The 55234-nt window shown below is 71.5% G+C and carries 46 protein-coding genes; 21 read left to right on the forward strand and 25 right to left on the reverse strand.

Annotation, left to right across the window (positions count from 1 at the left end; genetic code table 11):
* Window positions 1–367: 367 nt before the first annotated feature.
* The 3 genes from AB0C36_RS19725 to AB0C36_RS19735 form a co-directional block, all read right to left on the reverse strand.
* On the reverse strand, window positions 368–595 hold the full coding sequence (locus tag AB0C36_RS19725; RefSeq protein ID WP_358355711.1) for a DUF5133 domain-containing protein: 228 nt from the start codon (window positions 593–595) through the stop codon (window positions 368–370).
* Between the two features lie 130 nt (window positions 596–725).
* Window positions 726–1289: an ATP-grasp domain-containing protein gene (locus tag AB0C36_RS19730; protein WP_358355785.1), complete on the reverse strand. Its 564-nt coding sequence runs from the start codon at window positions 1287–1289 to the stop codon at window positions 726–728.
* A 9-nt stretch (window positions 1290–1298) separates the two neighbouring features.
* Complete coding sequence (locus AB0C36_RS19735) at window positions 1299–1538, reverse strand: hypothetical protein (protein WP_358355713.1); 240 nt, start codon at window positions 1536–1538, stop codon at window positions 1299–1301.
* Between the two features lie 104 nt (window positions 1539–1642).
* Here AB0C36_RS19735 and AB0C36_RS19740 point away from each other — a divergent pair, with 104 nt between their 5' ends.
* On the forward strand, window positions 1643–2173 hold the full coding sequence (locus AB0C36_RS19740) for a hypothetical protein (RefSeq protein ID WP_358355715.1): 531 nt from the start codon (window positions 1643–1645) through the stop codon (window positions 2171–2173).
* Between the two features lie 190 nt (window positions 2174–2363).
* On the opposite strand, the gene AB0C36_RS19745 is transcribed toward AB0C36_RS19740, so the two are convergent.
* The 7 genes from AB0C36_RS19745 to AB0C36_RS19775 all read right to left on the reverse strand — a co-directional run bounded on the left by AB0C36_RS19745 (window position 2364) and on the right by AB0C36_RS19775 (window position 10911).
* On the reverse strand, window positions 2364–2780 hold the full coding sequence (locus AB0C36_RS19745; protein ID WP_358355716.1) for a VOC family protein: 417 nt from the start codon (window positions 2778–2780) through the stop codon (window positions 2364–2366).
* The gene (locus tag AB0C36_RS19750) at window positions 2767–3135 is read right to left on the reverse strand and encodes an ArsR/SmtB family transcription factor (RefSeq protein ID WP_358355718.1); all 369 of its coding nucleotides are present in this window, start codon (window positions 3133–3135) and stop codon (window positions 2767–2769) included. Before AB0C36_RS19750 ends, AB0C36_RS19745 begins: the two co-directional genes overlap by 14 nt.
* A complete protein-coding gene (locus tag AB0C36_RS19755) occupies window positions 3122–3556 on the reverse strand; it encodes an SRPBCC domain-containing protein (protein WP_358355720.1) in 435 nt (144 codons plus the stop codon). The genes AB0C36_RS19750 and AB0C36_RS19755 overlap by 14 nt, the downstream gene beginning before the upstream one ends.
* A 370-nt stretch (window positions 3557–3926) precedes the next feature.
* Complete coding sequence (locus AB0C36_RS19760) at window positions 3927–4337, reverse strand: VOC family protein (protein ID WP_358355722.1); 411 nt, start codon at window positions 4335–4337, stop codon at window positions 3927–3929.
* Between the two features lie 48 nt (window positions 4338–4385).
* The gene (locus tag AB0C36_RS19765) at window positions 4386–4802 is read right to left on the reverse strand and encodes a helix-turn-helix domain-containing protein (protein WP_358355724.1); all 417 of its coding nucleotides are present in this window, start codon (window positions 4800–4802) and stop codon (window positions 4386–4388) included.
* Window positions 4799–10390: a caspase, EACC1-associated type gene (locus tag AB0C36_RS19770; protein WP_358355726.1), complete on the reverse strand. Its 5592-nt coding sequence runs from the start codon at window positions 10388–10390 to the stop codon at window positions 4799–4801. Before AB0C36_RS19770 ends, AB0C36_RS19765 begins: the two co-directional genes overlap by 4 nt.
* Complete coding sequence (locus AB0C36_RS19775; RefSeq protein WP_358355728.1) at window positions 10390–10911, reverse strand: effector-associated constant component EACC1; 522 nt, start codon at window positions 10909–10911, stop codon at window positions 10390–10392. Before AB0C36_RS19775 ends, AB0C36_RS19770 begins: the two co-directional genes overlap by 1 nt.
* Between AB0C36_RS19775 and AB0C36_RS43250 the strand changes: the two genes are divergently transcribed.
* The 3 genes from AB0C36_RS43250 to AB0C36_RS19785 all read left to right on the forward strand — a co-directional run bounded on the left by AB0C36_RS43250 (window position 10901) and on the right by AB0C36_RS19785 (window position 12556).
* The gene (locus AB0C36_RS43250) at window positions 10901–11191 is read left to right on the forward strand and encodes a DUF7737 domain-containing protein (RefSeq protein ID WP_435839076.1); all 291 of its coding nucleotides are present in this window, start codon (window positions 10901–10903) and stop codon (window positions 11189–11191) included. The two genes, AB0C36_RS19775 and AB0C36_RS43250, sit on opposite strands and share 11 nt — an antisense overlap.
* 88 nt (window positions 11192–11279) lie before the next feature.
* Window positions 11280–12059 carry a HipA family kinase gene (locus tag AB0C36_RS19780; protein WP_358355730.1) on the forward strand — a complete coding sequence of 260 codons (780 nt, stop codon included), beginning with the start codon at window positions 11280–11282 and terminating at the stop codon, window positions 12057–12059.
* A gap of 95 nt (window positions 12060–12154) precedes the next feature.
* Entirely contained in the window at window positions 12155–12556 is a 402-nt protein-coding gene (locus AB0C36_RS19785; RefSeq protein ID WP_358355786.1) for a DUF3037 domain-containing protein, read from the forward strand.
* A gap of 146 nt (window positions 12557–12702) precedes the next feature.
* On the opposite strand, the gene AB0C36_RS19790 is transcribed toward AB0C36_RS19785, so the two are convergent.
* On the reverse strand, window positions 12703–12873 hold the full coding sequence (locus AB0C36_RS19790) for a hypothetical protein (protein ID WP_358355731.1): 171 nt from the start codon (window positions 12871–12873) through the stop codon (window positions 12703–12705).
* Between the two features lie 178 nt (window positions 12874–13051).
* Window positions 13052–13651, reverse strand: a complete 600-nt coding sequence (locus tag AB0C36_RS19795; protein ID WP_358355733.1) for a TetR/AcrR family transcriptional regulator — start codon at window positions 13649–13651, stop codon at window positions 13052–13054.
* Between the two features lie 212 nt (window positions 13652–13863).
* On the opposite strand from AB0C36_RS19795, the gene AB0C36_RS19800 reads away from it, so the two are divergent.
* Window positions 13864–16197: a glycoside hydrolase family 3 C-terminal domain-containing protein gene (locus AB0C36_RS19800; RefSeq protein WP_358355734.1), complete on the forward strand. Its 2334-nt coding sequence runs from the start codon at window positions 13864–13866 to the stop codon at window positions 16195–16197.
* Window positions 16198–16307: 110 nt separating this feature from the next.
* Here AB0C36_RS19800 and AB0C36_RS19805 read toward each other — a convergent pair whose 3' ends face one another.
* Both AB0C36_RS19805 and AB0C36_RS19810 read right to left on the reverse strand, forming a co-directional pair.
* Entirely contained in the window at window positions 16308–17375 is a 1068-nt protein-coding gene (locus AB0C36_RS19805) for a helix-turn-helix transcriptional regulator (RefSeq protein WP_358355736.1), read from the reverse strand.
* Between the two features lie 459 nt (window positions 17376–17834).
* The gene (locus tag AB0C36_RS19810; protein WP_358355738.1) at window positions 17835–18926 is read right to left on the reverse strand and encodes a hypothetical protein; all 1092 of its coding nucleotides are present in this window, start codon (window positions 18924–18926) and stop codon (window positions 17835–17837) included.
* A gap of 310 nt (window positions 18927–19236) precedes the next feature.
* Between AB0C36_RS19810 and AB0C36_RS19815 the strand changes: the two genes are divergently transcribed.
* Complete coding sequence (locus tag AB0C36_RS19815; protein WP_358355740.1) at window positions 19237–20652, forward strand: MFS transporter; 1416 nt, start codon at window positions 19237–19239, stop codon at window positions 20650–20652.
* A 182-nt stretch (window positions 20653–20834) separates the two neighbouring features.
* Window positions 20835–21584 carry a hypothetical protein gene (locus tag AB0C36_RS19820; protein ID WP_358355742.1) on the forward strand — a complete coding sequence of 250 codons (750 nt, stop codon included), beginning with the start codon at window positions 20835–20837 and terminating at the stop codon, window positions 21582–21584.
* A gap of 32 nt (window positions 21585–21616) precedes the next feature.
* Here AB0C36_RS19820 and AB0C36_RS43255 read toward each other — a convergent pair whose 3' ends face one another.
* Window positions 21617–22696, reverse strand: a complete 1080-nt coding sequence (locus tag AB0C36_RS43255) for a DUF2867 domain-containing protein (RefSeq protein WP_435839077.1) — start codon at window positions 22694–22696, stop codon at window positions 21617–21619.
* A gap of 155 nt (window positions 22697–22851) precedes the next feature.
* On the opposite strand from AB0C36_RS43255, the gene AB0C36_RS19830 reads away from it, so the two are divergent.
* The gene (locus AB0C36_RS19830; protein WP_358355744.1) at window positions 22852–23427 is read left to right on the forward strand and encodes a TetR/AcrR family transcriptional regulator; all 576 of its coding nucleotides are present in this window, start codon (window positions 22852–22854) and stop codon (window positions 23425–23427) included.
* Window positions 23428–23661: 234 nt separating this feature from the next.
* Here the strand turns inward: AB0C36_RS19830 and AB0C36_RS19835 are convergent, their stop codons facing one another.
* From AB0C36_RS19835 to AB0C36_RS19845, 3 genes are all read right to left on the reverse strand, one after another.
* Window positions 23662–25215, reverse strand: coding sequence for a glycoside hydrolase family 25 protein (locus AB0C36_RS19835; RefSeq protein ID WP_358355746.1), 1554 nt, complete (start codon window positions 25213–25215; stop codon window positions 23662–23664).
* 256 nt (window positions 25216–25471) lie between these two features.
* Window positions 25472–26125: an excalibur calcium-binding domain-containing protein gene (locus AB0C36_RS19840; protein WP_358355748.1), complete on the reverse strand. Its 654-nt coding sequence runs from the start codon at window positions 26123–26125 to the stop codon at window positions 25472–25474.
* A gap of 187 nt (window positions 26126–26312) precedes the next feature.
* On the reverse strand, window positions 26313–27158 hold the full coding sequence (locus tag AB0C36_RS19845) for an NAD(P)H-binding protein (RefSeq protein ID WP_358355750.1): 846 nt from the start codon (window positions 27156–27158) through the stop codon (window positions 26313–26315).
* Between the two features lie 158 nt (window positions 27159–27316).
* On the opposite strand from AB0C36_RS19845, the gene AB0C36_RS19850 reads away from it, so the two are divergent.
* Window positions 27317–27700 (forward strand): winged helix-turn-helix transcriptional regulator, encoded by a 384-nt coding sequence (locus AB0C36_RS19850; RefSeq protein WP_358355752.1) that lies wholly within the window; start codon window positions 27317–27319, stop codon window positions 27698–27700.
* Window positions 27701–27747: 47 nt separating this feature from the next.
* On the opposite strand, the gene AB0C36_RS19855 is transcribed toward AB0C36_RS19850, so the two are convergent.
* Entirely contained in the window at window positions 27748–28626 is an 879-nt protein-coding gene (locus AB0C36_RS19855) for an NAD(P)-dependent oxidoreductase (RefSeq protein ID WP_358355754.1), read from the reverse strand.
* A 349-nt stretch (window positions 28627–28975) separates the two neighbouring features.
* Here AB0C36_RS19855 and AB0C36_RS19860 point away from each other — a divergent pair, with 349 nt between their 5' ends.
* Both AB0C36_RS19860 and AB0C36_RS19865 read left to right on the forward strand, forming a co-directional pair.
* Window positions 28976–29938: a GlxA family transcriptional regulator gene (locus AB0C36_RS19860; RefSeq protein ID WP_358355788.1), complete on the forward strand. Its 963-nt coding sequence runs from the start codon at window positions 28976–28978 to the stop codon at window positions 29936–29938.
* A 148-nt stretch (window positions 29939–30086) separates the two neighbouring features.
* The gene (locus AB0C36_RS19865; protein ID WP_358355755.1) at window positions 30087–30887 is read left to right on the forward strand and encodes an aminoglycoside phosphotransferase; all 801 of its coding nucleotides are present in this window, start codon (window positions 30087–30089) and stop codon (window positions 30885–30887) included.
* A gap of 171 nt (window positions 30888–31058) precedes the next feature.
* Here the strand turns inward: AB0C36_RS19865 and AB0C36_RS19870 are convergent, their stop codons facing one another.
* Together AB0C36_RS19870 and AB0C36_RS19875 are read right to left on the reverse strand one after the other, a co-directional pair.
* Window positions 31059–32291, reverse strand: coding sequence for a cytochrome P450 (locus AB0C36_RS19870; RefSeq protein WP_358355757.1), 1233 nt, complete (start codon window positions 32289–32291; stop codon window positions 31059–31061).
* A gap of 303 nt (window positions 32292–32594) precedes the next feature.
* The gene (locus tag AB0C36_RS19875; RefSeq protein ID WP_358355759.1) at window positions 32595–33176 is read right to left on the reverse strand and encodes a TetR/AcrR family transcriptional regulator; all 582 of its coding nucleotides are present in this window, start codon (window positions 33174–33176) and stop codon (window positions 32595–32597) included.
* Between the two features lie 280 nt (window positions 33177–33456).
* Here AB0C36_RS19875 and AB0C36_RS19880 point away from each other — a divergent pair, with 280 nt between their 5' ends.
* Entirely contained in the window at window positions 33457–34803 is a 1347-nt protein-coding gene (locus AB0C36_RS19880) for an aromatic ring-hydroxylating oxygenase subunit alpha (RefSeq protein ID WP_358355761.1), read from the forward strand.
* Between the two features lie 354 nt (window positions 34804–35157).
* Window positions 35158–36258, forward strand: a complete 1101-nt coding sequence (locus tag AB0C36_RS19885; RefSeq protein WP_358355762.1) for a DUF4328 domain-containing protein — start codon at window positions 35158–35160, stop codon at window positions 36256–36258.
* Window positions 36259–36840: 582 nt separating this feature from the next.
* Here AB0C36_RS19885 and AB0C36_RS19890 read toward each other — a convergent pair.
* Window positions 36841–37668: an exodeoxyribonuclease III gene (locus AB0C36_RS19890; RefSeq protein ID WP_358355764.1), complete on the reverse strand. Its 828-nt coding sequence runs from the start codon at window positions 37666–37668 to the stop codon at window positions 36841–36843.
* Window positions 37669–37791: 123 nt separating this feature from the next.
* Entirely contained in the window at window positions 37792–39477 is a 1686-nt protein-coding gene (locus AB0C36_RS19895; protein ID WP_358355790.1) for an ABC-F family ATP-binding cassette domain-containing protein, read from the reverse strand.
* Window positions 39478–40034: 557 nt separating this feature from the next.
* Here AB0C36_RS19895 and AB0C36_RS19900 point away from each other — a divergent pair.
* Window positions 40035–40994 (forward strand): helix-turn-helix domain-containing protein, encoded by a 960-nt coding sequence (locus AB0C36_RS19900; RefSeq protein ID WP_358355766.1) that lies wholly within the window; start codon window positions 40035–40037, stop codon window positions 40992–40994.
* Here the strand turns inward: AB0C36_RS19900 and AB0C36_RS19905 are convergent.
* Window positions 40952–41377, reverse strand: a complete 426-nt coding sequence (locus tag AB0C36_RS19905; protein WP_358355768.1) for a DUF397 domain-containing protein — start codon at window positions 41375–41377, stop codon at window positions 40952–40954. The genes AB0C36_RS19900 and AB0C36_RS19905 overlap by 43 nt on opposite strands.
* 673 nt (window positions 41378–42050) lie before the next feature.
* Between AB0C36_RS19905 and AB0C36_RS19910 the strand changes: the two genes are divergently transcribed.
* Window positions 42051–42590 (forward strand): hypothetical protein, encoded by a 540-nt coding sequence (locus tag AB0C36_RS19910; RefSeq protein WP_358355770.1) that lies wholly within the window; start codon window positions 42051–42053, stop codon window positions 42588–42590.
* Window positions 42591–42684: 94 nt separating this feature from the next.
* Here AB0C36_RS19910 and AB0C36_RS19915 read toward each other — a convergent pair whose 3' ends face one another.
* Window positions 42685–43806 carry a helix-turn-helix domain-containing protein gene (locus AB0C36_RS19915; protein ID WP_358355772.1) on the reverse strand — a complete coding sequence of 374 codons (1122 nt, stop codon included), beginning with the start codon at window positions 43804–43806 and terminating at the stop codon, window positions 42685–42687.
* A gap of 174 nt (window positions 43807–43980) precedes the next feature.
* Between AB0C36_RS19915 and AB0C36_RS19920 the strand changes: the two genes are divergently transcribed.
* The 6 genes from AB0C36_RS19920 (at window position 43981) to AB0C36_RS19945 (ending at window position 55143) form a co-directional block, all read left to right on the forward strand.
* Entirely contained in the window at window positions 43981–45219 is a 1239-nt protein-coding gene (locus AB0C36_RS19920; protein ID WP_358355774.1) for an LLM class flavin-dependent oxidoreductase, read from the forward strand.
* Window positions 45216–46133, forward strand: coding sequence for an SDR family NAD(P)-dependent oxidoreductase (locus AB0C36_RS19925; RefSeq protein ID WP_358355775.1), 918 nt, complete (start codon window positions 45216–45218; stop codon window positions 46131–46133). Before AB0C36_RS19920 ends, AB0C36_RS19925 begins: the two co-directional genes overlap by 4 nt.
* 165 nt (window positions 46134–46298) lie before the next feature.
* A complete protein-coding gene (locus AB0C36_RS19930) occupies window positions 46299–47345 on the forward strand; it encodes an alcohol dehydrogenase catalytic domain-containing protein (protein WP_358355777.1) in 1047 nt (348 codons plus the stop codon).
* 173 nt (window positions 47346–47518) lie between these two features.
* A complete protein-coding gene (locus AB0C36_RS19935; protein WP_358355779.1) occupies window positions 47519–48406 on the forward strand; it encodes an ATP-grasp domain-containing protein in 888 nt (295 codons plus the stop codon).
* Window positions 48407–48634: 228 nt separating this feature from the next.
* Complete coding sequence (locus tag AB0C36_RS19940) at window positions 48635–54832, forward strand: polymorphic toxin-type HINT domain-containing protein (RefSeq protein WP_358355781.1); 6198 nt, start codon at window positions 48635–48637, stop codon at window positions 54830–54832.
* A 14-nt stretch (window positions 54833–54846) separates the two neighbouring features.
* Window positions 54847–55143: a hypothetical protein gene (locus tag AB0C36_RS19945; protein ID WP_358355783.1), complete on the forward strand. Its 297-nt coding sequence runs from the start codon at window positions 54847–54849 to the stop codon at window positions 55141–55143.
* Window positions 55144–55234 lie beyond the last annotated feature (91 nt).

A 55234-nucleotide genomic window follows, 5' to 3' on the forward strand; every position in this document is an offset into this window, starting at 1 on the left:
GTACATCTTCCCCCTACCGCCAACACTCTTCCCCTCCCCGCCGCTCTTCCGATCGGCCCCCGCCGGGGCGCGCGTTCCCGGGTCCCGTGCGTTGCGCCGCTCGGCACGCGGAAACGCGCGCGGACTCACTCCTCGGCCGCTTCCCGGCACCACGTCCGCTCACCACCAGCCGCGTCGGATCCGCAGGCCTTTTGCCTGCATCTGCGCATCACGGCTACCCGGCCACGCGCGATCGATGACGAACCGGCGCGGCTGCCGGCACGGGCAGGTCGGCAGGTGGGCCGACGAAGCAAGGCCCGAAGGGGCGCGGCAAAGGGGCGTGCCGCGGGGGCACGCCCGGTGGAACAGCCGCGAAGGGTCCCGGAGATCAGGCCTCGACGAGCGAGTCGTCCTCGGGCCTCGCCCCGGGGAGGCGGAGCTTCGCGGCGATGAGTGCCGCGTGGACGTCCCGCGTTCCGGTGGAGACGCACAGCGTGTAGGCGACGTCCTCCATGCGGCGCCTCGCCTCCGGGGTGCCCTGCTCGGCGTGGAGGAGGCTGAGTGCCTCGTACTGCTCGACCAGGTCCGCCAGAACCGCCGGATGCGCCATCAGCATGCGATACCTCCACGCAGCACGGACCGGCGCCCGGATCGGGCGCCGGTATGGTTCGCGTGTCTACCCGGATGCCCGCAAGTCATGCGGATTTTCTCGGAGGCGGCGGCTTTTGTCCTGGTTCCTCGGCTTTTCATCGCACAACTTCCGGTGCGGCGCGTACGAACACCCGATCGGACGCGCGCACCTCCGCCAACGGTCCCCCGGCTCGCATCACCACCTCCAATACGCCGTCGTCGTCGCAGGCGTAGCCGCCCGACGCCCACGCCGCGTTCGCCTCGACGACGGCCCACTCCCCCGCGTCCGTGTGCCCGATGTCGACGACGACCGCGCTCGGCAGGCCCGAGGTCGGGTCCGCGGCGACCTCGGCCGCGAACGCCTCGGCGTCCGCCTCCTCCGCGCACCCGTCCCACGGCGTGACCGCGAGGTCCCCGTCGACGGCGTACCGCGACGCGGCGCGGACGCGTCCGTCCAGCAGGAACACCCGGAACTCCGCACGAAAGCGCACCACTTCGGACACCAGTACGACCGCGTCCTGATCCGCCACATCGGGCCCGGGCAGTTCGGAGCCGTCGCCGTACACCCGCGCCGGGAAGGTCTTGTCCGCAGGCGGCTTCACGAACCGCGGCCCGCGGAGTGCGCGGGCCCGCCCCAGCGGCATCGCCTCGACCCGGCGCCCGGTCAGCCCGCGGGGCAGTCGGGCGAGTCAGTCGTCGGCGGGTTCGAGCGGGCCTACACCCAACTCCCGGGCGACCGCGTCCGCGAAGAGCGGCCCGGCGTAGACGTACGCCTCGCCGCGCGGCACGCCGTCGGGAACCGCCCAGTCGTGCGACCGCTCGACGCGAAGCCCCTTGCGGTACGCGGCCGGTCCCAGACGCCGGTCGGTCTCCGTGCTGCGTGGGGCGAGCACCAGCGTGCGGGGGCGGTCCGGCGGCGTCCTGGTCATGCCCGCGAGCATCCCGCGCGGCACCGCGGCTCCGCCTCCGGTTTTCCGGGTGCGCGCCCGGTGCGTCTCTTCCGCGGCCGTCGGCGGCGCCTACGATCCGAGGGGTGAGTGACACCATCGTGTACGTCCTTGCCCTCGACCTGTCCGCCGACGAGGCGCGCGTCCGCCGCGCGGAGATCGAGCAGTGGCTGACCGGCGAAGGGCTGTTCGTCCGCAACCCGAGCCACGTACGCCCGCGCGATTCCGGCGAGTTCCTCGCCGGTCCGACCGCGGAGGGGCGGATCACCGACGAGTGGTTGAACGGCCGCTACGAGGCGGACATCCTGTGCACGCGTGACGCCTACACCGCGTACGAGTTGTTCGAACCGCCGCCGTGCCCCGGGTGCGGCAGTCCCCTGGACCTCGAGCGGTTCCACGAACTGCTGCACGCCTGGCGGCAGGACGCCGAGCCCTCGGCCACCTGCGGAGACTGCGGAGCCGGCGCGCTGCTGGGCGACTGGGGATGGGAGTTCGGCGCGTACGTCGCCGAACTGGCGGTCGCGTTCGAGAACTGGCCCGAACTGAGGGACGACTTCGTCGCCGAGCTCGGCCGACGTCTCGGCGGTCGCCCGCGCACGATCATGTGCAGGTACTGATCGCCCGGATCGTCGACCAGTACGCCGAACTCTCCGGCCGCCCCGCCGCGTTCCCGACCGCCACCGCGTACGCGATGTACGACGGGATCTTCCAGCACGCCCGGCTGCGCCACCTGACCGGCGCCCCGGACGCCGCCGACGACCTCGCCGCGAACGTCCGCTGCGCGGCACGGCCAGGGCGCACCGCCTGTCAGGCGGCTGCGCCGCTGCCGTCCGCGCCGGCCTTCGGGGACTCGGCCAGCAGGTGGACGACACCGGCGGGGTTCCTGATCCAATGTGTTCTGGTGTCGAGGTCCGCGAGGGGTTCGACCTCGTCACACGGACGGATGCCGACGTCGGCCAGGGTGCTCGTCGCCGCGTCCAAGTCATCGGTGTGGAGTTGGAGCCAGAGGTCGGGCCGACTGTAGTTGTCGACGCAGTCGAGCCACAGCGTAGTGGGGCCGAAACGTACCGCATGGGTCCGCGAGACCGTCGGGGCGTAGGCGACTTCTTCTTCGGCGACCTCGAAGCCCAGGGTGTCGCGGTAGAAGGCGACGGTGGCCTCGTAGTGTGCCTTGGGGATCTTCATCGCGATGTTCAGGCCGGCGGAGAATTCAGGTTTGCCCATGGTCGGGTGACTCCTTGGTGTCGGTGGCGTCCAGCGCGCGTTCGAGTGCGCCCAGCCGGTCGTCCCATCCGTTGGCGAGTGCGGCCAGCCACACCTGGGCCGCACGAATGGGGGCCGGTTCCAGACGGTAGGGGTGGCGGCGGCCGGTCGGTTCGTCGGAACTGATCACGCCCGCCTCGGCGAGCCGGGCGAGGTGCCTTGCCACCGCCTGGCGGGTGATCGGCAGCCGTGCCGCGAGGTCGGTGACGGTCGCCGGCCCGGCCCGGGCGAGTTCGTCGAGCAGGGCACGCCGGGTCGGGTCCGTGAGCGCCGCGAACACCGCGACGGCCTGCGTCTCGGCATCAGGCGGCGGCATCGAGATAGGCCCCGAGGTCGACGAGTTCGCCGTCCCATCCAAGGCTGTTGGCCTGGTGGGCGGCCCGGGCGACGTCGGCGGCGGCCTGCGCGAATCCGCTCTCCACCACGCGCAGCCTGGTGCCGTCCGATACCGGCTCCAGGACGAACTCCACCAGCGTCTGCGATGCGTCGTCCGCCGGCATCTCCCCGATCGGCCACCTGAAGGCGAAGCGGTGTGGCGGCTCGACGACCACGATCGTGCCGACGGAGTCCTGGTCGAGGTCATCCCAGCGGAAGTACGCCCGCCCGCCGGGCCGCAGGTCCACGTCCGCCACCGAGCCGAACCACCGCGAGAGCCCTTCGGCGGTGGTCAGCGCCGCCCACACCCGCTCGACGGGATGCCGCAGCACGACCTCGCGTTCGATCCGGTCCGCAACCATGCCCACCTCCTTTCGCAACACATATGTTGCCATCTCTGTAGCAACATACCTGTTGCCATAGAGACGCGCAAGCCATCGGGCATGCCCGAACTCCGACTCGGCCCCAGAGCAGGAGATGACCGCAGTCGCGCCCAGCACGAGGGCGTGGGGCGGACCCGGACGCACTGTCCGACTGAACCGGGCGCCACCTGCGTGCGGCACGGATGGCACACGGCGAAGGCCCCGCCCAAGACAACGGACGAGGCCTTCGCATCGGCACAGCATGCTGCCGGAAGCCAGCCGACTACCGAGACCCACGATTGTCGGGACGTGCTCGGCCCGCGACATGGGTGGGCTGCCACGTCGCGGGCCGCGAGCGTACGTTTGCCGGCTACGCCTTCGCCTGGTTGAAGCGGATGTTGTTGCCGAAGGGGTCGCGGAGGCCGCAGTCGATGCCGTACGTCTGCTCGGTGGGGCCCTCGGTGAACTCGACGCCGCGGGCCAGCAGCGTTTCGTACGTCTTCCGGCAGTCGTCGGTGCTGAAGATGAGATGGCCGCCCAGCGCGCCCTTCGTGAGCAACTCGCGTACCTGCTCGGCCGTTTCCTCGGACATCGCGGGCGGCCCCGGCTTCTCCAGCAGGATCTGCCGGTCCGGATGACCCGGGACGCCGATCGTCAGCCAGCGCATGAAGCCGAGGTCGACATCGGCGACGACCTCCAGGTCGAGCTTCCCGACGTAGAAGTCCAGGGCCTGGTCCTGGTCGAGGACGTAGATCTGCGAGTGCGTGATCGAAGTGAACATGTGTACGAATCTAGTTGCCGGGTCCGCCGGAAACTTCTCCGAAACTGCTCAACTCCGCGGCCGCGTCCAGGCCATCGTGAAGCAGGTGGACACGTACGCGGCCCCCTGGCTCCGACTCGCGCCCCCACCCGCCTCCCGGCGGTACGCGCGCGGCGACCGACCGACGATGTCGCGGAAGGTCCGGCTGAACGTTCCCAGGCTCCCGAAGCCCACGGCGTGGCAGATCTCGGTCACCGGGCTGTCGGTCTCGCGCAGCAGGAACATCGCCCGCTCGACGCGGCGGCGTTGCAGGTAACGGTGCGGTGTCTCACCGAACGCGGCGCGGAAGGTCCGGCTGAAGTGCGCCGGAGAGACGTGTGCGATCCGGGCGAGCGCCGGGACGTCGAGTGGCTGCGCGTAGGAGCGATCCATCGCGTCCCGTGCACGCAACAGATTGCGATTGCTCTCCTCAACCGCCCGGCTCACGTGGCCACCACGGCGCCGCCTCCGCTCCCCTGGCCCGTCCCCGGCGCCGGCCGGTGGCAGTAGGAGGGCGATTGCGCCCCCAGGGCGTCGAGTTCGGCCAAGGCCTTGCTCGCGTACGCGTGCCCGATGAGTGCCGCCGACCGCAGCGCGGCGCGGCGGGCGACCGAACCGGCCGGACTGGCCGCGGCCATCCCGAACAGGACATCCGCGGCTTCGGCGGCGCAGGAGGCTCCGAGCTGACCGAGGTCCACAGCCGCCCTCCGGCGGGTGCGGCGCGGGGTGTCCGGGGCCGCGACGATCCCGCGCAGGATCGTCTTGGCCTCGCGCCGGTTCACCCGCCCGTGGTACGCCAGGCGGCCGGCGGCCAGTCCCCTGAGGTACGCGGGCGCCGCAACGTCCCGCGCGACGCGGCGGAACAGGGCGGCCGCTGCGGGCCCGTGCGCCCCGCCGAGGAATTCGAGACGGCCGGCGACGAGTACGGCGGCCTGGGCGGTTCCCGCCTCGTCGCCGAGTCCGAGCAGCAGCGTCAGACCTTCGCCCTCGTACCTAGGGGCGATGTCGGCGAGCCGGTAGGCGGCCATGGTGCGCACGTCGAGCGAGGCATGCGTCGAGGTGACGATGCCGCGGAAAGCCGTTGCCGCCTCCTCCTGGTGCTGCGGGCCGATCCGCAACAGCACGGATGCGGCACGGAGTTGCTCGGCAGGATCGGCTGTTGCGTCGGCCAGGACCGCGCGCACGGTTTCGGCCGCCGCTCGACCGAAGCGACGGCCGGAAGCGTCCCAGGCCTGGACGATGTCGATGCGTGCAGCCGCGTCCGACGTGGACTCCAGCAGTTCCGGCAGCAGTTCCGCCGCTTGTGCTCCGGCGTCGGGATCCACGAACGCCAGAACCTCGATCGCCTGTACCCGTGCCAGGACCGGGCGTTCCACGTCCGCGGCCGCCCGGCGCAGCAGCCCGACGACTTCACGCGCCCGCCCCCGGTGGGTTGTGCCGACCTCGCGAGCGGCCAAGTGGCGCAGCCAGCGAGGGGAGTCCGCGTCGGTGAACACCTCGAACATCACAGCCGTCGCGTCCGCCTGCCCCGCGGTCCCCAGATCCCGGAACTTCCGCGCGAGTTCGAACCGTTCACGCCGGGAGAGGGTGCGGTCGGAGCGCGCGGCCCGAAAGATTTGCAGCGCCTGGTGCCGGTATCTCGGTCCCCATTCGGAACGATCCGCGACGACCATCCAGCGGTACTCGTTGGGCACGTCGGCGGCCGATGCCACAACATCGCCCAGCGCGACGGCTTCATCGTGGAATGCGAGCCCGAGCCCGCCGAGCGACTGCACCGCGCAGCGCCGCGCGTACGGCGTCGTCTCACCCTCGCGAACAACGCCGCGTAGGAACTCGGCGAACCGTTCCGTGTCATCCGGTTCGAGCTGGGCCAGGTGGCCGCCGAGGACGGCTATGTCCTCGATCGGGGTGTCGGGAGCCCCCATACGCTCACGGAGTTTGTCTGTCGCGGCAGCCGCGTGTTGCGGAGCCAAGCGGGCGACCGCCCGCGCGGTCGAGACCATCGCGTGGGCTCGCGTGTGAGGTTGGTCGAGCACCCCTAGGAGGCGAGCGACTCCCAACTCGGCCAACGGGGAATCGAGTTCGGACAGTTCCTCGGCCGCCACCTTCTGTACCCAGACACTGTGGCCGTCGTCGGACACTATCGCCGCCAACATCGCGGCGGCCTCCGCAGTATGGCGGGGCGCCAGGCCGGCGAGTCTGACGGCGCTGTCCACGCGCGCATATCCATCCGAGTCGGGTGCGCGGGCGTTCTCTCGCAGCGCGACCGCCGCTTCGCCGAGGTAAGCGGACGCGAGCTCGGCGAGTGCGCTCGCACACGACGCCCTGTCCCTGGCGTGGGCGTCAGGGTGGCCGATGACCGTACGCAGCAGTGCGGCGGCCGGTTCGGTGTTCTGGGCCCCCAAATCCGCAAGTGCCGCCGCCAGGGACTCGGACCGCAGCGCAGGGACCACCGACCTCAGGTCGAGGAGTGCCCGCGTTGCCTCGGCGGTGTATGCGGGGCTCAGCTTTCCCAGCGCTGTCGCGAAGGCGATGCGGGCATCGGCTGTGGCCTCCGGGGAGGTCATCTCCGCACGCAGCAAGGCGACCGCCCGTTCGCGGTCCGCCGTGCCGAGCGATGCGAGTGCCGCGGCGGAGGCGGCCCGCTCCCGTTCGGCGTCGTCCTCGTTGACGGCCGCCCGCCACAGGAGCTCGGCTGCCTCGGGGGCGTACCCGACGTCGAGCTGCGCCGCTCTCACTGCGGCGGCGCGGCGCGAACCGCTGTAACTGTCCGGTTCACGGGCCATGGCCATGCACAACGCCGCCGCCTCGGCGGTGTGGCCGAGCCGGTCCAACAGTGCGGCCGCCTGCTCGCGATCGTCCGGCTCGGCGTCCGGGCTCGCGGCAGTCTCGCGTGCCATGCGGGCCGCCTCGTCCCGGTACGCCGATCCGCATCGCGGCAGGGCGGCGGCGACCGTCATACGCCCGCCTTCGGGGCGGCCGTGGGCGGCCGCGCGCAGCAACTCGGCGGCCGACACCGCGTGCTCGGCGCCGAGTTCGGCAAGGGCCGTCGCAATGTCCACGACGTCCTCGCACGATGCCTCCGGAACGGTCGCGAGCCCTTGTAGCTCTGCCGCGGCTTCGTCGACGTGGTTCGGCCCCAGTCCGGCGAGTGCCACAGCCGCGCCGACGCGGGCAGTCAGCCTCGCCTGCGAGGCCAGGATGCCGCGCAGGGCGCCCGCGGCCTCGTCCGCGAACCCAGGATCGAGCGACCCCAGGGCGGCCGCCGCCACCCGGCGGTCATCGGGAGTGGATCGCTCCGCGGACACGATGCCGCGCAGAACCTGGACGGCTTCGCCGAAGTAGTGCGGTGCCAGGTCGACGAGTTCGCGAGCCGCGGCCGCACGATGACTGCCGGCGGCATCCGTGTCCCGCATGGCGGCGTGCAACACCGGCTCGACAATCCGAGGGACGTCGGGACCGATGGCCTCGGCGACGGCGATCTGCATGTCGTACGTCCTGTAGCCCTCCCGCAGGTACCGGTCGATTGCGGTGCGCATCTCCGGATACTGGACCATCGCCGCGATATCGCTGACGATCTGTCGGCGTTCCTCGTGCGGCAGCAGGTTCGCCAGACGGTGGAGCACGTGGTCCACGAAGCGCGAGGCGTGGCGTTCGTCCGCCTCGATGCCGTTGGCGAGGAAGGTGCCCGCCAGGGCCTGGTGCTGGGTGCCGCCGCCGTTCAGCCAGGTCAGGATGGCATCGCCGCTCGCGTGCATGTTCGAGTGATGAACGACGACTGCCCATGCCTGCATGTTGGCGTTCTGCGCTTCGTCGAGCAGGGTGCTCCAGGCCGCGTCCTCCGGGTCGAACTCGACCGGCAGACCCGCGGCGCGGACGTCGGCGGCGATGTGCTCGGCGAACGTGTAGTGCACGAAGCGGAGTCGGTCGCCTTGCAGCACGAACAGGCCGGATGCGCCGAGGAAGGTGGCGACGAGGGTCGGCCACTGCGGCAGTTGCAGACGCGTCGGGCGGCAGCCTTGGCCGTCGAGCCAGGCCAGGGCTGTTCGCAGGAGGTCGCGGGGTTCGGCGTCGGCGTCCCGGACGTTGACGACGGACTCGGCCAGGTGCTCGACCAGTTCGCGCAGGTGCGAGAACAGGTACGACACGCTCTGCACGTGCACCGCGTGGGCGTACTTGAGATCGTCGAGGATCCGCGCCTTCTGCTTGTGGTGCATCGCGGTCTGGTCGCGGTCCAGGTACGCGAAGTACTGCTCGTACAGCCGGAATCGGCTGGTCGGCAGCGCCCCCGACTCTCCCTCGCGGAACACGATCGCCGCGATGGTGGCCAGCAGCGGTACGCGGCTCAGCTCCCGTACGCCCGCACGCCCGATCTGGTGCAGGAACGACTGCGCCCGGTGGCGGCCGTTCGGCGTGCCGCCGAACCACCGGCCCGCGAACTCCGCCAACTGTTCGCGGCTGAACGGCTCCAACGTGTAGGTCCCGAGCGCCAGTTGGTTCAGGAACTCCAGTTCGTCCCGGGGCAGCGGACGGCTGGTGATCAACAAGCGGTACGGTACGCCCTCGTCCTGCAGCCGGCTCCCCAGCATCGCGATGAAGGCCCGCCGCTGCTCCGGGTTGGTGATCTCGTCGAGGCCGTCCACGATGAGCAGCCGGGTGTGCTCGGCGGGCAGGAACGCCGGCAGGTCCGGCGGCAGGGCGCCGTCGAGGAACGGGCCGAGTTCGTCGGTGAGGGCGCGTTCGACGCGGGTGTTCCAGGGCCCGTCCAGGTCCGCGAGTTTGGCGGCTGTGACGCGCAGCGGCACGAGGCATTCGCCGCCGTCGGCACGGAACTCCGCGGCCAGGGTCGACGCAAGCTGGAGGGTGAGCGTGGACTTCCCCTGCCCTGGACCGCCCAGGATGAGCAGGTGACGGTGCAGGGCGAGCGCTTCGTCCACCAGGCGCAGCGGGGCGACGGTCGCCGGGCGCGCGGAGGTCGAGCGGGTGGGTGAAGGGCGCGGGCCCGGCGCCCGGACGTGCCGTTCGGCGGTCGGGCCGTTGCCCGGGCGTACGTGCGAGTCGTCCGGGCCATGTTCGGGGCCGAACTCGCGCCTGTGCTCCCCGTCCGTTTCGGGGGCCGGGGCGTGGTCGCGCTCGGAGACGTACGCGCGTGTCTGCTGCCGTACGTACACCGTCGCCAGCGCGTTGGACGGAGCCCCGTACAGCCGGTACGGGAACTTGCTCGCCGCGCGCTGCTGCGCCACGAGCAGGTCGCGCAGCGGCCCCCGCAGGCCGCCGTTCTCCTCGGCCTCCGGCACGGCACCGCGGTTACGTGCCAGCACAATTCGCGATCCGTGCCCGTCGTTGCGCTGCTGCGGACGCGGGCACCCCTTGGCGGCGAGCCGGGCACTGAGGTGGTCGTGGACGACGGCGAAGTCCAGGTACGCGTCGGCGCCCGCGATGCCGTTGGCGAGGATGTCGAGGAGTTCGCCGGTGAACGCGGTGTACGTCTCGCCGGGCGGCGCCAGCGCGGCTTCGGTGGCCGACGCGGCGGCCAGCAGGTACGTGCCCTCCACCTGGGAGATGGCGGCGAGTTCGACGGGAGGGCCCATCGCGCCGACGATCGCGCGTCCGGCGAAGCAGCAGTCGAGGACGACCGCTTTGGCGCGGATGTGCCGGGCGTCGCGCAGGACGCCGCGTACCGACTCGTAGCCGAGGCGGCGGAACCGCTGGTCGTGCCGCGAGCCGCGGAGCGCGAGGTCGAGTCCGTCGTCGACCGGGGACAGCAGGCCGTGCCCGGCGAGGTACACAAGCAGCAAGTCGCTTGCGGCGGAGGCGGCTTCGGCGACGGTCTCCAGCACGTCGTCGGCGCTGCCGGGTTGCTCGACGACGGTGCAGTGCGCGTCGGGCAGCCCCCACACGAGGGGGTCGGTGAGCGCCGTACGCAGTGCGCGCAGGTTGTGCGCGACAGCCGGGAGGTCGGTGAGGTGGTCGTAGGTGTGGGTGCCGATGAGCACGGCACGCGACGCGCGCGGGTCGTGCAGGCCGGGCGTCATCAGGCGTCGCCTTCGGCGGCCCCGTCCGCGGGCCGCCGAGCCGCCGTCGGCTCGGGATCCGCCGGCGGCGCGGAATCCGCCGCTAGAGCGGGATCTGCCGCCGGCGCGGGAACCGGAGTCGGAGCAGGATCGGGAGTCGGAGCGGGAACCGACCTCGGCGTCGCCGTCAGCGCATCGACGATCGCCCGGATGGTCTCCGGCGAACCGTCCTGCACGGTCACCGTCGTCGCCCCCACCGTCAGCGTCGCCGAACCCGCCCGCGGACGGCTGCTCCGCCACATGGCCAGCGTCGCGGCAAGGCTCGCGGCCGAGAAGCCGCTCGCCAGCACGATGTCGATCACGTCGAGGGCGGGGCCCATCGCCGCCCCGTCCGGCGCCTCCGCCGAGGCGAGTTCGACACGCGCGTCATAGCGGAGTTGGTCGGAATCACGAAGCCACCGGTACAGGTGCCGGACGTCTTCCGCCGCGTCCGAGCCGTCCGAGCCGTCGGAGCCGTCCCCGCCGTTCACGGTGATCGTCACGCGCATCGACCGTCGTCCCCCCAGCCCTGGCCGTCCCCGGCCGTCCCCGGTCCTGCGGGCGGCGCCTCGAACGCTCGCCATCCGCAGTGCAGTTGTAGGGCACCAGCCTAGAACCTGCCGCATCACCCGGCCGGCCGGTCGGCCGCGAGACGCGGTTCCCGCCGGGGCGTATCTCCCTTGCGGGGGTGACCGGACCCTGTCGGTCATTCTGAGCAAGGCCATGCTGCCTGCCCGGGACGACCTGATCACCGACCCGACCATCACCCGGCAGTTCGAGTAATGCGCAGCCTCGCTTGCGGCCCGGTGTGCGGCAGCCGGGCGCCCCGCCGCCGTGCGCCCGCGTGCCCGGGCACCGCTAGGCTGATCTTGTGCTTCCCCTGGTCCATGCCATCCGGTACGTCACCCCGCTGCGCGAGGGCGGCTCGTTGCCGGGCCTCGTCGAGGCCGACGATCTCGGCACGTACGTCGTCAAGTTCCGCGGCGCCGGTCAGGGGCCCAAGGTCCTGGTCGCCGAGGTGATCGTCGGTGAGCTCGCGCGCCGGCTCGGGCTGGCGATGCCCGACCTGGTCCGCGTCGAGGTGGATCCGGTGATCGGCCGCAGCGAGCCGGACGAGGAGGTCCAGGACCTGCTGCGCGCGTCCGGCGGGCTCAACCTCGGCATGGACTTCCTGCCCGGGGCGGTGGGCTTCGACCCGGTGGCGTGGCAGCCGGACGGCCCGACCGCGGCGCGTGTGTTGTGGCTCGACGCGTTGACCAGCAACGTCGACCGCTCCTGGCGGAACCCGAACCTGCTCGTGTGGCACGACCGGCTCTGGCTCATCGACCACGGGGCCGCGCTGTGGTTCCACCACGCGTGGTCCGCGGCGAAGGCGGCGGCGACACGTCCGTACGACGCGTCCGACCACGTGCTCGCTCCCATGGCCGCCGGGCACCTCGGCGATGCCGACAAGGCCCTGGCGCCGTTGGTCACGCGGGAGTTGCTGAGCGAGGTGACGGGGCTGGTGCCGGACGAGTGGCTGGTGCCGAACGACTCCGAGGTCGCGCTCGGGCTCGACTCGGCCGAGGCGCTGCGCACGGCGTACGTCGACCACTTGCTCGCCCGCGTCGCGCAGCGCGACGCCTGGCTCCCGGCGGTGGACGCCTCATGACTGCCTCCGCCTCGCCGACCCCGCGGACTCCGGCGGCCGCCGAGCCGCGCGACCTGCCGGACTCCGTGCCGTCCACCGCGCCGCGCGCGACCCCGCTGACCGCCGAAGTGGCGCCGCGGCCGCGGGAGTTCTTCGAGTACGCGCTCATCCGCGTCATCCCGCGGGTGGACCGCGGCGAGTGCATCAACGCCGGCGTTGTCCTCTACAGCCAGGCGTTCGGCTTCTTGGGCGCGCGTACGCACCTGGACGTGCCGCGGTTGTGTGCGCTCGATCCGGCGGCGGACTCGGTGCAGACGCGGGCCGCGCTGGCGGCGTGGGAGCTGGTGTGCGCGGGGGCGCCGGGGGCCGGGCCCGCGGGTGCGGAGCCGCCGGGGCGGCGGTTCCGCTGGTTGACGGCGCCGCGCAGCGCGGTGGTGCAGCCGGGGCCGGTGCACGGGGGGCTGACCGCGAACCCGGCGGCGGAGCTCGATCGGTTGTTCGACCTGCTCGTGCTGTGAGTCAGGCGCGCGCGTACGCCCAAGCCTGCGGGCGGTCCGCGCCTCGCGGGCGGCCGCGCGCCTCTGGATTGGCGGCTGGCGAAGGTCAGCGGTCAGTGACCCTCGGCGGTCGTGCCCTCGGTCAGTCGTGACCCTCGGCGGTCGGTTCAGCGGTCGGTGACGATGAGGATGACGGTCGCGATGGCCATGACGGACCAGCCGAACCACATCCACGCCGGCGGGCTGTAGATCGCGGAGTAGAGCGACGCCAGGGCGAGGTAGACCCCGGTGCATATGACCAGGCCGCGGCTCGTCGAACTCGGGGTGACACCGGACATGGGCCCTCCCCTGGGGCTACGGCGTCGACGGGACCCGGGACAGGGCCCCTGACTTGCAGGTTAGCGCGCCGCGCGGGGAATCAGGGAGATCTCGGTCCGCGCGTCGCGCGTATGTTCGCATTTGCGGCGGACCCGTACGGACCGCTCCGGCGCGCCCGAAGCGGGCGTACGGCGGGGCTCAGACCCCGACCGTGAGCTGCGCCTGTACGTGCGCTCGCACGATCGCGGCCATGTCGGTCCCCTCGCTGTCGATCAGCCACTGCACCTGCAATCCGTCCATCAGCGCGATGAGCTGGCGCGCGGCTTCCTCCGGGTCGATGCCGGGCCGCAGGAGACCGGCCTTGCGGGCGTGCGCGTAGTCGTACGTCAGCCCGGCAATCGTGTTCCGGTAGCGCTCGGCGAAGTACGCGTGCGCGGGGTGGTCCGCGGAGGTCGCCTCCGCCGCCAGCGCGGTGAACATCTCGACGATCGCGCGGCGGCCGGTGTTGAGCTCGACGACCTCGACCATGCGCCGCAGGCGTGCCACGCCCACCTCGCCGGCGGCGGTGAGGCGCCGGGCGTCGTCCTCGTCCCGCTGCGCCAGTACGGCGAGGAGCAGGGCTTCCTTGGTCGGGAAGTGGTGGATCAGCCCCGGGTGGGATATGCCGCAGCGGGCGGCGATCTCGCGGAGCGAGGCGCCGCGGTAGCCGACCTCGCCGAACAGGGCCACGGCCTGGTCGATGATCTCGCGGCGTTTCGCGCGGCCTTTGGCGTAGCTGCGCCGCACCTGGGCGGTCACGTCCGTTCCTCCCGGCCTCGGCCTCGCGGGGCGTCGGCCTCGCGGTTGGATGCGCGACAGAATGCCACACACCCAATACTTACCAGGCAATAAGTTTTCTTGTCGCGAATACTTACCACACGGTCGGGATTGTGCCTATAGTGGCGCCACGGCCGACGCGGGCCGCTCCGGCGGCGGGCCGTCCATCCACCGCACCCACGGAGACGACGCAAATGACCAGCGACCCCGCACGGCTCGACACCCCCGCACCGCTTGACGTCCCGGCACAGCTCGACGTCCCCGCACACCTCGACATCCCGGCGCTCCTCGCCGAACTCACCCTCGAGGAGAAGGCCGCGCTCCTGGACGGCTCCGACTTCTGGCGCACCCAGCCGATCGAGCGCCTCGGCATCCCGGCGATCATGCTTTCCGACGGTCCGCACGGCTTGCGCAAGCAGGACGAGAGCGGCGACCACCTCGGCCTGCTCGCCAGCGTCCCGGCCACCTGCTTCCCGCCCGCCGCCGGCCTCGCGTCGAGCTGGGACACCGCGCTCCTCGCCCGGGTCGGCGAGGCGATCGGCCGCGAGTGCCGCACCGAGCAGGTCGCGGTCGTCCTCGGCCCGGGCGTCAACATGAAGCGCTCGCCGCTCTGCGGCCGCAACTTCGAGTACTACTCCGAGGACCCCGCGCTGGCCGGCGAGCTGGGCGCGGCGTTCACCCAGGGCGTGCAGAGCCAGGGTGTCGGCGTGTCGGTCAAGCACTACGCCGCCAACAACCAGGAGACGGACCGCATGACGGTCTCCGCCGAGGTCGACGAGCGCACGCTGCGCGAGATCTATCTCCCGGCGTTCGAGACCGTGGTCGCCAAGGCCGACCCGTGGACCGTGATGTCGTCCTACAACCGGGTCAACGGCACGTACGTCGCCGAGCACCGTCAGCTCCTCACCGAAATCCTGCGCGAGGACTGGGGCTTCCGCGGCCTCGTCGTCTCCGACTGGGGCGGCGTCAGCCGCCGCGCCGAGACCGTCGCGGCCGGCCTCGACCTGGAGATGCCGTCCTCCGGCGGCGTCGGCACGCGCATCATCCTGGACGCCGTCGCCTCCGGACAGCTCACCGAGGCCGACGTCGACCTCGCCGTCACCCGCGTCCTCACGCTCGTCGACCGCGCGCTGCCCGCCCTCGCCGACCCGGCCGGCTACGACGCCGACGCGCACCACGCGCTCGCCCGCGAGGCCGCCGCCGCGAGCGCCGTCCTGCTCAAGAACGACGGCGGCGTGCTCCCGCTCGACCCGTCCGCGGGCGGAACCGTCGCCGTGATCGGCGAGTTCGCGCGTACCCCGCGCTTCCAGGGCGCCGGCTCGTCACAGGTCAACCCGACCCGCGTCGACTCCGCCCTCGACGCGCTGCGTACCGCCCTGGAGGGACGCCGCGAGGTCGCGTTCGCGGCGGGCTACGTCATCGAGTCCGAGGACGCCGACCCCGGACTCGTCGCCGAGGCGGTCGCCGCCGCCGCGGGCGCGGACGTCGCGGTCCTGTTCCTCGGCCTGCCTCCCGCCTACGAGTCCGAGGGCTACGACCGCGCCCACATGGACCTCCCGGCCCAGCAGGTCGCCCTGCTGCACGCCGTCGCGGACGCCAACCCGAACCTCGTCGTCGTGCTGTCCAACGGCTCCGTCGTCTCGCTCGCCCCCTGGCAGGACCGCGCCAAGGCGATCCTGGAGAGCTGGCTGCTCGGCCAGGCCGGCGGCAGCGCCGTCGCGGACCTGCTGCTCGGCGCGGTCGCCCCGTCCGGCAAGCTGGCCGAGACCGTCCCGGTGCGGTACGAGGACAACCCCACCATCGGCAACTTCCCCGGCGACTTCGGCCGCGTGCAGTACGGCGAGGGCCTGCTCATCGGCTACCGCTGGTACGACGCGCACCGCCTGCCCGTGGCCTACCCGTTCGGGCACGGCCTGTCGTACACCACGTTCGGGTACGACAACCTCCAGGTCGCGGTCCGCGCCGACGGCACCGAGCCGCAGGTCGACGTCACCGTCACGGTCACCAACACCGGCGACCGCGCGGGCACCGAGACCGTGCAGCTGTACGTCGCCGACCCCGAGGCGTCCGTCTTCCGCCCCGAGCAGGAGCTGCGCGCCTTCGCCCGGGTCACCCTGGAGCCGGGCGAGAGCACCCCGGTCACCCTGACGCTGGGCCGCCGCGCCTTCGCGTTCTGGCACGAGGCCGTGAACCGCTGGGTCGTCGAGGGCGGCGTCTTCGGGCTGCGCGTCGGGGCGTCCTCGCGCGACATCCGCCTCGAAGGCACGGTCGAACTGACCGGCGACGCCTTCGCCGTGCCGCTCCAGGCCGACTCCACCGCCGAGCAGTGGTTCGCCCACCCGGCCGCCGGCCCGTGGCTGCGCGAGGCCGTCGGCACCGAGGGCTTCGCCGCGATGCTCTTCGACCCGGAGAGCGGCCAGATGATCCGCGCGATCCCGTTGTCGCGCCTGGCCCGCTTCCCCGGATTCCCGGTCAGCGAGCAGCAGATCGACGAGGCCGTACGCAAGTTCGCGGACAGCGCGGCCTGATCCGAACCCGGCGGGACCGGCTGGACCTGGCCGGCTCCGGCCGGGGGAACCTGGGGGAACCAGGCGGGCATGGGGTGCGTGCGAGCGTACGCACCCCACGCCCGCGGCCGTCAGGTAACCGGGTGGCCGGGTCTCAGGCGCCGACCACTCCCTCGGCCGCGACCGATGCCGCGGTCGGCGCCGCAACCTGCGCGGCGGCCTGCCCAGCGACCTGCCCAGCGACCTGCCCAGCGACCTGCACCGCCACTTGCGCCGCGTCCGAACCGGCCGTGACGAAAGCGGGGTTGTGGTAGTGGACGTACCCGTGGCCCGGACAGCCGACCCGCGGCTGCGGGACCGTTCGCAGGCGCGCAATCGCCTCGCGCGACTCTTCGTCGACGGTCGTGTAGATGTTCATCCTCGTCGGGCACGTCCAGCGTCATCGACGTCACGCTCACTCGGATCTCGCCGACCTCCGGATGCCGCAGGCGCTTCACGTGCACGTCGCCGACCAGCACGTCCTGCCGCGCCCACAAGGCCGCGAACTCCGCACTCGCCTCGCACAGCCGCTGCACGAAGGCGATCCACGCAGGTTCGCCGATGTGCCGTCCGTACGCGGGCCGCAGCGACGCCACCATGCGCGGCATCTCCAACTCCGGGTCGACGAACGGGCAGCAGCATTCCGGCTTCGTGAAGATGTTCCACATGACGTTCTGCTCCGCCGACATGGCGCCCGCCACGCCCGGGAAGAGCATCGCGTACGTCGCGTTCCACGCCAGCACATCCCACCGCGCGTTGTAGACCGCCGCGGGCAGCGGGTCGAGGTGGTCGAGGATCCCCTGCACCTCGGGCCGCACCGGGTCCATGCTCTCCGGCCGCGACACCGACGGGATCCCCGCCAGCAGGTACAGGTGTTCGCGCTCCGCGACGTCCAGGCGCAGCGTGCGCGACACCGCGTCGAGCACATGCGCACTCGCCTTGATCGGCCGCCCCTGCTCCAGCCACGTGTACCAAGTGACGCCCACCCCGGCGAGCTGCGCGACCTCCTCGCGCCGAAGCCCCGGCGTACGCCTGCGCGTGCCCTGCGGCAGGCCGACATCCCCCGGCGCGATCCGCGCGCGCCGACTGCGCAGGAACGCCGACAACTCACCCCGCCGAACCGTCTGCGGCGCCCGCGCGACCGCGCCCGTACTGTTCATACCGACCATCCTCACCCCAACAGCACACCCGTTCCAGGTGCTCCTGATACCGGGATAACCAAGAGCCCGTTACGGGTACCAGCCGGCCGAGGTCAGCCGGCCGCCTTCAGCGCCGAGGCGGGCGACGACCACGACGCGGCACCGACGACGAGCCCTTCCAAGGCGGCACCAATACCTTCCGCTCCCCCCAACTCGCCCTGCCCGCAGGTCTGTTCAAAGAGGTCTCGTCCATGGTCGTCACCAACCACCGCTTGGCGGATTCCGCCGACCGGGACCGGATCACCGCTGGCAGCGCAGGTTCCGTCGCCGGGTACACCCAACTGGACACCGACCGCTTTATCTGACCGGACCCGCCCGCGCCGTACACCACCCGCGAACCCGCCGAAAGCCTGCGGACGCGGCTGTTCACCGACACCATCGTCGGCAACACGCCGGCGGAACCACGGAGTTCTAGGCGTTCTAGGAGTTCTCGCAGCAGGGACGGCGTAGCCCGTCAACGTCGTGTGCGCGGGATTGGACGGCTGTCGCACCGGCCTCGCGCAGCGCTGCCGTCACCTCTTCCTCGGCCCCCGGCTTCACTTTGTCGACGGCGACGTGGTGTTCGCCGTTCGTCGCGGGGTGCGCGGAGTAGCCGTACGAGAGGCTGTGCTTCGAAGTGATCTCCAGCAGTGGCGCATTGTCGTGGGGCTTGACCGGGAAGACGGCGACGATGTCGATCAGGTCCTCTACGAGAATCGTGTGGGTCACGATCCGGTCGTCCTCCGCGACCGCCACGGCCACCGACGACGTCGTCGCCATGACGCAGCAGGCCCCGGCGGCGTGCGCGGCCAGCACCAGGTCGCGCGGCGTGCGTGCGGTGGCGATCGTGCCGCCGTCACGGTCCAGGAGCAGGATGTCGAAATTGCCGACGACCCAGATGCGGTCGTTGTCCGCGGGCATGGCGTACGCCGCGTATTGCGCGAGGAGCTGTTGCGGTCCGTCCGCAGTCAGGCGGAATATCAGCGAATCACGCGCCGCCCAGCGGGCGGTGGTCAGGACGCCGTGGGCAGTGGCATAGCCAATGAGCTCGGTTTCGTCGGTGCCGCCCGCGTACCACAGTCCGACGAGGTCGAGGTCCGGAGTGAAGTGCGCGACCACTCCGCTGCGGCCGTCGGCGACCACGATGCCGTGTTCGGTGACGGTGAGGGTCGGGTCGCCGTCGAGGGTCCGGGACAGGGGTTCATCGTCGCTCATGGCCAGACCGGCCACGACGCCGTGGTGTTCGTGGAGGTTGTCGAGGACGACCTCGCGCTCCCACGCACCCGGCCTGCCCACCGCGATCCGGCAGTCCGAGGCGCCGCGGTGCGCGGGGAGGACCGCGGCGAGCCGGCCGTTGCCGAGCGCAGCGAGGCGCAGGACCCGATCCTCGTACGCCGCGACCCGCGTCGCGTCGTCGAGGGCGAATTCCTCGACGCGGTCCCCGGTCCAAATGCGCCCGGCCACAGGGTCCACGGCGAGCGGGGTCTTCCACCACAGGGGGCGCTCCGGCTGGGCGTGGGCGACGCGTGTCAACGACCTGAACACCCGTACGGCATTGGTGTTGTCACAGGCTTGGACAACGGTCGTTCCATCGGTCCAGATCTCCACGTGCTGCCCTCTCGGTTGTTGTGCCCCCGACGCCCGGCGACGCTAACGAAACCAGCCGACACCCCCTCCGCCCATCGCGCATAGTGGACAACGGCCGGCGCATGTCGTTGAGCCGCGGGGGATGTGGTGGTGGAGGGGGCTGTTGGGGGGGCGCCACGGGGTTGTGCCGGGTGGTGGTTGTACCGGGATAGCCAGGCTTCTGTTACCGGTACCGCGGCGCGGCGACCGTTGGCGCATGACCGAGACAACACTCCCCCGGCCGCTACGCGCGCCGGAGGCGCCGCCGTCGCCGGCGCGGCCCGGGCTGCTCCTCGCCGCCGTGCTCACCGGCCAGTTCATGGCTCTGCTCGACGTGTCCGTGGTCAACGTCGCGGCGCCGACCCTGCGCGACGACCTCGACGCCTCGGGCTCCGCACTCCAGTTCATCGTCGCCGGGTACACGATCGTGTACGCCGCCCTCATCGTCACCGGATCCCGCCTCGGAGGCATGTTCGGCTACCGGCGCCTCTTCGTCTCAGGCCTCGCCGTGTTCACCGCCGCGTCCCTCGCCTGCGGACTCGCCCCGGGGACCGGGTCGTTGATCGCCGCGCGGGCGGTGCAGGGCGCGGGCGCCGCGCTGATGGTGCCGCAGGTGCTTTCCGTGATCCAGCGTCAGTTCCAGGGCCCGGCACGGGCGAAGGCCCTTGGCCTCTACGCCGCGGTCATCGCGGGCGGCGCGGTCGCCGGGCAGATACTCGGCGGCGTACTGGTGACCGCCGACGTGTTCGGACTGTCGTGGCGCCCGGTGTTCCTGGTGAACGTGCCGGTCGGCCTGGCGCTCCTGGCCGTGGTGCCCCGCCTCATGCCGCCGGACCGTGCCGAGACCGCCCGGCGCCTCGACCTGCGGGGGCTCCTCGTGGTCTCCCCGGCGATCGTGCTGCTGGTGGTGCCGCTCGTCCTCGGCCACGAGGAGGACTGGCCGCTGTGGGGCTGGGTCTGCATGGCCGCGGGTGTCGCGCTGTTCGCGGCGTTCGGCCTGGTCGAACGCGGTGTCGAACGCCGGGGCGGCGCGCCGCTGGTGTCCGGGCGGCTGCTGCGCACGCCGGGCGTGGCCGGGGCGGCGGTGACGATGACGCTGGTGATGGCGTCGTACGCCGGATTCCTCTTCACCTCGGCCCTGTACCTGCAGGGCGGGCTCAGCTTCTCGGCGCTGCACGCGGGCGGCGTGTTCGTGCCGCCGGCGCTGGGGTTCGCGGTCGTCAGCCTCAACTGGCAGCGGCTGCCCGTACGTTTCCACCCGCACCTGCCCGCGATCGCCCTGGTGCCGGTCGCGGCGTCGTACCTCGGTCTGGCGTGGGCGCAGCACGAGGGTGCGAACCAGGCTGTGCTGATGGGCGTGTTGGCGTGCGTCGGTGCCTCGCTGGGCGCCGCGTTCAGTCCGGTGATGGCGCTGGGTCTGCGTCGGGTGGCGCCGGTCGACGCGCCGGACGCGAGCGGACTGCTCGCCACCGTCACGCAGTTCGGCCAGGTCCTGGGCGTCGCGGTGTTCGGTACCGTGTACCTGGAGCGCATCGGCGCGGGCGCGGCGGAGGCGGCGTGGACGACGGGCCTTGGTCTGTCAGGGGTCGCACTGGCCGCGGCGCTCAGCGCGCTGACCCTCCGGCGCGGCTGACCTGCTCAGGGGGCGGTCGGCCCCCGCGCGCGAACCGTCACCGCGTGCAAACCGTCACCGCGACGCTGTCGACTCCGTGACCCGCATGTGCGGAGAATCAGTCAGTTGATCGCACGCACATGGGGGCAACGGTGAGTCGTCCGGGGCTGGTTCTGCGGGGCACGGGTTTCTTGGTGGCGGCAATGCTGATCGCGCTCGCGGGGTGCAGCAGCGGTTCGGGCTCGACGGCTGAGGGTGACGGCCCGCCGACCAACGACATCGCCCGCATTCTGGGCGGCGACACCGGGCAGCCGTCGCCGGACCGCCCCGCGCCGCCGCCCTCGCCGACCGTCGACATACCGCTCGGGGACCGCGCCAAGGACGTGGTGCGGGCGGTGCCGCTGGAACCGCGTCACTGGGGGTCCACGTACGAGAAGCAGGAAGGGTACGAGGAGGACTCGCTCGCCCGGTTCGTCGTCGGCGACGACTGCACGAGCCGCGAGGACGGCACGATCCCCGGCGCGGTCGCGAACCTCTACCGCTACACGTTCAGCCCCACCGCCTCCGGCCTCGAACAGGTCTTCGCGGTTTCGGGAGCGACGGCGTTCGAGGACGTCACGTCGGCGAAGGCGGCGATCGACAAGCTCCGCGACGACGCGAAGCGCTGCCCGTCCCAGACGCTGGCCGGCGGCGCGCGCCTGACCTCCGTGACGACCGACCCGCACGATCTTGCGGACGTGGACGAGGCGCTGGTCATGGAGGCGATCTGGGTCGACGCGAAGGGCGAACGGAACGCTCCGTACGTGTGGGTGATGGCCAGGAAAGGGTCCATCGTCGTGGCGGTCCTGGCGGTCGACCTGAAGGCGCCCGACGTGAAGGCCACCGAAGAAATCGCCTTCCGCGGCGCGGCGTTGGTCGTCAAGCGTCTCACCGAGAAGATGAAGGCGCAGTAGCCCCCGGGAAGTCCGTACGTTCGGCCGGTCGTTCAGCGGATCCGCTCCGCCGCGTCGCGGAGGAGGCCCGGCACCAGGCGGCGGTGCACGGCGGACAGCGGGCGCCACGCGAGTCGGCCGACCGGTCGTTCGTAGCGGAGAAACGTGGCCAACGAGGTCCGTCCGCCGGTTGTTCGGACGACGAGGTTTCCGCTGAGGAACCAGGACGCCGCGGCCAATCGGATCCAGTCCTCCCCGCGTCCGGTGACGCGCCAGCCGGCCACGGTGTCCGCCGACCGCCCGCGGGTCAGCCGCAGGCCGAGCAGGCCGCGCCAGATGAACCGCTCGGCGAGGCTGGGGACGTCCCCGAACATGGCTCGGGCCCACCGCTCCGGGGTGGCGTCCGCATTAGCACCCGTGTCGATGGTGAACACGTCGACGTAGTCGAAGTCCGGCAACGAGGTGAGCGCCTGGAGAGACGGCGGGACGCTGCGCCTCCCGACGACCGGGGTGACTTCGCCGTCGCGCACCGAGGCGGGTACCTCGCGGCCCGCGCGGCCGTGGTCCCGCCAGGCACGCTCCCATTGCCGGGTCAGCGCCGGGTAGACGACAAGATGGCGGAACGGCGCGATGCCGGCCATGTAGAGGCGTCCGAACGTCCCGTTGGGTTTCACCAGGACGGCCATGCGCAGCTCATGGTCGCCGTTGGGGGCCGGCGACCAGCCGAGATGCATAACCGTGTGGACGGTCTTGTTCGCCAGTTCGCGGGCGCACTCGGCGGGGAGTTCGTACACCGGGGTGAGGGGGACTTCGTCGGACTCGGGCCCCGGGTCGTCCCGAAGGCCGGCGGGCAGGCGGTCGCGCAGGGACGGGACCCGGGCGGCGATGCCGTCCTCCGGCTTGTCCCACCCGAACAGCGCACCCAGCTTCCAGCGTGCCGCCCACAGGAACCGGAACTGCGCACTCTGCCGTGCCGGTCCCCCGGCCGCCCGCATCGCGGCGAGCATGGCCGGGAAGTCGTCCGGCCCGGCGCCAGGCGTACGGAATGCCCACACGTCCTCCACCCGGAAGTCGCGGGTCAGTTCGTGGATGCGCCACGGCTGGTCCGTGTGCGCGCTGACGGGGAGCCTCACCGGCGGTCCCCCCTCGGACGCTCGGACCGAGGACGGCGGAACAGGGCGCGCACAGGGGGCATCGTTCGCTCCGTTCGGATATACGGTGGCGTACAAGACGACGCTAGTCGATTTTGTACGGTGCCGTATATCCGACGGGAAGTGAGGTGTGGCACATGGCGGGCACGCCCCGCACGCCGCGCGACAGATGGGTCGAGGAAGGCCTGCACGCACTCGCCGCAGGCGGCCCGGATGCGGTTCGCATCGAGGTGCTGGCCAAGCGGCTCGGCGTCACCAAGGGCGGGTTCTACGGCTACTTCGCCGACCGCGACGCGCTCCTCGAAGCCGTGCTCGACACCTGGGAACGGGAGAGCACCGACGAGGTGATCGACCGCGTCGAGCGGGAAGGCGGCGACCCCAAGGCCAAGATCCAGCGCGCGGGTGCGCTGACCTTCTCCGACGACCGCCTGCTACCGCTGGACCTGGCGATCCGCGACTGGGCCCGCCGCGACGACGCGGTGGCGGAACGGCTCCGGCGCGTGGACAACCGCCGCATGGAACTGCTGCGCGAGATGATCGGCACCTTCTGCTCCGATCCCGACGAGGTCGAGGCCCGCAGCCTGATCGCCTTCTGCGTCGCCATCGGCCAGCACTTCCTGGCCGCCGACCACGGCCCACGTACGCGAGCCGAGGTGCGCGCGTACGCGGGAGACCTCATCCTCAAGCGCCCGCGGCGCACCGACGTGTCTTGACGGGGGCGCAACGGAGCCGCACACAACGCATGCCCCGCCATACCCCGCGACGGGGTGCCCGCCGATGATTGGGTGGGCGCGAACCACCGCCGCATACAACGCCGTTCGGGTCCCGGCATCCACGAGCCCGCGGCTGTCACCGACGACCCTCGCCCTCCTGGGGGCAGTTTGGCGTTCAGCCCTTGCGGACATTAGGCAAGGGCCTGCTATTAAGACCCTGCCCCGCCCCTCGCGCTACCCCTCCGGGTAGTGCAGGGTCGCGTCCAACCTCGCGCCGCCGTGGCTCAGGCGCTTGACGCTCACCACGCGGGTGCGTTCGGACGCCTCCAGCTCAAGCCACCCCACCTCGCCGTTTCCGACCATGCGCACCTGGTTGGCCTGGAGCCACGCGCCGTTGCCGTCGGCGACGTCGATGCGCACGGTGACCTTCTCCCCCGGCGGCACGTAGTCCGCCGAGACGTTGATCCACGCGCGGCCCGGGACAGCGGTGAAGGTGGTGGCCGAGTCGTCGCCGACCACGGCCGGGACGGTCTTCGAGACGAGTGCCATCTTCTTCTTGCCCCTCTGCGAGTTGTTCGGGTCCAGTGCGTCGGCGGGTGCGACCGGCGGCGAGCTGTCGACGCGCGCTCCGCCGCGCGGGTCGCTCGGGTCCGCGGTCGGCGGGCATCCGTCCGGGAACCTGGGGGCGAAGTATCCGGTGATCCCGGGGTCGGTGCGGCGGTACGTGTGCGTGTAGACGCCGCGCCCCTGCCGTCCGTCGCCGCCCTCCGGTTTGCTGTTGCCGCCCTTGGTCGTGACGTGGGTCCTGGTGAACCCGACGACGATCTCGGTGTGCTGGCCGTCGTCGAAGTTCACCCAGGCACCGAGGCTGGGGTACGCGGTCCACTGCCCGCGCTGCCTCGCCCAGTTGCTGAAGCTCGTCACGTTGTTGGTCTTCGGGACGACGGACGCCAGCCCCGCGTCCTCGTACATGCACCACTCGAAGATGACGCACCACGCGACGCCGTCCTCGCCGTACTGCTTCCCCCACCTGGTTCGGTTGTCCCAGCCCTCCGCGGGGTCCCAATGTTCGTACGTCTGCTCGGGGACCGACAGCACGTGTGCGACGAGCCGCTCCCACGACGGCCGCGCCGGACGGGCGGCCACGGCTGCCGCGGCGGCGGCCGCACGTGACTCCTGGCTGTCGCGTGCCTCCGCGACCGGCTGGTGCCCCGGCACTGCCGCGGGCGGGGCGCCGGCCCAGGCCCGCAGCGCCCCCTCGCTGCCGTTGAACACGTTGGTGTCGAGCGGGTGTTCGGTGTATTGGTGGAAGCGCCAGGCGGCCTGGATGCGCGGCGCGCCGGCGGCCGCCGCATAGTCGGCGATCCACAGGAAGTCGCCGCATTCGTCGTCGGTGCGGAACCACCAGTCGCGGTTCGCGTACATGCCGACCTTATGGCGCGGGTAGCGGGCCTTGACCTTGGCCAGCCACTGGTTCTTGCGGGCTGTGCACGTGGCGTCGGGCACGCCCTGGTTGTACGGCTCGAAGTCGAGCACGAGGAGTTCGTTCTCGGGGACGTCGCCGACGGTGGCGCAGAAGTGCGCCACCTCGTCGTCCACGGCGTTCTCCGCGTGGAAGAAGTGGTAGTAGCCGACGACGAGCCCGCGGCGCCGGGCCTCGGCCTGCTTGGCACGCCAGTCCGCCTGCTTGGTGCGTGCGCCTTCACTCGCCTTGATGATGACGAACCCGGCATCGGCGGGGATACCCGTCTGGTAGTCCGAGACGTCGTATCCCTTGGCGAACCCCATCGCGACCCCCCGGCCGTGTCGTCGACGATGCGCGGTCGACCGCTGCCGACCCCTCCCGGAAGTCTGCGACGAGCCCGGACGCCAGACCACCAATTGAGCCGGAGATCCCCCGAATGGAGCAGCGAGACCGCCGGTCGAAAGCCCGGCAAACCGGATGAAAAGCCATCAAGAGCCTTATAGCTCAGGATAGTTCAGGAAAGGTCAGTTCGATCTCGAAGCCGGACCAAATGCCCCTCCCTCTCGGACCCGCCAACTCTCAGCGCTCGCAACCGACTCCGTCCCCGTCCATGTCCAAGTGCAGGCCGTAGCCGGGGTCTCCGCGATGGATCGGCGCCGCGCCCGCCTTCTTCACCTCGCGGCAGTTGCGGTAGAAGACAAAGGTCGGGCGATCGCTCGGCCGCGGATCCGGCTTGGTGCCCGTCGGGTTCGGCCGGGTCGCGGTGGACGACTTCGTCGGGGATATCGTGATCCGCGTCGGGTCGGCCGTCTTCACCGGCGGCACCGAGGTCGGCGCGCCGGAGCACGTCTCCTTGGCGGTGACGGCGGCCAGGTCCACCTTCTCCCGCGGATTCGACGGCCCCGGCGCGGGCGACTGCGTGCACACCTTCCACGACTTGTCCGCGACCGGCTTGCGGTTCTGGTTGAGCGCGTCGCGGTAGCCGACGTCGGTGAACCCGGCGGCCTTCACCGCCGCGGTCGCCGCCGCCAGGTCCTTGCCCGTCAGGTCGGGCATGTTCACCGTCGGCAGCGCCGCACCGTCCTGGGCACCGGTGTCCCGGACTATGGGCGCGGCGTTGTCCTTGTCCTTGCTCTTCCCGGAACCACTGCTGCACCCGGCGACGCCGAGAGTCGCGCAGGCAAGCAGTGCCAGGGTCGTACGTGCGGCTTGGTCGCGCATGGTGGTGGCCATCTCCCGGAAGCATTCAATTGCCGGAACCCTAGCGACGCGCCACCCGAACGCACATTCCAACCTCCAAATCCCGTACCGGCGGACTGGAACAAGACGGCTCAGTCCCAGGCAATCCGGGCGGCCGGTGCATCCGGACCGCCCGGACCCGCCGGACCTGCCCGACGCCGACGACGCCGACGCGCCCGGCCTACCGGAAGCCGTCCGCGTTGCGCCGCGCCCAATCCGCGAACGAATGCGGCTCGCGGCCGAGGACCTGACGTACGTCCGGGCTCACGTACCGCTCCCCGGGCGTGGGTTCGCCGAGGATCGCCAGCGTCGTGTCCACCACCGGCGCGGGCATGAAGCGGAGCATCTCGGCGCGCGCCTCGTCGCGCGTCTGCTCGACGAACGCCACCGGCTCGCCGATCGCGTCGGCTATCGCCTGCGTGCGTTGCCGCGGCGTGGTGGGCGCGGAGCCGGTCAGCTCGTACGTCCGGCCCGCATGCCCGTCGCCGCGCAACGCCGCCGCGGCGACCTCCGCGATGTCGAGCGGGTCCACCACCGGCAGGCCGATGTCGCCGAAGGGCGCGGTCACGACGCGCCGGGCCCGGACCGACTCGGCCCAGGCGTACATGTTGGAGGCGAAGCCGCCGGGCCGCAGAATCGTCCAGTCCACGCCCGACTCCCGCACCGCCTCCTCGATGGCCAGGGCGACGCCGCCGTGCGAGGCGGAATCCGGGCGGGTGACCACGCCCTGGGAGGACAGCAGGACGATGCGCTCGATGCCGGCCGCCTTGGCGACGCCCGCGATGGCCCGCGGGTCGAGGCGGAAGGCGCTCGCGCTGCCGTTCTGTAGGAAGAGGGCGCGGGCACCCTCGAAGACCGGCCGCAGACTGTCGGCTTCGGTGAGGTCCGCCTGCCGTGCGACCACCCCCGGTGGTACATCCGCGTCTGTGATGCCCCTGGAGGTCGCGGTCACCGCGCTGCCGTCGGCGGCGAGCGTCCGCACCAGTGCGCCGCCGACGTTGCCCGTTGCTCCTGTCACGACGATCATGAGTAACTCCCGTGCTGTGTATGAGCGTTCGGATTCGCCCGAGTGGGCTGGGGCGCCGCCGGGAGTTGTTCTCCGGGGCGCTGAGCCGACGCTAACACCGGGGATATAGTAGGTACCTACAGGAAAGTGACTATCCACAAGGGGTGCGGATGTCGGCCATGGGAACCAAATCGGCGCAGACCGCCGTGGACCCGCAACTCGCGTGTCCCGTCGGCCCCGTCGTCGACATCGTCTTCAGCCGGTGGACCACGCCGATCCTGTGGACGCTGCACGCGCACGGACGGCAGCGGTTCGTCGAGTTGCAGCGGCGGATCGACGCCATCACGCCGAAGGTGCTGACCCAGCGCCTGCGGCAGTTGGAGCGCGACGGGCTGGTGGTCCGCACGTACCACCCGGAGGTGCCGCCGCGGGTCGAGTACGAGATCAGCGAGCTGGGCCTGAGCCTCGCGCCGCTGTTCGCCCACCTCGCGGAGTGGGCGGACGGCAACCTGGACAAGGTCGACCGCGCCCGGCAGGCGTACGACGCCGATCCCGCACACTGAACGATCCGGGCCGGCACTCCGTGCGGGCCGCGGCCGCGGCGGGCGCCTCAGGCGGCCTTGGGCCGGAAGTGGTCGATCAGCCGCGCGTATCCGTCACCTTCGTGGCCGCGGGCGATCGCGGCGGCCACCAGCCCGCGGGTGAACTCCGGCAGAGCGGCGTCCACGCCCCGCGCGCGGCTCTCGTCGATCAGGTGCTCGATCGGCGGCAGGTGCGAGGCGAGCGACGCGTCGACCGCCGCGAAGTCGCCGCTGTCGACCTGGTCGGCGACCACACCGCTGAAGACGCCGATGGCGCCGAGCCACGAGGTGGCGAAGGGCAGGAAGTCCCTGGCCGGGACACCGTCGGCGGCCAGCAGCGCGGCGGCGTGCACGAAGCCGTTGAGACTGCCCCACATGATGCCGAGCAGCGCCACGTCGTACAGGGACGCGAGGCCGGTGTCCTCGCTCAGGTGCGTGGTGGCGCCGCCGAGCAGCCGCAGGGTGTCCGCGTGTGCGGCGAACACGTCGGCGGGGCCGCCGTACAGCAGGACGGTGTCCGGCTGCCCGATGCCGGGCGGCGTCATCATGATCGCGCCGTCCAGGTACGCCGCGCCGTGCCCGGCCGCCCACGCGGCCATCTCACGGGCCTCGGCGGACGAGCCGGAGGTGAGGTTGACGAGCGTTCGCCCGGCGAGCGCGTCGGCGACCGGGTCGAGGAACTCGCGGACCGCGTGGTAATCGCGTACGCACACGATCAGCAGGTCGCTCGCCTCCACGGCGTCGCGGACGCCGGCGGCCTCCTTCGCACCGCGCTCGGGCAGGTCGCCGGCCCGGCCCGGGGTGCGGTTCCAGACGGTGGTGACGCGGCCGCCGGCCAGCATCGCGCCGGCCAGAGCCTGGCCCATCAGACCGAGGCCGAAGACGGTGACGGTACGGGTGTCGCCCATGAGTTGTGCTCCTCGAATGACTCGCGTGCGTCGCAGGGATCGCGGGAATCGCGTTGTTCTGCGCTCGTGGAAAACCCTCGCAGTCGGCGCTACGGCACGACACTGGCAGGACTGACGACATTCACCAGATTCCTGCCATAGGCTTCCGGGCATGAGCGCACCCGACCCGCGGAACCTGCGGACCGCACCAAGTACCGCGTCCGGCAAGACCGACGAGACAGACGGGATAGAGGGGACAGAGAGGACAGAGACATCTGACCCGATAGACGCGACGGACGGGACCGGCAAGAAGGGCCCCGGCTCCGTCGCCCTCGTCGTTTTCGACGACGGCCCGCTCGCGCCGTGGGACATGTTCGAGATCGGGCTCGCCTGCGCGGTGTTCGGCGTCCGGCACAGCAACCTGCACAACCCCTGGTACGACCTGCGGCTGTGCGGCGTGGCCCCGAACACCGCCGCCGGCACTCCCGGATTCGTGCTCAACGCGCCGTACGGCCTCGACGAACTCGCCCGCGCCGACACCGTGATCGTCCCGGCGGTGCCCGAGGAGTGCATGGACGGTACGCGCGAGATCCCGACCGTACTCACCGCCGCGCTGCGCCGCGCCGCGGACGCCGGGGCGCGCATCGTCTCGCTCTGCAACGGCGCCTTCGCACTCGCCGCGGCGGGGCTGCTGGACGGCCGCCGGGCCACCGCGCACTGGGAGCACACCGCGACCCTCGCCCGCCGCTACCCGCGGATCGACGTCGACGACCAGGTGCTCTACATCGACGACGGCGATGTGCTGACCAGCGCCGGAATGAGCGGCGGCCTGGACCTCTGCCTGCACCTGGTACGCCGGGACCTCGGCGCGAAGGTCGCCAACCAGCTCGCCCGCGTCCTCGTCGTGCCGGCCCACCGTCCGGGCGGCCAAGCCCAGTTCATCGAACGCGCGGTGCCCGAGACCGACGACGACAGCCTCACCCCCGTGCTGGCCTGGGCCACCGAGAACCTCCACGAGCCACTTGCGGTGGACGAACTGGCGGCCCGTGCGGGCATGAGCCCGCGGTCGTTCCACCGCCGGATGCGCGCTGCGGTCGGCACCACGCCGCTTCAGTGGCTGCTCGGACAACGCCTCGCCCGGGCGCAGGAGTTGCTGGAGTCGACGGACCTGCCGATCGACCACGTCGGGGAGCGCAGCGGCCTGGGCACGGCGAACAACCTGCGCCGCCAGTTCGCCCTGCACCTCGGCGTCTCCCCCACCGAATACCGCAGAGGCTTCCCCTCCACCCACCCCGCCCGCGACCTCCGTACGGCGGGCAGCGCGGTCGGATAGGACCGCGTCTCGCGACGCGGGGGCATCTACGCTATGTGGCACGAAACTTGCGGAGGGACCGAATTCCCGGCATCTCGACCGGGCACCGAGCCGACCCGACAAATCCGCCCGTCCCGCCGAACAACCCGCAGCGCTGACGGAGGTGGCCGTGCCCCGCACCGCCTGGACCGACCTGCCCGCCGAAGTGTCCGACGCAGTCGCGGCCCGTACGGGCCCCATCCTTGACGCAAAGGACGCGGTAAGCGGCGCCGGTTCCGACCTGGCTATCTGGCTCGTCGGCGACGGCGCCGCCACATTCGTCAAGGCAGCGCGTATCGACAACCCCGACACGTGGCAAGCCCTCGACCGCGAAGCCGCTGTGGCCCCATACGTAGCTGCCGTATCCCCGCAACTGCGGTGGCGTGTCACCGTCGGCGGATGGGACCTCCTCGGATTCGAACTCCTCGAGGGCGCCCAGGAGCGGGCGTGGCTCGAGCCGAACTCGCCCGACGTCGGACTCACCGCGGCGGCGCTCACCGAGGTCAGCCGCATCCGGGCACCCGCCGGTCTGCCCACGGCATGGGAACGCTGGGGCTACTGGTGCGACCCGGACGACGAGCACCTGTTCGCCGGAGACAGGCTGGTCCACGGCGACCCGGCCGCGGTGAACTTCCTCATCCACGAAAACCGGGTATGGCTCGTCGACTGGGCGTGGGCCATGCGCGGGCCTGCCTGGATCGACCCCATGCTGTGGGGCGGACGACTCGTCCTCGACGGCGCGCACACCCCCGACCAGGCCGCCGCCCTGGTGCGCGAGATGCCCGCCCTCTACGGCGCCAGTTGCCGCGGGCTGATCGCCCTGGCCCACGCCGAAGCCGCCGAGCTGACTCACGCCGCCGATGAGGACGGCGACGCGGACACGGCAAGGCTCGCCCACGCCGCCCAGGAATGGGCGGACCACTGGAAGTAGCAACACACTCGGGTCATGAGTACCGCGGGCGTCGTCCGGACGCGCGCGCAGAGCCCCCTCCGCTGCTCCCGTAGGCGGAGGGGGCTCTGGCTGTCCGGCCGGGTAAGGCCGGGTCTCTGGGGAGGTCGCGGCCGACAGCTCGCGGGGCTGCTGTCGCGTCGCGGGGTCGCGTCAGGCGTAGTTGACCTGAAGCTCCTTGATTCCGTTGATCCAGGCGTGACGGAGGCGGCGCGGCTCCGCGGCCTTCGCGATGTTCGGCATCGCGTCGGCGATGGCCTCGAACATCAGGTTGATCTCCATGCGGGCGAGGCTGGCGCCGAGGCAGAAGTGCGGCCCGCCGCCGCCGAAGCCGAGGTGCGGGTTCGGGTCGCGGGTGATGTCGAACTTGTCGGGGTTCTCGAACACCAGCGGGTCGAAGTTCGCCGAGCTGTAGAAGATGCCGACGCGCTGGCCTTCCTTGATCTGCTGGCCGCCGAGGACCGTGTCGGCTGTGGCGGTGCGCTGGAACGACATGACCGGCGACGAGTAGCGGACGATTTCGTCCGCGGTGGTCTCCGGGCGGGACGACTTGTACAGGTCCCACTGGTCCGGGTTGTCGAAGAAGGCCAGCATGCCGTGCGTGATGGCGTTGCGGGTGGTCTCGTTGCCGGCCACCGCGAGGAGCAGCACGAAGAACCCGAACTCGTCGGAGGAGAGCGAGCCCTCGGACTCGGCGGCCACGAGCTTGGAGACGATATCGTGGGCCGGGCAGGCCTTGCGCTGCTCGGCCATGCCCATCGAGTACATCATGACCTCGGCGGCGGCCGCGGCGCCGACGGAGGAGTCCTCGGCGTACTCGGGGTCGTCGTAGCCGAGCATCTGGTTCGACCACTCGAAGATCTTGCGGCGGTCCTCCTGCGGGACGCCGATCAGTTCGGCGATGGCCTGCAGCGGGAGTTCACACGCGACCTGGGTCACGAAGTCGCCGCTGCCCGCCTTGATCGCGTCGTGCACGATCCGTGCGGCGCGGTCGGTCAGGGCGTCCTTGAGGGCGTTGATGGCGCGCGGTGTGAAGCCGCGCTGCACGATCGAGCGCAGCCGGGTGTGCTCCGGCGGGTCGATGTTGATCATGATGAGCTTCTGGGCGTCGATGGAGTTGACGTCCATGCCCTCGGCGAAGCGGATGATCGCGGTGTTGCGGTTGGTCGAGTAGAGCTCCGGCTTGGTGGAGACCTCCTTGACGTCCGCGTGGCGCGTCACGAGCCAGTAGCCGTCGTCCCGGAAGTTGGAGACCTCGGGCGTCTGCGGCACCCACTTGACCGGCGCGGTCCGGCGGAGCTCGGCGAACTCCTCCAGCGGCAGGCGCTCGGTGTAGAGGTCCGGGTCGGTCGGGTCGAAGCCTTCCGGGAGAACCGGACACGTCATGGGAGCCTCCTCGGGCCGGGGTGCGGTGGGGTGCGCGGCGGGTGACGACTGTTGGTGCCGCGATCCGGTCGTGCGGTCCGCGAGTACGCGGGTACTGCGGTCATGCGCGGGTCCTGCGGTGGTACGCGGGTACTGCGGTGGTGCGTGCCTACGGCGTGCGGTGGCACCTGCGCACCGGGACGGGGTGTGCGGGTGATGTGCGGGTGAAAGTGCGGGTCCTGCGTATGCGGAGACGTTTCTGTTGTGCGGCCTGCTGTCCGGCACCGTGTCCGGTCTGTCGCCCAGCCGGCGATCAGGTGGCAGTCAGGCGGCGTCGGGTGACGCGGCCGGTCTGCTGCGCCGCGGGGCCAGCAGCCTGCGGACGATGTCGAGGAGCAGGCCCCGCAGTTCGTCGTCCGGAAGCTCCGGGAACATCGCCACGGCGGAGTAGATGCCGCCCATGGCGACGGTCGAGGCGACCCGGAACTCGATGGGCCGTTCGCTGTCGCTGAGGACGCCGCGCACGCGTCCGGTGATCGACTCCAGCCTGGGCCGGATCGCGGGGTGGGTGCCCACCGATACGTCGCGGTCGAGGATGACGGCGAGGGTGCGGTAGCGGAGCAGGAAGTCGACGTACCCCTCGAACAGGAGGCGCTGGCGGGCCGCTTGGCCCTTGCGGCGTTCCGCGGTGTCCAGGACGCGGTCCAGGTCGTTGAGTGCGGGGCGCAGCAGGGCGTCGAGCAGTTCGTCCTTGGTGCGGAAGTGGTAGTACAGCGCCGCCTTGGTGACGCCGACGCGGTCGGCGATGGCCTGGAGCGAGGTGCCCGCGAACCCGTGCTCGGCGAACAGTTCGACGGCGGCGGAGAGCACCTTGTCGTAGGTGTCCTCGGGTGCCGGTGCGGCCATCGTTGCTCCCCTCGCGCGTCGCGTGATGCGTCCTGCGGTCTGGCGCCTGCGGGATGAACGTACGTCGGCGGTTGACGATTGACAAGGCTGATTGGACATCAATTTTGTGGCGTGGCCGGTGATTTCGGGGATTCCTGCTTGCCGTCCGGCTAGTGGATCCGCACTGTGCGCACGTCTGCGCGGTCGGTGATCATCGGTCGCATAACGCGACCCTTGTTTCGCGGGACGCAGCGTGGCACCCTTCGCGCGCCAGCGTGCAGAGGCCCGGCAGGAGGCGCACATGACCGCGACCCAGGACCATCCGGCGATCACGCCGATCAGCGACGTGCGGCTGCACGAGGGAGTGGACGACGGTACGGCGACCGGCCCGGTGGACTCGTCGGCCGAGCTGGTGAAGGTGCCCGTACACCGGTACACGTCACAGGAGTTCGCGGATCTGGAGCAGCGGCGGCTGTGGACCCGGACGTGGCAGCTGGCGTGCTGTGTGGACCACGTCGCGGCGCCCGGGGACTTCTTCGAGTACCGGGTCGGGCCGTACGCGGTGGTCGTGGTGCGCGACGCGGACGGAGTGCTGCGGGCGTACCAGAACGCGTGCCGGCATCGCGGCAACAGCCTGTGTACGGGCGCCGGTTCGGGCCTGACCGAGCTGCGCTGCGGGTACCACGGCTGGACGTGGGACCTGGCCGGGCAGTTGCGCAAGGTGCCGGGCCGCAAGGGGTTCGGGCAGCTGAAGATGTCGGAGTTCCCGCTGCTCGCCGCGCAGGTGGACACGTGGGGACCGTTCGTGTTCGTCAACCTCGACCTCGAGGCGCCCGGCCTGGGCGAGTACCTGGAGGCGGTGCCAGGCGACACGGAGTGGGCGCGGATCGAGGAGTTCCGCTGCACGGCTTCGGTGGTCGGCGATGTGGCGGCCAACTGGAAGACGGTCGCGGACGGGTTCAGCGAGACGTACCACATCCAGACGCTGCACCCGGAACTGCTGTGCAACATCGACGACGTCAACGCGCCGCAGCGGCTGTGGGGGCACACCGGCAAGTCGGAGCAGCTGTACGGGCTGGCCAGTCCGCGCATCAAGGACGGCCTGACCGACCAGGAGGTCTGGGACTCCTTCATCGTGACGCAGGGTCAGCGCATGGGGATCACCGAGGCCTGCCCGGTCCCGGAGATCCCGGCGGGCGAGACGTTGACGGACGTCATCGCGGACCGGGTCCGGCAGCACGTGGCGAAGTCGGGGACGGACCTGTCGGGGTTCGACACGGACCGCATCATGCGTCTGCACCAGTACCAGCTGTTCCCGAACTGCTCGGTGTTGCTGACCGCGGACACGCTCAGTGCGCTGGTGGCGCGTCCGGGCGCGACGCCGGGCACGGCCGAGATGGGTATCTTCGCGTTCCGGCGGGCGGCGTCCGGTGATGCGCCGTACACGCGGCCGATGGACCTGCGGGTCGCCTTCGAGGAACTGGACCTGGGTTATGTGCTGAACCAGGACGCGGCGGTGCTGGCCGGTATCCAGCGCGGGATGAACCAGCCCGGTCTGACCGAGTTGGTGTTGTCGCAGGAGGAGAAGCGGGTCATCAACACGCACCGGAACCTGGAGCTGTACTTGGGCATCGGCCCGCGCGACTGACCTGGCGCGCGGATGATGGGGTACGCGGTTGACGGGGCGCGCGGATGACGGGGCGTGCCGGACAAATGCACGGAGGGGCGTTCGTCGCTTTTCGGCCGGGCCCGACCTGACACGGCAGCCTGAAGCACGGCATGATGCGCTGCACAACCATGCCGGTGTCCGCGGTGGGTGCGCGGCCGTTTCGGCGATTCGTGACCAGTAGGGGGAACCCCTCAGATGCAGTGCGCCAACTGCGGTGCCCAACTCACTCCGAACGGCTTCTGTCCCGCGTGCGGCGCCGCCCCGACCCAGGCGGGCGGCGATCCCTTCGCGCCGCCGGGCGGGGCCGTGCCGCCCCCGCCGCAGGCTCCGGGCATGCACTCCGGTCCCCCGCCAGGCGCGCAGCCCGGGGGCTATCCCGGAGCCCAGCCGGGCCCGTACGGCGGGATGCCGCACGCGGGGTTCCCGCAGCCCGGCATGCCGCCCGCGGGGATGCCGCCTGGTGGGATGCCGCCAGGGGGTGCGTGGCAGGGCGGCGTTCCCGGGTACGCGCCGCCGATGCAGTGGACGCCCGTACAACCGCTGCGCGGCCTGGCGACCGCCGTATCGATCCTGCTCGGGGTCGTGGCGGCGATCGACGTCCTGTCCGCGATCGCGTTCTTCCGCCGGGCGTCGCTCTTCGGCGACCTCCGCGACGGACGGCTCTTCGCCTTCAGCGAGGCGGACGACGCCGACGACCTCGTGGAGGCCTCGCTCGGACTGCTCGGCTTCGGCGCCCTGGCCACCGCGATCGTGTTCATGATCTGGTTCCACCGGGCCCGCTCCAACACCGAGGCCTGGTACGCCCCGCAGGCGACCATGAGCAAGGGCTGGGCGATCGGCGGCTGGTTCATCCCGCTGGCGAACTACGTCATCCCGATGATCGTGGCCAACGACACCTGGAAGCGCAGCGACCCCCAGCCGGCCGGCCCGATGGGGCGCCCCGCGAGCAAGGCACTGCTCTGGGCGTGGTGGATCGTCTTCGGACTCTCCGGGATCCTCTTCTCGATCTCCTTCGGGGTCCGGGAGACCAAGGAGGACGTCGAGGACGGCGAAGTCTCCTACCTGGACTACATCGACGGCGGCGAGACCGGCGACAACCTCGCGGGTGTGTCGAGCCTGCTGCGTATCGCCGCCGCGGTGCTCGCGATCCTCGTCGTGCAGAAGATCACCAAGTGGCAGAGCCAGCGCCTCGGCCTGGAGCCTGTCGGCCCGATCGCGTACGCCCCCGGCATGCCTCCCGGCGGCCCGGGCTTCCCGGCCCCCCAGCCCGGCGGCCTGTACCCCGGCTCCCACCCGGGCTCGCAGCCCGGGCACTACCCCGGCTCCCAGCCCGGCTCGCAACCCGGGGCCCAACCCGGGGCCCAACCCGGCTGGGGCGGCCAGCAGCCCCCGCCCGCACCCCCCACCCAGGGCCCCGACCTCCACAAACACTGACTCCGGCCCGGCCCGGCCTGGCCCTCCAGCCCGGCCGAGCCGCTCGTTCCGCACACACAAGGCCCCCGCCCCGTTCTCACCCGAGGACGGAGCTGGGGGCCTTGGGCGTGTTCGGGGTCAGCGGAGGCGGCGCCGTACCTCGCGGATCACTTCCTGCTCGACCCGACTGCGCGCCGCCCGCCGCGGATTGCGAATCCACCCGAAGCGGCTGCGGGCCCGGCGTACAGGGGCCGGGGTCAGGTGGGACGTGGGGTGCCGGGTGACCGACCGGGTGTGCGACCACCGGGAGTACCAGCGTGGTGCGATGATCCTCATGAGTGTGCGCACGGCACCCTCCCCCTTCGCTCCCCCGACGCGACGTCTACCGCGTCTGCCCCCACAGACGGCAAATTGCCGCCCCCGGTTGCGCCCGGTCGTGCCGTGGCCGGGACTACGGCGGCCGACTCCTGGCCTGTACCCAACTACGGCGGGTCTGTGGCAAGTTCGGGCGCGCCTGCCGCCACCTTGAGCCGATGTCCGGCGAATTGCAACCATGTGCGTCGGAGAATCGCCGGGACGGCGCCGCTGGGGCGGTCGCGGTTCCTACTCGGCGTCTCCTTCGGCGGCGTCGTACGCGACGTCGAAGGTGACCGTGACGGGGGCGTGGTCGGACCAGCGTTCCGCGTACGTCGCCGCGCGGCCCACGACGGCGGACGTCGCGGTCTTGGCGATGCCCGTCGTGGCCGCGATGTAGTCGATGCGCCAGCCCGAGTCGTTGTCGAAGGCCTTGCCGCGCATGGACCACCAGGTGTAGGGCCCGGCGACGCCGGGGTGCAGGTTGCGCACGACGTCGTGGTAGCCGGCCTTGCCGAAGACCTCGGTGAGCCAGGCGCGCTCGTCCGGGAGGAAGCCGGACTTCTTGAGGTTGCCCTTCCAGTTCTTGATGTCGGCCTCGGTGTGGCAGATGTTCCAGTCGCCGCACACCAGGACCTCGCGGCCTTCGGCGGCGGCCTTCTCGCGCATGCGGACCATGTGGGCGGCGAGTTCGGCCATGAAGCGGCTCTTCTCGTCCTGCTTGGGGGTCTCGGCCTCGCCGGTGGGCAGGTAGAGGCTGGCGACGGTGACGCCGGGGAGGTCGACCTCGATCCAGCGGCCGGTGGCGTCGAATTCGGGCGAGCCGAAGCCGATGCGGTGCGCCGTGGGGGCGACGCGCGAGTAGACGGCGACGCCGGCGCGGCCCTTGAGGACGGAGGGGGCGTACACGGCGTGCCATCCCTCGGGGTCGCGGACCTCGTCGGCGAGCTGGTGCGGCTCGGCGCGCACCTCCTGGAGGCAGACGACGTCGGACGCGGTGGCCTGGAGCCATGCGGTGAAGCCCTTGCCGGACGCCGCGCGCAGGCCGTTGACGTTGATCGAGGTGACGGTGAGCATCCCGGAAGAGTATCCAAACGGGGCAAACTTCCGGAGCCGCGGCCTCTGACTCCCTGGGCGCCCGGCCGCACGCCGGAGACCGCAGACCGCAGGCCACCCGCCGCAGGCCGCGCCGCCGGGCCGTCAGCCTCGAGCCCGGTCGACGCGCCCCTCGGTCCACACGGGCTCGGCGCTCTCCCGTACGCGGCCGTCGGCGCCGAAGACGAGGAAGCGGTCGAAGGCCTTCGCGAACCAGCGGTCGTGGGTGACCGCGAGGACCGTGCCGTCGAACGCCTCCAACGCCTGCTGGAGGGCCTCGGCCGAGACGAGGTCGAGGTTGTCGGTCGGCTCGTCGAGCAGCAGCAGGTTGGCGCCGGACAGCTCCAGCAGCAGGATCTGGAAGCGCGCCTGCTGGCCGCCGGACAGGGTGTCGAAGGGCTGCTCGGCGGCGTACGCGAGTTCGTAGCGATCCAGGACGCGCGCGGCCTGCTCCAGGCCCATGCCGGAGCGGTGCGCGTCGCCGCGGTGCAGGATCTCGACGAGCGTCTTGCCGGCGAACTCCGGGTGCTCGTGGGTCTGGGCGAACCATCCGGGGCGCACCCGGGCGCCGAGCCGGGCCAGGCCGGAGTGCGCGACGGGCGCGATGGCGACCTCGCCGACGGGCCGGTGCTCGGTGTCGGGGTCCGAGCCGCCGGCCGCGAGGAGCCGGAGGAAGTGCGACTTGCCGGAGCCGTTTGAGCCGAGCACCGCGACCCGGTCGCCGTACCAGACCTCCAGGTCGAAGGCCTTCATCAGCCCGGTGAGCTCGACGGCCTCGGCGACCACCGCGCGTTTGCCGGTTCGGCTGCCGCGCAGGCGCAGCCGCACGTTCTGCTCACGCGGGATGTTCTGCGGCGGCCCGGCCTCCTCGAACTTGCGCAGCCGGGTCTGCGCGGCCTGGTAGCGCGAGGCGAGGCCGTCGTTGTAGGCGGCCTTGTTCTTGTACATCAGCACCAGGGCCTTGAGCTTGGCGTGCTCCTCGTCCCAGCGGCGGCGCAGTTCCTCGAAGCGTTCGAAGCGGGCCTCGCGGGCGGCGTGGTAGGTGCCGAACGATCCGCCGTGCAGCCAGGCGGTGTTGCCCGCGGCGCCCAGTTCGATGGTGACGATGCGGTCGGCGGCGTTGGAGAGCAGTTCGCGGTCGTGGGAGACCAGCAGGACGGCCTTGGGCGTGTCGCGCAGCGCCTGTTCGAGCCACTGCTTGCCGGGGACGTCGAGGTAGTTGTCCGGCTCGTCGAGGAGCAGCACCTCGTCGGGGCCGCGCAGGAGCGCTTCCAGCGCGAGGCGTTTCTGCTCGCCGCCGGACAGCGTGGTGATCTGGCGCCACTTGGCGACGTCGTACCCGATGCCGAGAGCGGCGGTGCAGCACTGGTCCCAGACGGGTTCGACGTCGTAGCCGCCGGCGTCGGCGAACTCGCCGAGTGCGGCGGCGTACCGCATCTGGGTGGGTTCGTCGTCGGTCTCCATGAGCGCGAGTTCCGTCTCGTCGACGGCGCGCACGGCGTCGCGTACACGTGGCGGGGCGACCGACACGAGCAGGTCCCGGACCGTCGACTCGTCGCGGATCCGGCCGATGAACTGCGGCATCACGCCGAGGCCGCCGCTGCGGGTGACGGCTCCGGAGTCGGGCTTGACCTCGCCGGTCACGATGCGCAGGAGGGTCGTCTTGCCCGCCCCGTTGGCGCCCACGAGCGCGGTGGTGGCCCCTTCGGCGACGCGGAACGACACCTCGTCCAGCAGCACGCGTCCGTCGGGCAGCGAGTAGCTCACCGTGTTGATGTCGATGTGTCCCACGGTGTTCGCCGCTCCCATGCGCTGGTGGTGCCCCGCTGTCCACCCCGTTTCTATCGGCTGGGCACGCCGTCCGCCACGCGATATACCCGGCGCGCCGCCATGTGGCCGCGGGCCACGTGGCGGGTGGCGGCATGGACGGTCGCGGGGTGGACGGTGACGAGGTGGACAGTGACCAGGTGGACGGTGACGAGGTGGACAGTCGCGGCATGGACACTGGCGGCGTGGACACTGGCGGCATGGACGGTCGCCGGGTGGACAGTGACGAGGTGGCATTCGGCCACCAGGGGACGAGATCCGGTTCCGCGGGCGCGTGCGATGTGCTTCCGTGCGCCGTCGTGCGCCCCTCCCACCTGCGCTGCCGTCCCCGGCGAGGTCTTGCCCCAGGTAGCGGGGACCCGCGATTCTCTTTACCAGGTGTCGTTCGTCTACCAAGCGGTGTGCCGGGTGGCGGGCAGCGAACTCGCCGTCTGGCGCACTTCGGTTCGACACCCGTGCACGCGTTGTGGACCGGTTGGGTACGCCGACAACAGCACCATGGACGTCGTGGGGGGCCGACGATGGCGGAGCGGCAGAGGCAGGACCCGATGGTCGCGCGACGCAAGCTGCGGGACGCATTGCGGCGATTGCGCGAGGGGGCCGGCTTCACGCAGCGCGAGGTCGCCGAGGAGATGGACTGGTCGCTGTCGAAGATCATCCGTATGGAGACCGGCCAGGTCGCGGTGACGACCACAGACCTCCGGGCGCTGCTGCGGCACTACGACACGGACGCCGAACTGTCCGCCGACCTGGTGGAATTGGCCCGGGCGGCGCGGCAGCGCGCCTGGTGGAGCGTGTACCGCGGAATAGCCAGTTCGGAGTACCTCGCGTACATCGGCTTCGAGTCGTCGGCGCACGTGATCCGCAACTTCGAGCCGGTGGTCGTGCCGGGCCTGCTGCAGACCCCGGACTACGCGCGCGAGACGATGACGCGGCTGGGCATGAGCCGGGTCGACGAGCTGGTCGAACTGCGCATGGCGCGCCAGGAGTTGCTGACGCGCGAGGATGCGCCGAAGGTGCACTTCATCATGGACCACTCGGTCGTGCAGCGCGCGGTCGGCGGCCCGGCGCTCATGCGCAGGCAGCTGCGGCACATCCTGGCGGTCACGGAGTACCCGAACGTGACGGTGCGCATCGTGCCGTGGTGGGAGGGCCTCTACACCAACTACCGCATGGCGTATGTGCTGTTCGAGTTCGCCGAGGAAGAACCGGACGTCCTTTTCCGGGAGGCCGAGACCGGCGAGATGATCACCGTCGAGGGCGCCCAGGAGGATGCTCCCAGCGACTACTTGGCTTCCTTTTGGGAACTCGAGCAGTTGGCCCCGGCCGCCCTGACGCCGACCCTGCTGGACGCCGCCATCACGAGCATGGCGCAGGCCCAGCCGCCGAGCGGATCCGGCGCCCCGTTTCCGCTCACCACACTGCCGCCGTCGGCGTCTCAGCCGACGGAGGGTCCCGCCGGCGTGGACGGCGCCGACTGAGCGCCCAGGAAGTCGGCCCAGCTTTCGCCGCGGAAGGTGAGCACGGGGCCGTGCGCCGCGGATTTCGAGTCTCGTACGAAGACGCCGGTCGAGCAGGCCGCCTCAACGCAATTCGCGGTCTGGCTGGCCTGGCTCTTGCGCCAGAACAGGACAGACCCGGCAGGGTGCTCCACCGTACTCCTTCTGCACAGAAATACCTTCTGCGCCTGTACACGAGGCCTGTACGGCGGCACGCGGCGTACACCGCCACCATCCTGCGAGGCGGCCAACAGTTGCGTGAATTCAACCACAGCAACCAGCGTGGTGTACCCCGCGCCACGCCGCGGAAAACCTCGACCTTCGACACCCGCGGGGGCAATCCCGGAGAAGTCGGCCGCGGCCACCCGGCCGACGGCAACTCGGCGGTGTGCCAGCGGTCATGGGGCGAACAGGCGTGCGGCCTGCACGTGTGCTGCCGGTGGGCTTGTGGGATGTTCTCGGGTTGCCACACGTCTGGATGACACTGGCGCCGCGACACTTGGCTACTTGCCACATAGCTGGCACAATAAGGAGATTAGACGAGACGTGGCGATCGGCTACCGCCACGATCTCCGCGAATTGCCCCGCAGTCCATCGGTTCAGATTTGGTGGCAAAACGGGGCAATTCGCTATGCTCCGGCATGGATCCGAGTTTCCCTCTTATCTCACCCCTATAGGGCTGTGCCATACTTGTGACACGCGTTGATATCTCGCGCGTTCGGCACGATTTCGGGGAGCCGCCTATGGTCGGCTGAAACATCTGCCTCAGGGTCGCACGGTCCGAAATGCCGTGGGCCTGCCCCTCCTTCGGAGAACCGCCGTACCCGGCACGTCTGCCGGGTCGTGCCGCGCATGCCCGTAGTAGCCGACGAAGCATTCGCGGCGGCGGATCCCGCTCCGGCGCCCGCACGTGCAGTTTTCGCATGTCACGCCGGGTGCCGGAACTTCCCCAGCCCGCGCACCGCGCGGGATCACTGCGCCGCGCCCCGGCGCCGTGTGCGCCAGGGTGCACGCCAAGTGGCCCGGGAGATCCGGAAAATGCCCCCCAATTGGCAATCCGTCAATTCCTACAAGGACCGCGACACCCTCGTCACCGTCTACCGTCCCCGGCGCTCGGCCTCGGCCGGCGCCTGGGTGGCACTCGCCTCCGTCGTCCTGCTCGTCGCCGTCGGCGGCGGCGTTTCGGACCCGGCGGACGGCACGCCGCCCGCATCGGGCGAGTCGGCGACCGACTCCGTCCACACCGACAACACCTACCCGTCCGGGTCCACCGACCCGGACCGACAGAACGGCGCATCCGGACCGGTCACGGCCGTCGTACGCGCCCCCGGAGGCCTGCCCGTTCGCGCGCAGGCCGACACCCGGGCGGTCGAGGTCGGGCGCGCGCCCGAGAACTCCTCGGCCACCGTGGCGTGCCACACCGACGGCCCGGCGGTTTCCGGCCGGTCCCGCACCAGTGACGTGTGGGTCCGCATGACCGCGGCGAACGGCGCATCCGGGTACGCCCCGGACGTGTGGCTCGTCACCCGGGGAGACGTACGGTCGCTCGTCCCCCCGTGCCCGGACGGCTCCTCGTAACCGATCCGGCGCGGTTCACGCAAGTGAGCACCAAGGTCGCCGGAGGCCGAACAGGCCTCCGGCGACCGCGTGTTCGCCAATGCCGGCCTGTCCCCTAGGAGCCGTCGGCCGCTTCTGAGGGTTCGAAGGGTTCGACGGTTCCGGCGGATCCAGCGGATCCGGCGGATCCGGCGGCGCGCTCGGCGGCGGCCGACAGCCCTGGCGTACAGCCGTCGGGGCCGGGTGCCCGGCCGCCCAGGGCCCGGGTCACCGTTTCGGCGGCCGCGTGCACCCGTTCGCCGAGCGCGATGACGTCCCGCCCGACGACGGGGGCGTGGTGGTCGATGAGGCACAACACCACGGCCACCGAGCCGTCCGCGTCGAACACCGGCGCGTTGATCGACGAGGCGCGGTATTCGGTGTCCGGGTCGATCACCGCGGGCAGTGCCTCCGCGAGGTCGAAGGCCTGCCCGACCTCGTTCATCGCCCGTCGCAGGGCGGCGGTGCGGCCTGCGATGTCCCAGTCCCCGGTGCCGAGATCGATCTCGAGGTCGCGTACCAGCGCACCGAGTCGGTCACGGAGATGGTCGACGGTCTCCAGCGCCCACCCCCGTCGGCGGACGCCCGCGAGCGCCGGGAGCAGGGTCCTGCGGGCCTCGGTCACGACCGGCGACTCGGGTGGCACGCCGCGCAGGTATGTGCGGCTCCCGGGCACCGCTACGGCAGGCTCCGCGTCGAGGGCCGACAGCCACGCGTCGACCGCGTCGGGCCCGGCCCAGGCGACGGTGACCGCGCCCAGCGGCGGGCGCGGGCGTACCCGGTCGCCGAGCCGCAGGCCGAGCGCGCCCTCCCGGCTCGTGCCGGTGCGGACGAGTTCGCCGACCCGCAGGTCGTCCGCGTCGGCCGCGTCGCCGCAGGGCACCAGCGCGAGCGCGCCGAGTCCGGTCTCGGCGGACAGCGTGCGCATGACCGGCCGGGTCAGGTCGAGCGGCGTCTCGCCGGTCGCCGCCGCCCGTCCGGCCGCGACGATCGCCGGCCCCAGGCGGTACGTGCGCCGCACCGGATGCCGGAGCAGCCACCCCGCGCGCGTCAGCGTGGTCAGCATCGGGTGCACGGTGGCCTTGCCGACGCCGAGCCCGCGCGCGATCTCGGCGAGCGTGAAGTCTTCGGAGGGGTGGGCGGCGAGCAGATCGACCAGGGCGATGAGGCGGTCGGTCTGCGGGGACGGTCGGCTCATTGCCCGCAGCGTACCGCAGCCGCCGCGGTTGTTCGCATAGTGCGACTCTTGATTCGCGTATCGCGTCCTGTCAGGGTGCCCGGCATCGGTTGTGGCGTGGCCGAAGTTCGGCAGGCGCAACCGGTGGACGACCAGCACAGCACCATTCGGTGACACAGCATCAGGAGGCCCCGGGTGTCGGCGTACGAGATAGCGGCGCAGGTCGCCGACGGCGGGCGGTGGCCGCTCCGGTTCGGCGTGTTCCTCGCCCCGTTCCACAAGGCGGGCAGGAACCCGACCCTTCTACTGGAGCAGGACCTGTCCCTGCTGGAGCACCTGGACCGGCTCGGGTACGACGAGGCCTGGATCGGCGAACACCACTCCGGCGGCTGGGAGATCGTGGCGTCCCCGGAGGTCTTCATCGCCGCGGCGGCCGCACGTACGCGTCATCTGCGCCTGGGTACCGGCGTCGTGTCGCTTCCCTACCACCACCCGCTGCACGTGGCGGACCGCATGGTTCTCCTCGACCACCTGACGCGCGGGCGCGTCATGTTGGGCGTGGGACCGGGTCAACTCGCCTCCGACGCCCACATGTTGGGCATCGACACGGCCCGGCAGCGGGAGATGATGGAGGAGTCGTTGGAGGCGGTCACCGCGCTGCTCGCGGGCCGCGAGCCGGTGACCCGCAAGACGGACTGGTTCACGCTTCAGGACGCGCAGCTGCAACTGCGGCCGTATCAGGAGCAGTTGGAGATCGCAGTGGCGGCGACCTTCTCGCCCGCCGGGCCGCGCACCGCGGGCCGTTTCGGCGCGGGGATGCTGTCGATCGCGGCGAGCCAGGAGGGCGGGTTCGACGCGCTGGGCTACCACTGGGGCGTCGCCAACGAGGTCGCGGCGCAGCACGGGAAGACCGTCAACCGGCGTGACTGGCGGCTGATGGGCATGATGCACATCGCCGAGACGGAGGAGCAGGCGCGGCGCGAGGTGGCGTACGGCCTGCGCGACATCCAGGACTACCAGGCGAAGGTCCTGCCGATTCCGTACGACCCCGACACGCCTCTCGACGCGCGCCTCGACCACGGCAACGCGACGGGTTCGTTCATCTGCGGTACGCCCGAGATGGCGATCCGTCAGATCGAGCGCCTGTGGCAGAAGTCCGGCGGGTTCGGCGCCTACCTGTTCATGGGCGCCGACTTCGCGGACGCGGAGGCGACGCGTCGTTCGTACGAGCTGATCGCCCGCGAGGTGATCCCGCACTTCACCGGCCAGTCCGCGGGTCCGCTCGGGTCGCAGGACTGGCAGGTCGGGCTCTCGGAGCGCTGGCGTGACCAGACCGCGCAGGCGGTCGGCAAGGCGATGAAGGACTACGAAACCGACAAGGCCGCGGGTACGGCCGCCGGTGGCGCCGCGGGCGCGGAAGGAGCGGGCGCATGAGCTCGGCAGTCGGCACCCCCGGCGCGTCCGGAGTCCCCGCGGGCGGGAACGCGGGCGGCGCCGCGGGCCGCATCGACGGCAAGGTCGCACTGGTGACCGGCGCGGGCGCGGGCATCGGACAGGCGGTCGCCCGGCGGTTCGCCGCCGAGGGCGCGCTTGTGGTGGCCGGGGACATCGACAAGGCCGCGCTGAAGGTGCTCGCGGATGAGCTGGGCGACCGGGTCGCGGTCGCGCGCTGCGACGTGACCGTCGAGGCGGACGTCGAGGCCCTGGTGGCACTCGCCGTCGAGCGGTTCGGCGGGCTGGACGTCGCGGTCGCCAACGCGGGCGGCGGCGGTTCAGCGGAACTGGTCGACCACGACTACGCGGCCTTCCAGCGCATCGTGAACCTGTGCCTGAACGGCGTGTTCCTGACCGTCAAGCACGCGGGCGCGGCCATGAAGGCCGCGGGGCGCGGCGGTTCGATCGTCAACATGGCGAGCCTGAACGCGGTGCAGGCGGGACGCGGCATGGCGGCGTACTGCTCGGCCAAGGCCGGCGTCGTCGCGCTGACCGAGGTCGCGGCGCTGGAGCTGGGCCGGCACGGCGTGCGCGTCAACGCCGTCGCGCCGGGCCTGGTCCGCACGCAGGCGACCGGCGGCATCTGGCACATCCCGGGCGTCGTCGACGAGTACGTGGAGAACGCCCCGCTGGGCCGCTTCGCGGAGCCCGCCGAGGTCGCCAACGTGGTGCTGTTCCTGGCGTCCGACGAGGCGGGCTTCGTGTCGGGCAGCGTGTACGGCGTGGACGGCGGCGCGCGGACCGGGCGCTACCCCGACCTGATCGGCGCGATCGAACGGCTGTCCGCCGCCCGTGGCGCGGGCGGGTCGGATGACGCGGGCGAGGCGGGCGACACCGCCGGCTCGGTCGGCTGACCCGATGCGGCGAACGGCGACAGCCGCGACGGCCACGAGCACGGCGGCGCGCATGGCCACGTACACGGCCACGCGAACGACCACGCACACGGAGACGCTCGCGCGCACGAAAGTGACGGCATCGGGCGGCGGCTCCGGCCGCCGACCCGGGAGGGATGGACGCTGATGAGGGCTGCGGTACTGCACAACGCGCGCGACCTGCGCATCGAGGAGGTGCCCGACCCGGCGCCGGGGCCGGGCGAAGTCCTGCTGCGCCCGCGCTTCACCGGCCTGTGCGGCTCGGACCTGCACTTCTGGGAGGGCGGCCTCCGGGAGGTGCTGGCCGACCCGGTAATCCTCGGCCACGAGTTCTCGGCGGAGATCGTCGAGGTGGGGACGGGCGTGGCCGACGCCGCGATTCGTCCGGGCGCGCTGGTGGCGGTCGAGCCGATGTGGACGTGTGGGCAGTGCGCGCCGTGCGTGCGCGGGACGTACAACTTCTGCCGGAACATGACCTGGCACGGGCTGTCCCCCAAGGGCGGCGGGATGTCGGGCCTGACGGTGGTGCGCGCCGACATGGTCCACGTGCTGCCCGAGTCCCTGACGGCCGTTCAGGGCGCGCTGGTCGAGCCGGTGTCGGTGGCGCACCACTGTGTGACGCGGGCTCAGGTCCCGGCGGGCGGAACGGCGTTGGTGCTCGGCGCGGGGCCTATCGGCATCGCGACGTACCTCGACCTGCGGGCGCGCGGGGTGGAGCGGGTGATCGTGTCGGAGCCGTCCGCGGACCGGCGTGCGGCGCTCGCGAAGCTGGCCGACATGACCGGTGGCGGGGCGGACCTGATCCTCGACCCGGGCGCGGTCGACGTCGTGGCGGCGGTACGCGAACTCACCGGCGGTGAGGGCGTGGACGCGTCGGTGGACGCCGCCGGTGCGGAACCGGCGTTCCACGCGGGCATCGCGGCCACCCGGCCGGGCGGGCGCATGGTGACCGTCGCGGTGTACATGAAGCCGGTGACCTTCCACCCGATGGCGGCGTTCCTGGGCGGCGTGGACATCGTCGCAAGTTGTGCTTATTGCAACGACTTTCCGGCGGTCATCGACGGGATGGTGAACGGTTCCTACCCACTCGACGGCTGGGTGCGACCGATCCCGCTGGAAGAGGTCGCGGCGGGTTTCACCGCCCTGGAGGCGGGCACAGAATTGAAGCTGCTGGTCGACGTCCAGGGTTCCTGACACCCCGACGTCGCGGCCCCGAGCGGCGACGTGCGCCGACGGCCGGGATACTCCCCCGTGCCCGGTCGTCGGCCCCGCCGCACTCTCCCCGGACGGCTCGGCGCTTTTCGGCGCGGGCGGCCCCCGGGCGTCCCCTGCGCGATGCGGAATGATTGTCCGGATATCGTGACGCCATGTCCGCACCTCAGGCCGCCACCGCCCGCGTCGCCCTCGTCACGTGCGCCGAGCTCCCGAAGCTCGACGTGGACGAGATCGCCCCCGTCGCCCCTCTCGCCGCGCGCGGCGTGCTCGCCGAGCCGGTCGTGTGGGACGACCCGGCCGCGGACTGGGACGCCTACGACCTCGCCGTGATCCGGTCGACCTGGGACTACTCGGACCGCCACGCCGAGTTCGTGGCCTGGGCGGAGCGCGTGCCGCGGCTGGCGAACCCGGTCGACGTCGTGCGGTGGAACACCGACAAGACCTACCTGCGCGACCTCGCCGCGGTCGGCGTGCCCGTGGTCGAGACGGCCTGGCTCGACCCCGACAGCACCCTGACGCTGCCCACCTCCGGCGAGTACGTCGTCAAGCCCGCGATCAGCTGCGGCTCGCGGAACACCGGCCGCTATGACCTGGCCGACTCGGCCCAGCGGGCGCTGGCCGCCGGGCTGGCGACGAAGCTGATCGCCGAGAAGCGCACGGTGATGGTGCAGCCTTACCAGCACGCCGTCGACTCCGCGGGCGAGACCGCGGTCATCTTCTTCGGCGGGCACTACAGCCACGCGATCCGCAAGGGCGCGATGCTCGAAGGGCCCGCGAACGAGGTCGGCCTCTACAAGGAGGAGGACATCCGGGTCAGGTCCGCGACCGACACCGAGCTGCACGTCGCGCAGCAGGTGCTCGCCGCGGTGCCGGGCGGCGCGGAACGGCTGCTGTACGCCCGCGTCGACCTCGTCCCGGACGCCGACGGGCATCCGGTGCTGCTGGAGCTGGAGCTGACCGAGCCGTCGCTGTTCCTGCGGTACGACGAGGGCGCGGCGGACCGCTTCGCCGACGCGGTAGTGGCGTACCTACAGCGCTGACACCCGCACACCCGCACACCCGCACACCCGCACACCCGCACACCCGCACACCCGCACACCCGCACACCCGCACACCCGCACCGGCGGCCCCGCGAAACCCGCCGCTTGGTTACGGGTCGGCGGGGGATTTCCCCCTAATGGCGGATCGTGTCGGTCCGGACCTCGGATCGCGCTCCTGTACTACTGAGTTGGGCAACCAATTGGTTAGTACGACAAGGGGCCGCCGGCGTGCCGAGGATCCGTACCGTTCTTGTCTGGCTACTGGCACTGATTCTGCTGGCCCCGGCCGGCGCGTCCGCGGAGAGCCTATTCCGGCGCCCTGCCGGGAAGTCCGCCGAGGGGCCGCAGTGGCACCCGTGGCAACCCGACCCCGGCCGGCACCGCGGCGCCGTCGCCCCCGGCAAGGGCGAACTGCCCTACCGGGAACCGGACTACCGCGCCCCGAAGCAGCTGCCACCCGACAAGGCACCGAAGTCCGGACGGGCTCCGGGGCAGGCCGCGGGGCAGGCCTCAAAGCCGGCGCCGGCGTCCTCCGACCGGCTCGGGCTGGAGAAGTTCCACCAGTACACGCAGATCCCCGTCGGCGGTGGCGCCGCACTCATGGTCAACGCCGTCGACGGCAACGCCGTCCTCGGCTGGAACGTCCTCGCCAACCCCTCCCTCGGCCCCGCGGCGTTCCTGCGTTTCACCCACAACGCCCGCGACGCCGCGAACTCCTCGGCGGGGCGCGGCTGGTCGGTCGCGGCGTCCACACTGACGCGGCTCGGCTCGCCGCTGGAGTTCGAGCCGGGCGCGGCGTCGGCGTACGGCCACGCCGAATCCGTACGCCTCACCGACGGCGACGGCACCACCCACGTGTTCCGGCTCAACCGGCACGGCGCCGACACCCCCGAGGGCTGGGACTACGACCACCCGCCTGGTGTACACCTGCACTTGGCCCCGACCGGGAGCAAGGACCCCGGGCGCGCCTGGGTGTTCACCCGTCCGGACCGCACGCAGTTCTTCTTCGACCGGCTCGGCCTGCAGTCCGCCGTCGTCGATCGCAACGGCAACACCCTGCGTTTCCACTACGAGGACGCCGGGCCCGGGTTCTCCGGCAAGCTCACGCGGGTCGTCGACGCGTCCGGCCGCACCGTGCTGACGCTGGACTACCTGCGGCCCGGCGACGACCACGCCTACCTGGTCGGCGACGTCGTGCACAGCGGCACCGGATTGGCCAATGCCGCGCTGATCGGCCAGTTGCACTCGGTCACGGACGCGTCCGGGCGCCGGGTCCTGCTGACGTACGACGAGAAGGGCCGGCTCGGGCTGATCGCCGACGCGGCCGGCACGCCCGCCGAACGCACGCTGCGGATGGAGTACGCCGCCGCAGCCGACGGCTCCGCACGCCTGTCACGCGTGAACGACCCGATGGGCCACGGGACTTCGGTGGAGTACGCGGACGATCGCGTACGCCGCGTGGTGGACCGGCGCGGCGGCGGCACCGGCTTCGACTGGGCTCCCGCCGGGCGCGGCGGCACCACGATGACGGTCACCGACGCCCTCGGCCGCGCGTCCGCGTACACCGTCGACGCACTCGGCCGTCCGGTCGCCGCGCGCAATGCCAAGGGCGAAGTCACCGAGCTGGCCTGGGACTCCGACAACAACGTCAGCGAACTGCGGGAGGCCGACGGCGCCCTGACGACGTGGGAGTACGACCCTCGGACCGGCAACCCGCTCACCGTCACCAATGCGGTGGCCAACGCCGGCGACAAGGCGTCCACGGGGCTGAAGTACCGGACGTACCTCGACGGGCACGTGGCCGACCTGGTGGAGAAGGTCAGCCCCGAGGGTCGCCGCTGGACGTTCGGCTACGACGCGTTCGGCAACCTGACCTCGCTGACCGATCCGCGCGGCAACGCCGAAGACCGGCACGACAAGCGCAACTTCACCTCTCGCAACGTCTACGACTCCGCCGGGCGCCTCCTCGAGGCCGTCGACGCCCGGGGCAACCGCACCCGCTTCTCCGACTACGACGCCACCGGCTCACCGCGCACCATCACCGACGCGCTCGGCAACCGCACGACGTTCGTGTACGACGCGGTCGGCAACGTGCTGTCCGCGGCGAACGCGCTCGGGCACGCCACCACCCGCACCTACGACGTCCGCGGGCGCCCGCTGTCGTCGAAGGCGCCGGTCGACACCGCCCGCGGCGTCTTCGCGGTCACCCCGCCGCCCGTCTACGACGGCAACGACAACGTGCTGCGCTCGACGGCCCCGAACGGCGCCGTGCGCACCAGCGCCTACAACGAGATGGGCCAGGTCGTCACCAGTACCGCGCCCGGGGACGATCCGCACGGGCCCGCCCGGGTGACGACCATGGCCTACGACGCGGTGGGCAACCCGGTGCGCGCGACCACACCGCGCGGCAACGAAACGGCGGACCCGGACGACTACACCAGCTTCGCGATCTTCGACGAGCTCAACCGCATCGTGGAGACGCGCGACGCCATGGGCGGCCGCCGGACCATGGCCTACGACGCGGTCGGCAACATGGTGGCCACCACCGATCCGCTGGCCAACGCGCGCGGATCGTCCCGGCCGACCAGCACGACCGTGTACGACCTGGGCCACCGGCCCGTCGAGACCACCGACGCGGTCGGCGCCACCGGCCGGATCCGGTACGACCGGGACGGCAACGCGACCGTGCGGACCGACGCGTACGGCACCGAGTCGTTCGCCCGCTACGACGCGCGCGGCGCGCTGGTCGAGAGTCGCGTGCCGCACCGCAAGAAGCCCGACGGGTCGGTCGAGTACCGCGTCACGCGCCACGAGTACGACGAGGCCGGCAATCCGACCCGTGTGTGGTCCCCCAGGGCGCTCGCGGAGAACAAGCCGACGCTGACCGGGGAATCGGAGTTCGACGCGCTCAACCGCGTGGTGCGGACCGTGCTGCCGTACGACCCGGCGCACACGCACGTGAACAAGCGCGACGAGATGCGGTACGAGTTCGACGCGGTCGGCAACCTGGTCAAGTCGATCGCGCCCGCGTCGCGCGAGGGCGGCGAGGCGAGCGTCACGCGCACCGACTACTTCGACAACGGCCGGGTCCGGTCGAGCGTCGACCCGTGGCAGGTCGAGACGCGGTTCACCTACGACGTGATGGGCAATCAGCTCACCCGCACCATCACCGGCGACGGCGCGAACACCCGGACCATGGGCTGGGAGTACTTCCCCGACGGGAAGCTGAAGTCGCGTACCGACAAGGGGGCTCCGGCCGTCTCGACGACGGCGGTGTCGGACGACGCCGACGCCGGGCGGACCACGGCGGTCGGCGCGTGGCCGACGCTGGCGCGGGACACGGCGTGGAGCGGGGACGCACGCTCCCATGCGGCTGCGTCGGGCCCCGGCTCGTTTGCGTGGACGCTGCCGGTGCCCGGCAAGGAAGGCGAGTTCGGCGCGTACAAGGTCGCGGTTTACGTCCCCGCCGGGGTGGTCGCTTCCTCCGCCGCGTCGGTGCGGGCGCGGTACACGGTGGACGCGGAGGGCGGCCCGGCCGAGGGAACGGTGGAACTGCGCCGGACCCTGGAGGAGATCGAGGCGGCGCGCGAACGCGGGCGCTGGGTCGACCTCGGGGTGTTCCGCCTTCCCCAGGAACGCGACGCGCGCGTCACCCTGACGGACGCGGGCGCGGACGGCGACCTGCTCGCCGACGCCGTCCGGGTGGTGCCGGCCGCCGATGCCGGCCGCGCCGCGGAACCGCCGGTGCACACCTTCGAGTACCGGTACGACGCCGAGGGCAACCAGGTCGAGGTCGCCGACAAGACGGCGGGCGGGCCGGGCAGCCGGTTCGAGACCGGGTACGACGCACTCGGACGCCCGTTCGAGGTCCGGGAGTTCCAGGGCGGCGGCACGCCCGCGCACACCACCGTGTACGCCTACGACGAGAACGGGAACCTGCGCAAGCGCACACGCGACGGCGCCGAGTCCGCGTACGACTACGACCCGCGGGGCCTGGCCCTGAGCGCGACGACGCCCGGCACCGGTCAGGACGCCCAGCCGCGGACGACCACGTTCACGTGGGACCTGCTGGGGCGCCTGGAAACGCAGGTCAAGGCGAACGGCAACAAGGTCGCGAACGCCTACCACCTCGACGGGCTGCTGTTCACCACCGAGGAGAAGAAGCCGGACGGCGCCCTGGTGGCCCGGCACGAGATCGGCTACGACGCGGACGGCAACCGTGCCCGGGACGCGGCGCGGACGATGAACGCCGACAAGAAGGGCGAGTTCATCGACCGCACGTCGGTCTTCGCCTACGACCCGCGCAACCGGGTCGAGAAGGTGGTCAAGACGTCGGACGGCGAGGACACGACCGAGGCTTACCGGCACGACGCCGGCAACAACGTGGTGTGGCAGGAGGTCGCCAAGAAGACCACCGAGTACACGTACGACCGCAATCGGCTGGTGTCGTCCACCGTGCAGGGTGCGGGCGGGGCCTTCGCCTACACGTACGACCCGTTCGGCCGGCTGAGCCGCATCACGCAGGCCGGCGAGCCGAGCGAGAAGTACGCGTACGACGGGTTCGACCGGGTCACCGAGCACCGCGCGTGGGGCGTGCCGGGAGCGGGCGAGCCGGCCGTCACCACGTCGGTGTACGACCCGCTGGACCGGCGCACCGAGACGACCGCGGACCCGGCGTCGGGGCCGGCGGAGAAGACCGAGTTCGAGTACCTGGGCCTGGGAAAGGAAGTCGTCGCGGAGAGGACCGGCGGCGAGGTGAAGGCCGAGTACGAATACGGCCCGTTCGGCGAGCGGCTGTCACAGACCAAGCCGAAGTCGGAGTCGGACAAGACGAAGGAGACGACGTACTTCGGGTACGGCCCGCACTCCGACGTCGAGGCGGTCACCGACCAGAACGGCGACACAAAGGCGACGTACGGCTACACCGCCTACGGCAGCGACGACCCGAAGTCGTTCTCCGGCCCGGACAAGCCCTCCGGCCCGGGAGGTACGGGCGGCACCGAGGCGTTCAACGCCTACCGCTACAACTCGATGCGGTGGGACGGCGGTTCGCAGACGTACGACATGGGCTTCCGCAGCTACAGCCCGGGCCTGAACCAGTTCCTGTCGCGCGACATGTACAACGGCGCGCTCGCCGACCTCAACCTCGGCACGGACGCCTGGACCGCCAACCGCTACTCCTTCGCGGGCGGCAACCCGATCTCGAACATCGAGATCGACGGGCACTTCTGGGCGGCGCTGGGACACGCGGTCCTCGACATCGTCGGTGCCATCCCGGTGGTCGGCGAGGTCGCCGACGTGGCCAACGCCGCGTGGTACGCCGCCGAGGGCAACTACGAGGACGCCGCGCTGTCGCTGGCGTCGGCCGTCCCGGGCGCCGGCTACGCGGCCACGGCGGTGAAGGCGGCCAAGTGGGGGAAGCTCGCGCTCAAGGAGGTCAAGCGCGAGTTCAAGCAGGAGGTCAAGGACGCCGTCAAGGACGAGGTCAAGGACCTGGTGGCAGAAGAGATCCAGGCCCAGGTCGCGGAGAACCTGGAGATCCCGGCCGCCGACCTCCCGGTGTTCCTGCCCGGCGGCGGCAAGCGCCGAGGCGGCGCGGGCGGCGGCAAGGCGCCGGTCGCGGCCCCGCGGCCCACGAACGCGATGAGCTTCTCCGGCTCGAAGTGCAGCTTCGTGCCCGGCACTCCGGTGCTGATGGCCGACGGCACGGCCAAGCCGATCGAGGAAGTCCGGCCGGGCGACCGGGTGTTGGCCACCGACCCGCAGAAGGACGTCACCGGTGACCGGGCCGCAACCGCGGTCTTCTCCAGCGAGGGCGACAAGAACGTGGTGCGGGTCGGCGTCGACCTCGACGGCGACAAGGGCTCGTTGACCGCGACGGTGTCGGTCACCGGCAACCACCCGTTCTGGCTGGCGGCCGACAAAGCCTGGACCCGCGCCGACGAGCTCGCGCCCGGCGACTGGCTCCGGACGTCGGCGGGGACGTACGTCCAGGTCACCACCGTCGACTCTGAGCGCCGGCACCTCAAGGTCCACAACCTCACGGTCGCCGACCTGCACACCTACTACGTGCTGGTGGGCACGGCTCCGGTCCTCGTCCACAACTGCGGGACCGGTGCGGTCTCGGACAAGGTGATGGACGAACATATCCTCCCGCGGCATGACGCCAACCATGAGGACTCCTGGAAATGGGCGGAGAAGTCGAAGTTCGAGGACTGGGTCACACCGGACCACATCCGGAACTGGGCCAGGCTGGCGATGCGAAAGCCGATGGACAACATGAACCTCGGCACCGGTTCCGCCCACCGCCACGTTCTCGACATCAGAAGCCGTCACCCGATCGGCTACGACGCGGACGGGAACGATCTGTTCTCGATTGCGGTATGGGTGCGGAAGGGTGCGGTCGAGAGTGTTCACCCGAACTGACGAGGTGGTAGCCGATGATCGATGCGCAGGTACGTACGGAGAGCGGCGAAATCGTGCTGCGCGGATCTTGCGGACTGGACTGGACGGAAACCGTCGGCCGCGTCGACGAAGAGCACTTTCCTTTCCTGGGAAGCCTGCTGCCGCACGCGGACACCATTTTCAATTCGCGCCAGGCGGTAAGGCTTCGACGGGAAGTCGGCGACCAGTCCGTCCGCGAGATCATCGGGCAGGAGTCTGCGGCGGAGATCGAAAGGCTCTGCCTGCACGTGGAGAACGGATCACATCTCTACCTGTGGTTTCTCGGGGACTAAGGCCTGTCCCGTAAGTGCCGGTCGCGGGTGGCATGATCTTGATGTGGCTGGTGTGATCACGGCGTCGGAGCCGTCCTGGATAGCCCCGTTC

The sequence above is a fragment of the Streptodolium elevatio genome, from assembly GCF_040649515.1.
In the GTDB taxonomy this organism is placed as follows: domain Bacteria; phylum Actinomycetota; class Actinomycetes; order Streptomycetales; family Streptomycetaceae; genus Yinghuangia; species Yinghuangia elevatio.

Bases quoted from the DNA above. Each gene is read 5' to 3' on its own strand.
- AB0C36_RS19835 (WP_358355746.1), bottom strand. From the start codon at position 25,215: ATGGGGTTCGCCAAGGGATACGACGTCTCGGACTACCAGACGGGTATC.
- AB0C36_RS19845 (WP_358355750.1), bottom strand. From the start codon at position 27,158: ATGATCGTCGTGACAGGAGCAACGGGCAACGTCGGCGGCGCACTGGTG.
- AB0C36_RS19830 (WP_358355744.1), top strand. From the start codon at position 22,852: ATGGCGGGCACGCCCCGCACGCCGCGCGACAGATGGGTCGAGGAAGGC.
- AB0C36_RS19735 (WP_358355713.1), bottom strand. From the start codon at position 1,538: ATGACCAGGACGCCGCCGGACCGCCCCCGCACGCTGGTGCTCGCCCCA.
- AB0C36_RS19755 (WP_358355720.1), bottom strand. From the start codon at position 3,556: ATGGTTGCGGACCGGATCGAACGCGAGGTCGTGCTGCGGCATCCCGTC.
- AB0C36_RS19890 (WP_358355764.1), bottom strand. From the start codon at position 37,668: ATGCTCACCGTCACCTCGATCAACGTCAACGGCCTGCGCGCGGCGTCC.
- AB0C36_RS19915 (WP_358355772.1), bottom strand. From the start codon at position 43,806: ATGAGCCGACCGTCCCCGCAGACCGACCGCCTCATCGCCCTGGTCGAT.
- AB0C36_RS19750 (WP_358355718.1), bottom strand. From the start codon at position 3,135: ATGCCGCCGCCTGATGCCGAGACGCAGGCCGTCGCGGTGTTCGCGGCG.
- AB0C36_RS19855 (WP_358355754.1), bottom strand. From the start codon at position 28,626: ATGGGCGACACCCGTACCGTCACCGTCTTCGGCCTCGGTCTGATGGGC.
- AB0C36_RS19870 (WP_358355757.1), bottom strand. From the start codon at position 32,291: ATGACGTGTCCGGTTCTCCCGGAAGGCTTCGACCCGACCGACCCGGAC.
- AB0C36_RS19725 (WP_358355711.1), bottom strand. From the start codon at position 595: ATGCTGATGGCGCATCCGGCGGTTCTGGCGGACCTGGTCGAGCAGTAC.
- AB0C36_RS19815 (WP_358355740.1), top strand. From the start codon at position 19,237: ATGACCGAGACAACACTCCCCCGGCCGCTACGCGCGCCGGAGGCGCCG.
- AB0C36_RS19910 (WP_358355770.1), top strand. From the start codon at position 42,051: ATGCCCCCCAATTGGCAATCCGTCAATTCCTACAAGGACCGCGACACC.
- AB0C36_RS19800 (WP_358355734.1), top strand. From the start codon at position 13,864: ATGACCAGCGACCCCGCACGGCTCGACACCCCCGCACCGCTTGACGTC.
- AB0C36_RS19875 (WP_358355759.1), bottom strand. From the start codon at position 33,176: ATGGCCGCACCGGCACCCGAGGACACCTACGACAAGGTGCTCTCCGCC.
- AB0C36_RS19805 (WP_358355736.1), bottom strand. From the start codon at position 17,375: ATGAACAGTACGGGCGCGGTCGCGCGGGCGCCGCAGACGGTTCGGCGG.
- AB0C36_RS19820 (WP_358355742.1), top strand. From the start codon at position 20,835: ATGCTGATCGCGCTCGCGGGGTGCAGCAGCGGTTCGGGCTCGACGGCT.
- AB0C36_RS19840 (WP_358355748.1), bottom strand. From the start codon at position 26,125: ATGGCCACCACCATGCGCGACCAAGCCGCACGTACGACCCTGGCACTG.
- AB0C36_RS19850 (WP_358355752.1), top strand. From the start codon at position 27,317: ATGGGAACCAAATCGGCGCAGACCGCCGTGGACCCGCAACTCGCGTGT.
- AB0C36_RS19760 (WP_358355722.1), bottom strand. From the start codon at position 4,337: ATGTTCACTTCGATCACGCACTCGCAGATCTACGTCCTCGACCAGGAC.
- AB0C36_RS19945 (WP_358355783.1), top strand. From the start codon at position 54,847: ATGATCGATGCGCAGGTACGTACGGAGAGCGGCGAAATCGTGCTGCGC.
- AB0C36_RS19935 (WP_358355779.1), top strand. From the start codon at position 47,519: ATGTCCGCACCTCAGGCCGCCACCGCCCGCGTCGCCCTCGTCACGTGC.
- AB0C36_RS19880 (WP_358355761.1), top strand. From the start codon at position 33,457: ATGACCGCGACCCAGGACCATCCGGCGATCACGCCGATCAGCGACGTG.
- AB0C36_RS19860 (WP_358355788.1), top strand. From the start codon at position 28,976: ATGTTCGAGATCGGGCTCGCCTGCGCGGTGTTCGGCGTCCGGCACAGC.
- AB0C36_RS19790 (WP_358355731.1), bottom strand. From the start codon at position 12,873: ATGTCCGGTGTCACCCCGAGTTCGACGAGCCGCGGCCTGGTCATATGC.
- AB0C36_RS19925 (WP_358355775.1), top strand. From the start codon at position 45,216: ATGAGCTCGGCAGTCGGCACCCCCGGCGCGTCCGGAGTCCCCGCGGGC.
- AB0C36_RS19930 (WP_358355777.1), top strand. From the start codon at position 46,299: ATGAGGGCTGCGGTACTGCACAACGCGCGCGACCTGCGCATCGAGGAG.
- AB0C36_RS19770 (WP_358355726.1), bottom strand. From the start codon at position 10,390: ATGACGCCCGGCCTGCACGACCCGCGCGCGTCGCGTGCCGTGCTCATC.
- AB0C36_RS19745 (WP_358355716.1), bottom strand. From the start codon at position 2,780: ATGGGCAAACCTGAATTCTCCGCCGGCCTGAACATCGCGATGAAGATC.
- AB0C36_RS19885 (WP_358355762.1), top strand. From the start codon at position 35,158: ATGCACTCCGGTCCCCCGCCAGGCGCGCAGCCCGGGGGCTATCCCGGA.
- AB0C36_RS19900 (WP_358355766.1), top strand. From the start codon at position 40,035: ATGGCGGAGCGGCAGAGGCAGGACCCGATGGTCGCGCGACGCAAGCTG.